The 57,671-nt window shown below is 40.5% G+C and carries 60 protein-coding genes and 6 tRNA genes; 46 read left to right on the top strand and 20 right to left on the bottom strand.

The genetic code is table 11. The features are described 5' to 3' along the window. The 3 genes from F3G88_RS01435 to F3G88_RS01445 all read right to left on the bottom strand — a co-directional run. Positions 1-589 (bottom strand): tRNA 2-selenouridine synthase (locus F3G88_RS01435; protein WP_149715926.1); only part of this gene is annotated, 589 nt, incomplete at its 3' end. Positions 590-687: 98 nt separating this feature from the next. Beyond that, the gene (locus F3G88_RS01440; protein ID WP_149715182.1) at positions 688-825 is read right to left on the bottom strand and encodes a diadenosine tetraphosphate hydrolase; all 138 of its coding nucleotides are present in this window, start codon (positions 823-825) and stop codon (positions 688-690) included. Continuing rightward, the gene (locus F3G88_RS01445) at positions 825-1,448 is read right to left on the bottom strand and encodes a tRNA 2-selenouridine synthase (RefSeq protein WP_188117444.1); all 624 of its coding nucleotides are present in this window, start codon (positions 1,446-1,448) and stop codon (positions 825-827) included. Before F3G88_RS01445 ends, F3G88_RS01440 begins: the two co-directional genes overlap by 1 nt. Before the next feature lie 316 nt (positions 1,449-1,764). Here F3G88_RS01445 and F3G88_RS01450 point away from each other — a divergent pair, with 316 nt between their 5' ends. Beyond that, complete coding sequence (locus tag F3G88_RS01450) at positions 1,765-2,955, top strand: NifS family cysteine desulfurase (RefSeq protein WP_149715183.1); 1,191 nt, start codon at positions 1,765-1,767, stop codon at positions 2,953-2,955. 16 nt (positions 2,956-2,971) lie between these two features. Then, positions 2,972-3,964, top strand: coding sequence for an iron-sulfur cluster assembly scaffold protein NifU (locus tag F3G88_RS01455; RefSeq protein WP_004318029.1), 993 nt, complete (start codon positions 2,972-2,974; stop codon positions 3,962-3,964). A gap of 81 nt (positions 3,965-4,045) precedes the next feature. Here F3G88_RS01455 and miaA read toward each other — a convergent pair whose 3' ends face one another. Beyond that, positions 4,046-4,921: a tRNA (adenosine(37)-N6)-dimethylallyltransferase MiaA gene (gene miaA / locus F3G88_RS01460; RefSeq protein ID WP_149715184.1), complete on the bottom strand. Its 876-nt coding sequence runs from the start codon at positions 4,919-4,921 to the stop codon at positions 4,046-4,048. Positions 4,922-4,923: 2 nt separating this feature from the next. Next, positions 4,924-6,138: an NAD(P)/FAD-dependent oxidoreductase gene (locus F3G88_RS01465; protein ID WP_149715185.1), complete on the bottom strand. Its 1,215-nt coding sequence runs from the start codon at positions 6,136-6,138 to the stop codon at positions 4,924-4,926. Positions 6,139-6,239: 101 nt separating this feature from the next. Between F3G88_RS01465 and mqnP the strand changes: the two genes are divergently transcribed. The 25 genes from mqnP (at position 6,240) to F3G88_RS01590 (ending at position 24,584) form a co-directional block, all read left to right on the top strand. Then, positions 6,240-7,100, top strand: a complete 861-nt coding sequence (mqnP, locus tag F3G88_RS01470; RefSeq protein WP_411160730.1) for a menaquinone biosynthesis prenyltransferase MqnP — start codon at positions 6,240-6,242, stop codon at positions 7,098-7,100. Next, complete coding sequence (locus F3G88_RS01475; protein WP_103597885.1) at positions 7,097-7,618, top strand: hypothetical protein; 522 nt, start codon at positions 7,097-7,099, stop codon at positions 7,616-7,618. The genes mqnP and F3G88_RS01475 overlap by 4 nt, the downstream gene beginning before the upstream one ends. A 9-nt stretch (positions 7,619-7,627) precedes the next feature. Further along, positions 7,628-8,134, top strand: a complete 507-nt coding sequence (locus F3G88_RS01480) for a DUF6115 domain-containing protein (RefSeq protein ID WP_149715186.1) — start codon at positions 7,628-7,630, stop codon at positions 8,132-8,134. A 133-nt stretch (positions 8,135-8,267) separates the two neighbouring features. Then, positions 8,268-9,236: a GTP 3',8-cyclase MoaA gene (moaA, locus tag F3G88_RS01485; protein WP_149704472.1), complete on the top strand. Its 969-nt coding sequence runs from the start codon at positions 8,268-8,270 to the stop codon at positions 9,234-9,236. Then, positions 9,236-9,991 (top strand): 7-carboxy-7-deazaguanine synthase QueE, encoded by a 756-nt coding sequence (locus F3G88_RS01490; protein ID WP_149704473.1) that lies wholly within the window; start codon positions 9,236-9,238, stop codon positions 9,989-9,991. Before moaA ends, F3G88_RS01490 begins: the two co-directional genes overlap by 1 nt. Further along, positions 9,991-10,572, top strand: coding sequence for a 6-pyruvoyl trahydropterin synthase family protein (locus F3G88_RS01495; RefSeq protein WP_107855983.1), 582 nt, complete (start codon positions 9,991-9,993; stop codon positions 10,570-10,572). The genes F3G88_RS01490 and F3G88_RS01495 overlap by 1 nt, the downstream gene beginning before the upstream one ends. Beyond that, positions 10,572-10,775, top strand: coding sequence for a hypothetical protein (locus F3G88_RS01500; RefSeq protein WP_004318036.1), 204 nt, complete (start codon positions 10,572-10,574; stop codon positions 10,773-10,775). The genes F3G88_RS01495 and F3G88_RS01500 overlap by 1 nt, the downstream gene beginning before the upstream one ends. Continuing rightward, positions 10,772-11,173: a hypothetical protein gene (locus F3G88_RS01505; protein ID WP_149715187.1), complete on the top strand. Its 402-nt coding sequence runs from the start codon at positions 10,772-10,774 to the stop codon at positions 11,171-11,173. The genes F3G88_RS01500 and F3G88_RS01505 overlap by 4 nt, the downstream gene beginning before the upstream one ends. Beyond that, positions 11,174-11,830 (top strand): 16S rRNA (uracil(1498)-N(3))-methyltransferase, encoded by a 657-nt coding sequence (locus F3G88_RS01510; protein WP_149715188.1) that lies wholly within the window; start codon positions 11,174-11,176, stop codon positions 11,828-11,830. 81 nt (positions 11,831-11,911) lie between these two features. Next, positions 11,912-12,112 carry a 50S ribosomal protein L31 gene (gene rpmE, locus F3G88_RS01515; RefSeq protein ID WP_009295018.1) on the top strand — a complete coding sequence of 67 codons (201 nt, stop codon included), beginning with the start codon at positions 11,912-11,914 and terminating at the stop codon, positions 12,110-12,112. Positions 12,113-12,115: 3 nt separating this feature from the next. After that, positions 12,116-12,931: a 16S rRNA (cytidine(1402)-2'-O)-methyltransferase gene (gene rsmI / locus F3G88_RS01520; RefSeq protein ID WP_149715189.1), complete on the top strand. Its 816-nt coding sequence runs from the start codon at positions 12,116-12,118 to the stop codon at positions 12,929-12,931. Positions 12,932-13,031: 100 nt separating this feature from the next. Next, positions 13,032-13,712: a TrmH family RNA methyltransferase gene (locus F3G88_RS01525; RefSeq protein WP_149715190.1), complete on the top strand. Its 681-nt coding sequence runs from the start codon at positions 13,032-13,034 to the stop codon at positions 13,710-13,712. Continuing rightward, complete coding sequence (locus F3G88_RS01530) at positions 13,705-14,646, top strand: helix-turn-helix domain-containing protein (RefSeq protein WP_149715191.1); 942 nt, start codon at positions 13,705-13,707, stop codon at positions 14,644-14,646. Before F3G88_RS01525 ends, F3G88_RS01530 begins: the two co-directional genes overlap by 8 nt. Then, a complete protein-coding gene (locus F3G88_RS01535) occupies positions 14,640-15,422 on the top strand; it encodes a hypothetical protein (RefSeq protein ID WP_103599399.1) in 783 nt (260 codons plus the stop codon). Before F3G88_RS01530 ends, F3G88_RS01535 begins: the two co-directional genes overlap by 7 nt. 9 nt (positions 15,423-15,431) lie before the next feature. Next, a complete protein-coding gene (locus F3G88_RS01540; protein WP_004318025.1) occupies positions 15,432-16,640 on the top strand; it encodes an LL-diaminopimelate aminotransferase in 1,209 nt (402 codons plus the stop codon). Beyond that, positions 16,637-17,899 carry a homoserine dehydrogenase gene (locus tag F3G88_RS01545; protein ID WP_149715192.1) on the top strand — a complete coding sequence of 421 codons (1,263 nt, stop codon included), beginning with the start codon at positions 16,637-16,639 and terminating at the stop codon, positions 17,897-17,899. Before F3G88_RS01540 ends, F3G88_RS01545 begins: the two co-directional genes overlap by 4 nt. Position 17,900: 1 nt before the next feature. Then, complete coding sequence (locus F3G88_RS01550) at positions 17,901-18,242, top strand: YraN family protein (RefSeq protein WP_149715193.1); 342 nt, start codon at positions 17,901-17,903, stop codon at positions 18,240-18,242. 73 nt (positions 18,243-18,315) lie between these two features. Next, a complete protein-coding gene (trxA, locus tag F3G88_RS01555; protein ID WP_021092602.1) occupies positions 18,316-18,630 on the top strand; it encodes a thioredoxin in 315 nt (104 codons plus the stop codon). Further along, positions 18,630-19,076 carry a hypothetical protein gene (locus F3G88_RS01560; RefSeq protein ID WP_004318021.1) on the top strand — a complete coding sequence of 149 codons (447 nt, stop codon included), beginning with the start codon at positions 18,630-18,632 and terminating at the stop codon, positions 19,074-19,076. Before trxA ends, F3G88_RS01560 begins: the two co-directional genes overlap by 1 nt. Before the next feature lie 9 nt (positions 19,077-19,085). Continuing rightward, complete coding sequence (locus tag F3G88_RS01565) at positions 19,086-20,024, top strand: NAD(P)/FAD-dependent oxidoreductase (protein WP_148824167.1); 939 nt, start codon at positions 19,086-19,088, stop codon at positions 20,022-20,024. Between the two features lie 347 nt (positions 20,025-20,371). Beyond that, positions 20,372-21,142, top strand: a complete 771-nt coding sequence (gene dapB, locus F3G88_RS01570) for a 4-hydroxy-tetrahydrodipicolinate reductase (protein WP_012001050.1) — start codon at positions 20,372-20,374, stop codon at positions 21,140-21,142. Positions 21,143-21,420: 278 nt separating this feature from the next. After that, positions 21,421-22,758, top strand: coding sequence for an amidophosphoribosyltransferase (gene purF, locus F3G88_RS01575; protein WP_107965305.1), 1,338 nt, complete (start codon positions 21,421-21,423; stop codon positions 22,756-22,758). Next, a complete protein-coding gene (locus tag F3G88_RS01580) occupies positions 22,755-23,417 on the top strand; it encodes a DUF8095 domain-containing protein (protein WP_148785652.1) in 663 nt (220 codons plus the stop codon). The genes purF and F3G88_RS01580 overlap by 4 nt, the downstream gene beginning before the upstream one ends. 115 nt (positions 23,418-23,532) lie before the next feature. Next, positions 23,533-24,192 carry a hypothetical protein gene (locus F3G88_RS01585; protein ID WP_149715194.1) on the top strand — a complete coding sequence of 220 codons (660 nt, stop codon included), beginning with the start codon at positions 23,533-23,535 and terminating at the stop codon, positions 24,190-24,192. A 122-nt stretch (positions 24,193-24,314) separates the two neighbouring features. After that, positions 24,315-24,584: a hypothetical protein gene (locus tag F3G88_RS01590; RefSeq protein WP_223228705.1), complete on the top strand. Its 270-nt coding sequence runs from the start codon at positions 24,315-24,317 to the stop codon at positions 24,582-24,584. 118 nt (positions 24,585-24,702) lie between these two features. Here the strand turns inward: F3G88_RS01590 and F3G88_RS01595 are convergent, their stop codons facing one another. Further along, a complete protein-coding gene (locus F3G88_RS01595; protein ID WP_149715196.1) occupies positions 24,703-25,860 on the bottom strand; it encodes a double-cubane-cluster-containing anaerobic reductase in 1,158 nt (385 codons plus the stop codon). Continuing rightward, positions 25,847-26,626, bottom strand: a complete 780-nt coding sequence (locus F3G88_RS01600) for an acyl-CoA dehydratase activase (RefSeq protein WP_149715197.1) — start codon at positions 26,624-26,626, stop codon at positions 25,847-25,849. Before F3G88_RS01600 ends, F3G88_RS01595 begins: the two co-directional genes overlap by 14 nt. Positions 26,627-26,778: 152 nt before the next feature. Between F3G88_RS01600 and F3G88_RS01605 the strand changes: the two genes are divergently transcribed. From F3G88_RS01605 to F3G88_RS01630, 6 genes are read left to right on the top strand one after another with little or no spacing between them, the layout of a single operon-like run. Continuing rightward, a complete protein-coding gene (locus tag F3G88_RS01605) occupies positions 26,779-28,131 on the top strand; it encodes an MATE family efflux transporter (protein ID WP_149715198.1) in 1,353 nt (450 codons plus the stop codon). Between the two features lie 44 nt (positions 28,132-28,175). Further along, positions 28,176-28,844, top strand: coding sequence for a CsgG/HfaB family protein (locus tag F3G88_RS01610; protein ID WP_103645861.1), 669 nt, complete (start codon positions 28,176-28,178; stop codon positions 28,842-28,844). Further along, positions 28,829-29,233: a DUF4810 domain-containing protein gene (locus F3G88_RS01615; protein ID WP_149715199.1), complete on the top strand. Its 405-nt coding sequence runs from the start codon at positions 28,829-28,831 to the stop codon at positions 29,231-29,233. Before F3G88_RS01610 ends, F3G88_RS01615 begins: the two co-directional genes overlap by 16 nt. After that, on the top strand, positions 29,223-29,900 hold the full coding sequence (locus tag F3G88_RS01620) for a DUF799 domain-containing protein (protein WP_149715200.1): 678 nt from the start codon (positions 29,223-29,225) through the stop codon (positions 29,898-29,900). Before F3G88_RS01615 ends, F3G88_RS01620 begins: the two co-directional genes overlap by 11 nt. A gap of 5 nt (positions 29,901-29,905) precedes the next feature. Continuing rightward, entirely contained in the window at positions 29,906-30,808 is a 903-nt protein-coding gene (locus F3G88_RS01625; protein WP_149715201.1) for a DMT family transporter, read from the top strand. Next, entirely contained in the window at positions 30,786-31,208 is a 423-nt protein-coding gene (locus F3G88_RS01630) for a Sua5 YciO YrdC YwlC family protein (protein WP_149715202.1), read from the top strand. Before F3G88_RS01625 ends, F3G88_RS01630 begins: the two co-directional genes overlap by 23 nt. Positions 31,209-31,664: 456 nt before the next feature. On the opposite strand, the gene F3G88_RS10160 is transcribed toward F3G88_RS01630, so the two are convergent. Next, positions 31,665-31,808 carry a hypothetical protein gene (locus tag F3G88_RS10160; RefSeq protein WP_188117445.1) on the bottom strand — a complete coding sequence of 48 codons (144 nt, stop codon included), beginning with the start codon at positions 31,806-31,808 and terminating at the stop codon, positions 31,665-31,667. Positions 31,809-32,164: 356 nt separating this feature from the next. Further along, positions 32,165-33,967 carry a translational GTPase TypA gene (gene typA, locus F3G88_RS01635; protein WP_035142358.1) on the bottom strand — a complete coding sequence of 601 codons (1,803 nt, stop codon included), beginning with the start codon at positions 33,965-33,967 and terminating at the stop codon, positions 32,165-32,167. Between the two features lie 161 nt (positions 33,968-34,128). Here typA and fliK point away from each other — a divergent pair, with 161 nt between their 5' ends. The 6 genes from fliK to F3G88_RS10600 all read left to right on the top strand — a co-directional run bounded on the left by fliK (position 34,129) and on the right by F3G88_RS10600 (position 41,351). Continuing rightward, complete coding sequence (fliK, locus tag F3G88_RS01640) at positions 34,129-35,529, top strand: flagellar hook-length control protein FliK (RefSeq protein WP_149715203.1); 1,401 nt, start codon at positions 34,129-34,131, stop codon at positions 35,527-35,529. Between the two features lie 8 nt (positions 35,530-35,537). Beyond that, positions 35,538-36,245, top strand: a complete 708-nt coding sequence (locus F3G88_RS01645) for a flagellar basal body rod modification protein (RefSeq protein WP_148785641.1) — start codon at positions 35,538-35,540, stop codon at positions 36,243-36,245. A gap of 5 nt (positions 36,246-36,250) precedes the next feature. Continuing rightward, positions 36,251-37,852, top strand: a complete 1,602-nt coding sequence (locus F3G88_RS01650) for a flagellar hook-basal body complex protein (protein WP_149715204.1) — start codon at positions 36,251-36,253, stop codon at positions 37,850-37,852. Positions 37,853-38,018: 166 nt separating this feature from the next. Continuing rightward, positions 38,019-38,588, top strand: coding sequence for a hypothetical protein (locus tag F3G88_RS01655; protein WP_149715205.1), 570 nt, complete (start codon positions 38,019-38,021; stop codon positions 38,586-38,588). A gap of 20 nt (positions 38,589-38,608) precedes the next feature. Beyond that, complete coding sequence (locus F3G88_RS01660; protein WP_149715206.1) at positions 38,609-41,050, top strand: molybdopterin-dependent oxidoreductase; 2,442 nt, start codon at positions 38,609-38,611, stop codon at positions 41,048-41,050. Between the two features lie 166 nt (positions 41,051-41,216). Then, positions 41,217-41,351 (top strand): hypothetical protein, encoded by a 135-nt coding sequence (locus tag F3G88_RS10600; RefSeq protein ID WP_262974777.1) that lies wholly within the window; start codon positions 41,217-41,219, stop codon positions 41,349-41,351. A gap of 1,309 nt (positions 41,352-42,660) precedes the next feature. On the opposite strand, the gene F3G88_RS10165 is transcribed toward F3G88_RS10600, so the two are convergent. The 8 genes from F3G88_RS10165 to F3G88_RS01695 all read right to left on the bottom strand — a co-directional run bounded on the left by F3G88_RS10165 (position 42,661) and on the right by F3G88_RS01695 (position 44,827). Then, a complete protein-coding gene (locus F3G88_RS10165; RefSeq protein ID WP_188117447.1) occupies positions 42,661-42,837 on the bottom strand; it encodes a hypothetical protein in 177 nt (58 codons plus the stop codon). 368 nt (positions 42,838-43,205) lie between these two features. Then, positions 43,206-43,290: transfer RNA gene (locus F3G88_RS01665), tRNA-Leu, on the bottom strand. Positions 43,291-43,304: 14 nt separating this feature from the next. Continuing rightward, a tRNA-Arg gene (locus tag F3G88_RS01670) sits at positions 43,305-43,381 on the bottom strand. A 15-nt stretch (positions 43,382-43,396) separates the two neighbouring features. Then, positions 43,397-43,473, bottom strand: a tRNA-Arg gene (locus F3G88_RS01675). 6 nt (positions 43,474-43,479) lie between these two features. Then, positions 43,480-43,556, bottom strand: a tRNA-His gene (locus F3G88_RS01680). A gap of 9 nt (positions 43,557-43,565) precedes the next feature. Beyond that, positions 43,566-43,643 (bottom strand) — tRNA-Pro (locus F3G88_RS01685). A gap of 164 nt (positions 43,644-43,807) precedes the next feature. Beyond that, positions 43,808-44,278 carry a type II secretion system protein gene (locus tag F3G88_RS01690; RefSeq protein WP_149715207.1) on the bottom strand — a complete coding sequence of 157 codons (471 nt, stop codon included), beginning with the start codon at positions 44,276-44,278 and terminating at the stop codon, positions 43,808-43,810. A 123-nt stretch (positions 44,279-44,401) separates the two neighbouring features. Further along, positions 44,402-44,827 (bottom strand): type II secretion system protein, encoded by a 426-nt coding sequence (locus tag F3G88_RS01695; RefSeq protein ID WP_149715208.1) that lies wholly within the window; start codon positions 44,825-44,827, stop codon positions 44,402-44,404. A gap of 150 nt (positions 44,828-44,977) precedes the next feature. Between F3G88_RS01695 and F3G88_RS01700 the strand changes: the two genes are divergently transcribed. Further along, positions 44,978-45,841 carry a cytochrome-c peroxidase gene (locus F3G88_RS01700; RefSeq protein WP_149715209.1) on the top strand — a complete coding sequence of 288 codons (864 nt, stop codon included), beginning with the start codon at positions 44,978-44,980 and terminating at the stop codon, positions 45,839-45,841. Further along, positions 45,834-48,251: a bifunctional diguanylate cyclase/phosphodiesterase gene (locus F3G88_RS01705; protein WP_149715210.1), complete on the top strand. Its 2,418-nt coding sequence runs from the start codon at positions 45,834-45,836 to the stop codon at positions 48,249-48,251. The genes F3G88_RS01700 and F3G88_RS01705 overlap by 8 nt, the downstream gene beginning before the upstream one ends. A 211-nt stretch (positions 48,252-48,462) precedes the next feature. Here the strand turns inward: F3G88_RS01705 and F3G88_RS01710 are convergent. After that, positions 48,463-48,537 (bottom strand) — tRNA-Glu (locus F3G88_RS01710). Between the two features lie 65 nt (positions 48,538-48,602). On the opposite strand from F3G88_RS01710, the gene F3G88_RS01715 reads away from it, so the two are divergent. The 5 genes from F3G88_RS01715 to F3G88_RS01735 are packed head-to-tail and all read left to right on the top strand — an operon-like array spanning position 48,603 to position 54,568. Further along, positions 48,603-49,073, top strand: a complete 471-nt coding sequence (locus F3G88_RS01715; protein ID WP_103574123.1) for a hypothetical protein — start codon at positions 48,603-48,605, stop codon at positions 49,071-49,073. Further along, entirely contained in the window at positions 49,070-49,921 is an 852-nt protein-coding gene (nfo, locus tag F3G88_RS01720; RefSeq protein ID WP_149715211.1) for a deoxyribonuclease IV, read from the top strand. Before F3G88_RS01715 ends, nfo begins: the two co-directional genes overlap by 4 nt. Beyond that, on the top strand, positions 49,918-51,159 hold the full coding sequence (locus tag F3G88_RS01725) for an OmpP1/FadL family transporter (protein ID WP_149715212.1): 1,242 nt from the start codon (positions 49,918-49,920) through the stop codon (positions 51,157-51,159). Before nfo ends, F3G88_RS01725 begins: the two co-directional genes overlap by 4 nt. Before the next feature lie 8 nt (positions 51,160-51,167). Continuing rightward, positions 51,168-52,835 carry a fatty acid--CoA ligase gene (locus F3G88_RS01730; protein WP_149715213.1) on the top strand — a complete coding sequence of 556 codons (1,668 nt, stop codon included), beginning with the start codon at positions 51,168-51,170 and terminating at the stop codon, positions 52,833-52,835. Then, positions 52,835-54,568, top strand: coding sequence for an ATP-binding protein (locus F3G88_RS01735; protein WP_149715214.1), 1,734 nt, complete (start codon positions 52,835-52,837; stop codon positions 54,566-54,568). The genes F3G88_RS01730 and F3G88_RS01735 overlap by 1 nt, the downstream gene beginning before the upstream one ends. A 1,097-nt stretch (positions 54,569-55,665) precedes the next feature. Here the strand turns inward: F3G88_RS01735 and fliI are convergent. Both fliI and folE read right to left on the bottom strand, forming a co-directional pair. Next, entirely contained in the window at positions 55,666-56,973 is a 1,308-nt protein-coding gene (gene fliI / locus F3G88_RS01745) for a flagellar protein export ATPase FliI (RefSeq protein ID WP_004317323.1), read from the bottom strand. After that, positions 56,970-57,542 carry a GTP cyclohydrolase I FolE gene (gene folE / locus F3G88_RS01750; protein WP_012001018.1) on the bottom strand — a complete coding sequence of 191 codons (573 nt, stop codon included), beginning with the start codon at positions 57,540-57,542 and terminating at the stop codon, positions 56,970-56,972. The genes fliI and folE overlap by 4 nt, the downstream gene beginning before the upstream one ends. Between the last annotated feature and the right edge of the window lie 129 nt (positions 57,543-57,671).

Consider the following 57,671-nt stretch of genomic DNA (forward strand, 5'->3'; position numbering starts at 1 on the left):
TGACAAAGTTTTGTTTGCTAAGTTTAACACCACGTCCTTCATCGCCAAATAAACCATATTTTGTTTTTACGTATGTATAAGAGGCTCTTACTGTTATAGGTATAGCTATCCCATTGTCTTCATATAGATAAAGCATTAGTAACTCTGGTTTTTGCTTATTAAAATCATCCCCTATAAATTCTTTGATTTTATTTATATAAATTTCAGGGATTTCGGCTTTTTTGCCAGTTTGATTTTCATAGTCTATCCAGCGTGTATAGTATTTTTTGCCGTTTGAGAGAGTTTGAGGAAGTTGTTTATTGATTAAAGTCATATCAACATCATATATTGTTATAAATTTATCGCCTTGTTTTATTTTTCTAGGATTTGACCTTATCTTATCGCCAAGTGTTTTACTTAGCTCTTTTCTCTCAGCTTCTCTTTTCTCTATCTCCTCAACAAATTTTTGATTAAATATATAAACCCCACCATATTTACTAGCTAAATTTTCTAGTTCAGAGTTGTTTATCTTATTGCTTGCTTGATTTGCAGAGCAAGCTATTAAAAATATGCTTGTTAGTAGTAGAAGTATAATGCCTATAAATTTCATCCTATATCCTTTTAGAAATTTTATTTTGCTTATTTTATTGTCTTTGAAATTATAATATTATTAATTTATTATGTTTTATTTGTAGATTGTTAAATTTTTTATTGATTGAAGCTATTGTTTAGTTTATTTCTTTCATTCTCAAAAAAGTTATGAAGCATTGCATAACTTGCATCAGCTATATCCACATAGTCTTTAAAACAATTTATAAGCTCTTTACTTGATTTTTTTGTTTGCATTATTTGTCCTTGCTTGCTCGCTCAAATTTACCATTTATTAAATAAAAGATATTATCTCCTGACTTTGTTCCAAAAGTATCTTGTTTAAATGATATGCCTCTATTTTCATCACCAAACAAGCCATATTTTGTTTTGATGTAGTCATACGAAAGATATATCTTGATCACTGACATTTCTTTTCCATCAAAGTACATATATTTAGGATAAATTCTAGGTTCTTCTTTTAGAAAATCATCCCCCATAAATTCTTTTATTTTATTTATATAAATTTCAGGGATTTCAGCTTTTTTTCCAGTTTGGTTTTCATAGTCTATCCAGCGTGTATAGTATTTTTTACCGTTTGAGAGAATTTGAGGATATTTTGTATCAAACCCTTTTAAATTTTTTCTCATCTCAGCATCTGTTTTTGAAGCATTTACTATTGCTAACTCTGCTTCTCGTCTTATCTTTTCTTTAGTAGTTATCTCTTTTTCAAATTTCTCATCAAATACATAAACTCCTCCATATTTACTAGCTAAATTCTCTAGCTCAGAGTTACTTATCTTATTGCTTGCTTGATTTGCAGAGCAAGCTATTAAAAATATGCTTGTTAGTAGTAGAAGTATAATGCCTATAAATTTCATCCTATATCCTTTTAGAAAATTTACTTTGCTTATTTTATTGTCGATATATTTACGTTACGATTAATTATCTCGCTTTTAAATTTTAATCCTTAAGAAAAATAATTAATATTAAGAGTAAAATAGGCTTTTTTAGGCGAAATTTCGCAAATAGCGTATCTGTCAAATATTGATAAAGAATTTCAATATTTTTTACTATCAAAATGAGCCAAATATTGAAAAAACTAAAGCATTTTTTTAAACTTGCTTTTAACTTTTTTGTTATAATATCCCATCAAAAATAAAAGGGATATTTTTTATCCGAATTAAGGTTTTAAATTTGAGAGTATATTTAGACAATAACGCCACAACGATGGTTGATCCAGAAGCTTTTGAACTTATGAAGCCGTTTTTTTGCGAAAAATACGGCAATCCAAACTCACTTCACAAATTTGGCTCAGAAACTCACCCAGCGCTAAGAACAGCGCTAGATCAGCTCTACGCCGGATTAAATGCAAAAGATAGCGATGACATCGTCGTTACCTCATGCGCAACCGAGAGCAACAACTGGGTTGTAAAAGGCATCTACTTCGACAAGATCGCAACTGGCGAGAAAAAACGCATAATCACAACCGCGGTCGAGCATCCAGCCATTTTGGCAACTTGTAAATTTCTAGAAAAATATGGCGTGGATCTTACGGTCTTAGACGTAAATAGCGATGGCATCGTCACTCCAGAGCAGCTAAGAGCCGTCATGGACGAAAACGTTGCGCTTGTCGCCATAATGAGCGCAAACAACGAAACTGGCATGATCTTTCCCATAAAAGAGCTTGCCAAAGTTGCTCACGAATACGGCGCTTTATTTCACACTGACGCGGTTCAAGCAGTTGGCAAGATAAAGATAGATGTTCAAGACTTAGATGTTGATTTTTTAAGCTTTTCAGCGCATAAATTTCACGGACCAAAGGGCGTTGGAGCGTTATTTATAAAAAATAGCATGCCACTAAGCAGCTTGCTTCACGGCGGCGAGCACATGGGCGGACGCAGAAGCGGCACACTTGATGTACCAGGCATCGTTGGCATGGGCAAAGCGCTTGAACTAGCAAATAAATTTATGGATTACGAGCATTCGCATGTTCGTCGTTTGCGTGACAAACTTGAAGACGCGCTACTACAAATTCCTGACGTTAGCGTCGTTGGCAAAAAAGATCAGCGCGTGCCAAACACCATCCTAGCTTCTATCAAAGGTGTCGAGGGTGAGGCGATGCTTTGGGATCTAAATAGAGCTGGCATAGCAGCTTCTACTGGCTCTGCCTGTGCGAGTGAGACGCTTGAAAGCAATCCTATCATGGAGGCGATCGGAGCTGACAAAGAGCTAGCTCACACCGCACTTAGACTATCTCTTTCAAGGTTTAACACAGAAGAAGAGATCGACTACGCGATCGAGCATATAACAAAGGCTGTAAATAGACTAAGAGGCATATCAAGCACATTTGCATACGCCCCAGAGTGGCATAAGAGTGGATTATAAAATTTAAAGGAAAAACATGGCAAAAAATAACTTAATCGGCGGCTCTATCTGGGATGAATACTCAAAGGTAGTGCAAGATAGGATGAATAATCCTAAATTCATGGGCGAACTAACCGAAGAGGACGCCAAAAAAGCAAACGCAAAACTTATCATCGCTGACTTTGGCGCAGAGAGCTGCGGCGACGCGGTCAGGCTTTACTGGCTCGTTGATGAGAAAACTGACAAGATAATAGACGCTAAATTTAAAAGCTTTGGCTGTGGCACGGCGATAGCTAGCTCTGATACAATGGCTGAGCTTTGCATCGGTAAAACGGTCGATGAAGCGGTAAAGATAACAAACCTCGATGTCGAAAGAGCTATGCGTGACAATCCAGACACACCAGCTGTGCCACCTCAAAAGATGCACTGCTCGGTTATGGCTTATGACGTTATCAAGGCAGCTGCTGCAAGCTACAAGGGCATAGACCCAGAGCACTTTGAAGATGAGATCATCGTTTGCGAGTGCGCTAGAGTGAGCCTTGGCACGATCAAAGAGGTGATCAGACTAAACGACCTTCACACGGTTGAGGAGATCACGCAATACACAAAAGCAGGCGCATTTTGTAAATCATGCGTTAGACCTGGCGGACATGAGAAAAAGGACTACTATTTGGTTGATATCTTGCGCGATACTAGGGCTGAGATGGAGCAAGAGAGGCTAGAAGCTCAGGCCAACGCTCAAGCAAACAACACCCTAAGCGACGTTAGCTTTGAGAGCATGACGATGGTTGGCCAGCTAAAAGCGATCGAGTCGATCATCGATAAAGAGATCCGCCCGATGCTTATGATGGATGGCGGAAATTTAGAGATCATAGACATCAGAAACGATAATGGCGAAAATATCGATGTTTATATCCGCTATCTTGGCGCTTGCTCGGGCTGTTCAAGCGGCTCTACTGGCACACTTTATGCGATAGAAAATGTATTGCAAGAGAGCCTAAGCCCAAAAATCAGGGTTATGCCTATATAAATTTATCGAACGGCTTCTTTTGGAGCTGTTCGCCTCTACTAAACTAAATTTACCACCTAGACAATTTGAATTTACTCAAATTTAGCCTTTTAAAAATTTCAAAATTTCACTTCTAGTCTGCGCCAAATCGCCCACAAATTTCTTCTCAAACTGCGATCGGTTAAAGGTTCGCTGACGCTTAGCAAGCTGGGCTGTGTGCGTGGCGATGAGCGTTTCTAGCTCACTTTTTGAAATTTCACCATCCAAAAACTGCTTGCACTCCTTTAGACCTATTGATTTTAGTGGCTTTGGCTCGCTTTTATACTTGTCAAATAAAAACTTCGCCTCATCTATCAAGCCCTCATCTAGCATATTTTTCGTCCGCTTTGCGATGCGAGCTCTAAGCTCATCTTTATCCCACAAAATTTCAAATATCGCAAGCTCTTTTATGACGCTCTCTTTGGTGTTTTGCTTTAGCCAGATGCTTGGGATTTGCCCGCTAAATTTATAAATTTGATACCATTTTTCGAGGCGATAAGAGTCGTTTTGGCTAAATTTACTTGCAAACTCAGGGTCATTTTGTAAAGCTAGCTCGTAAATTTCTTCATTACTTAAATTTAACTCGCATTTTGGCACGTCTAGCGCAAGGCCGCTAAGCATCGCCTTTAGATAAAAGCCGCTACCTCCTGTGATGATAAGCAAGCACTCTTGCGAGCGCGCAAATTCCTTTGCGTTTTTGTAAATTTCAAAAAATGCCCCAACGCTAAACTCCTCATCAGGGTAAATTTCATCCACCCCAAAGTGCCTTACAGCCCCCAGCTGCCAGGGCTTTGGCTTTGCGCTGGCGATATCTATCTCTTTATAAAGTGCTAGCGAGTCAAGGCTTAAGATGACGCCACCAAACTCCTTTGCCAGCTCAAAGGCTAGATCGCTCTTGCCGCTTGCCGTGGTGCCAATTAGTGCTAGCTCGCCAAACAAGCTTAGCCCTCGTAAAATGAGCTAAATAGCAAAATTTCATCGCTTTGCTCGTTGCTTTTGCCCTCTTTTATAAGATCAGCCAAAACGCCTGCAAAGTGCGGTGCAAAGCTTAGTTCGTTTAGCCCGTATGCTTGGTTATAGAGTAAATTTTGATATGTCTCGTCGCGTCCGATCGCTGGCTTGTCGTTTGAGCTAAGAAGGACGAAATTTGCCCTAAAACTAGGCTCTTTTAGCTCGCTTATGCCAAGGTGTCTTTTTAGCTCGTTTAAAAATGCGTTGATCTTCTCTGTTTTTACGAGCGTATCGATCGCGCCCACTTGTAAATTTGTGATGATCGTGACGCCATTTTTGGTTGGATAAATTTTGGCAAACATATCATTTAAAATGATCGGTTTTTTAGGGATCTGACCCTCGCTTAGCACAAGATCGATCGTGTAAAATTTAGCTAAAATGGCACTTAAATTTGTCCCAAGCTTACTTGAAAGCTCCAAATTTCTACTCGCCACGACAAAGCTATCAGCCTCGTATTCGCCAGCACTGCCAACAGCCTTTTGCACGGCTTGCCCCTGCGTTTTTAGCTCATAAATTTCATCATTTATAAACTGCACTCCAAGCTCATTTAGCTCGCTAACAAGCGCTTTTTTTAGCTCTCCAGCGTCGATACTCGCGTTTTTGCTTAAATTTAGTGCCCCTTTTATGTTTTTATTTATCAGGCCAAAATTTGCTAGCTCACTATCCACGCTTAAAATTTCTTGCTCGCTATCAGCGACCCTTGTCTCATCAAGCCTCTTTTTAAAGCTCTCATCTTCGCTAAAAACGAGATAAACGCCGCTCTCATAAAATTTTATCTGCGGATATTTTTCGCTTAGCTCTTTTAAAATTTCAAAGCTCTTTTGTCCAAATTTTTTAAACAAAATTCTCATCTTTTTATCGTGAGCCTTTGTTGATTTAAGCGTGAAATTCGCCATCCAAGCTCTAAAGTTTTCATTTAAGCAAAGCGCTATATCAAGCTCGCTTTTTTTACTAACAAGCCCCAAAAATGAGCTAGATATCGCTCCATCTCTTGCAAGTGCTGGGGTGTTAAATGGGGTTAAAATTCCGCTTTCAAACTCATCTTTTTGGCTACTAATAACTAAAATTTCCTCACCCTTTTTAGCTAGCTCAAGCGCCGTAAATAACGCACTAAAACCATCTCCGATAATCGCTATTTTACTCATCATAACCCTTCATTTTAAATTATTCTCGCAATGATAATATAAATTTAGATTTAAAGCAAAATGGTGTAAAATCAGACACTTTTAAAAAGATGGAAATTTATATGATCAAAAAGCTAAAAGATATCGCAGAACTCATCGTTTTTAAGCACTCGGTTTTTGCCCTGCCCTTTATCTTTGTGGCGATGATAGTTGCGAGCAAGATAGAAAATGGCTCGGCTTGGTTCGGCTTTAAACTGCTTATTTTAGGCACTCTTTGCGCAGTTAGCGCTAGAAATTTCGCTATGGCGTTTAACAGATACCAAGACGAGGACATCGACAAGCTAAACCCACGCACCGCAAGCCGTCCAAGCGTAGATGGGCGCATCGGCAAGGGCAATATGCAGCTTTTCATCGCAGCAAACGCGCTTATCTTTATCATCTGCGCTTATTTTGTAAATTCACTCGCATTTTGGCTAAGCTTCCCCATCCTTGCCGTACTTGGCGGATACTCGCTATTTAAGAGATTTAGCGAGCTAGCGCACTTGGTGCTAGGCCTTAGTCTTGGACTTGCTCCGATCGCTGGCGTGGTCGCAGTGAGCGCTGCAATACCACTTTGGAGCGTGCTGCTTTGCCTTGGTGTGACATTTTGGGTGGCTGGATTTGACCTGCTTTACTCGCTTCAAGATATGAAATTTGACCAAGAGAACAAGCTCTTTAGCATACCAGCCATTTACGGCGACAAGGCGACACTATTTTTATCAGCCATTTTTCACGCCTTAGCTTTTATACTTTGGCTACTTTTTGCTTGGGCGGCTGGGCTTGGAGCGATGGCATTTTTTGGCATTGTGGTAAGTGGCGTGATATTATTTTTCGAGCACAGGATCGTAAGGCGCGACTTTAGCAAGATAGATCGGGCATTTTTCACGCTAAATGGCTACTTGGGAATTTTATTTTTCATCTTTGTTTGGATCAGTGTACTATGAGCGAAGTAAGGCTTTTTAAAGCGCCTCTTAGCATGGTTTATGAGTGCGACAGAAGTGGGGATGAGAAATTTTTAAGAGAATTTAACTCTATCTTGCCTGGCGACGAAGATGCGCTTGGAGCGTGGCTAAAGCGTGCAAAATCACGCGGCGAGACCAAAGAGAGCGACCAAGTCTTGCTAACGCTTGTCATCGAGCTTCATAGAAAGATCGACGCGCTTAGTGATTATATAAAAAATGAGCACAAGCAATACTTGCCACTAAAAGAGAGTGCAGATATCGATGAGATCGGCTTTACACATATAAAAATAAGCGAAGATAAATTTAAAAAAGATGAAATTTACTACGCAAGGATTATGATGCCTATCTTTCCAAAGAGAAATTTGAGCCTTTATCTAAGGGCGCAGGATGAGAGGCTAGCAAAGATAGAGAATATGCACGAAGAGGACGAGGCCGACTGGAACGCTTACGTGACGGCTAGAGAGCGTGTGATGATAAGAGAGCTTAGAGCGAATTCGTAAAGGAAAAATATGGAAATTTACATTTTTTTAGGTTTTGGCATCGTTTTAGCGATAATAATAGCTTTGATATTTATAAAAGATAGCGAGACAAATAAGAAATTTACAAGATATGAGCGTGCCATAGAGAGCGCCATACAAGAAAACTATAATCTCAAAAAGCAGCTAGCCGCACTAGCAAGCTTTAAGCCTGATGATGACGAGCAGCTAAAAGATGTAAAAGATGAGCTAAAAGAGCAGATAAACGAGCAGATAAATGAAAAAGTCGTGCCGATAATCCGCGCTATAAAGAGCATCGAGCGAGTGATCGATGACTTTGCAAACGAGCAAAAAGATAGGATGTTTAACCTTGAGGAGCGAACAAGAGATATCAATAAAATCGCCCCAAGCGTCATCAACGAAGAAGAGCAGATACTAAAGATGTTTAAAGATGGCAAAAGCGCAGCCATGATCGCTAAAGATCTTCACGTGGGTATGGGGCGAGTTGAATTTGTGCTTAAATTTCATAAATTAGCCTAAATTTGGGCTAATTTTAAAAGACAAAACTACTCTTAAACTACAAAAATTAGCTTAAATTTTTATTTAAATTTAAATCTTTTAACATATAATTGAAAATTAAAAAAGCTCTAACCAAGCTTAAAAAAGGTGCTTTATGCTAATAGATAAATATGGTCGGGTTGTTGATTATTTAAGAATTTCTGTGACGCAGCGCTGCAATTTTAGATGTAGATATTGCATGCCTACGACGCCATTTAGTTGGACACCAAAAGAGAATTTACTAACATTTGAAGAGTTATTTTTATTTGTAAAAGTAGCTATCGATGAGGGTGTGAAAAAGATCAGGATCACAGGCGGCGAACCGCTCGTGCGCAAGGATCTGGACGTCTTTATAAAGATGATAAGCGATTATAAGCCAGACATCGATCTAGCGCTTACGACAAATGGCTTTATGTTGCCGCACTTTGCCAAAAGGCTAAAGGACGCTGGACTAAAGCGCATAAATATGTCGCTTGATACGCTAAATGAGCAAAAGGCTAAATTTATCGCTCAAAAGAGCGTCTTGCACGAGGTTTTAGCTGGCTTTGAGGCGGCACTTGATGCTGGACTAAAGGTTAAGATAAACACGGTCGCACTAAAAGGCTTTAACGACGATGAGCTAGTAAATTTGCTTGAGTTTGCTAAATTTAGAAACTCTCAGATCAGATTTATCGAATATATGGAAAACTCGCACGCCAAAGAGGATCTAAAAGGGCTAAAAAGCGATGAAATTTTAAAGATCATCTCGCAAAAATATAATGTCACAAAAGATGAAAAATTGCCAAACGCACCTGCGTCTATTTATAGGCTTGATGACGGCTATAAATTTGGCATCATAGACCCCCACAAACACGACTTTTGCGAAAGTTGCAACCGCATCAGACTAAGCGCTGAGGGGCTTTTGATACCTTGCCTTTATTTTGAAGATGCACTAAGTATCAAAAAAGCAGTTGCAAATGGCGACATCGTCGCAGCAAGTGAAATTTTAAGGCAAGTGCTAGCTAACAAGCCAAAAGAGAACAAATGGGCTCTAGGAACTGAAAATGAAACCTCTTCAAGGGCCTTTTACCAAACTGGTGGTTGATGAGCAAAGAGCTAGAACTAGTTGAGGCATTTTTAAGCATCCAAGGCGAGGGCGCTTATCAGGGAAGACTCGCCATATTTTTACGCTTTTTGGGCTGCAACCTAAACTGCTCTGGCTTTGGCGTAAAGACAAGATCTTTAAAAACAGGCGAAGAGCTTTTGGGCTGTGATAGCATAAGAGCCGTTTTTAAGGGACATTTTCACCACAAAAAACACAGCGCAGATGAAATTTTAAGCCTAGTTGATGGGCTATGCAAAGGCTTAGAGCAAAAGCCAATCATCGTTTTAACAGGCGGCGAGCCACTCATCTGGCATGAAAATGAAAATTTCATAAATTTGGTAAGAAATTTGCTTATAAACTACGAGGTGCATTTTGAGACAAATGGCACGATCTTGGTTGATTTTGATAAATTTGAAATTTATAAAAACTGCCATTTTGCACTTGGCGTAAAGCTAGCAAACAGCGGAGTTAGCGAGCAAAAACGCATAAATTTAGACGCTATTTTAGCTATTAAAAATAACGCAAAAAGTAGCTTTTTAAAATTTGTCCTATCTCGCTTTGACGAAAGTGAGCTGGAGGAAATTTTAGATATAAAAAATAGAACAAATTTGCCAGTTTGGTGCATGGCGATGGGTGCAAATGAGAACGAGCTAGGCAAAAATGCTCTAAAAACAGCGCAATTTGCCATAAAGCATGGGTTTAACTATTCAGATCGTATCCACATCAGGCTTTGGAGCGATAAAGAGGGTGTTTGATGATTATTAGAAAACTTTTTAGATTTGAAAATGCGCATATCGTGAGATTTTGTAGCTCAAAGCGCTGCAGAACAAGCATCCACGGCCATAGCTACGTGGCAGAAATTTTACTTAGCTCAAATTTCTTAGACAACGCTGGCATGGTCTATGACTTTGGGCTGATGAAGCAAAACATAAAGACGATCATCGATAGCTTTGATCACGCCACGACCATATTTTCAGGCGATAGCGACGAATACAAAAACGACCTTAAAAGGCACTCTGCAAGGTGGATAGATATCCCACTAAATCCCAGCGCAGAGCAGTTTTGCCGTATATTTTTTGTGATGATCGAGCGGATACTTGAGCTTAGCGTGATGAACAACGGCGAGCGCGAAGTGAAGCTTCACAGTGTCATCGTGCATGAGACTGATACTGGCTATGCGCAGTGCTTCAAAGAGGACGCGACAAACCCACAAATGGGCGAGATAAGGCTTAGCGATATCAAATTTTCTGAGGCCATTATAGACGAGTGGGAAGATAAAAATTTGCTTGAAAAGATGATAAATAAGATAAAAATAGAAAATCCAAAGGACGTTTAATGAAAAAATTTATAACCTCTTTTTTGCTTATAGCTGGCGTATTTTTGGGATGTGGAGATAAAGAAGAGGCCAAAAGTGACGTTAGTGAGCCAGTACCAAGTGATGTTACGATAGCTCAGCCTGATGCGAATGTAACTATCGACGAGCAGCTGCCACCTGAGCCAGTAGTCGAAGAAAACGAGCCTCCTAAAGATAAGAAATGAACGAACATTTAGCCTCGCTCTACGCTTATACTTTGCCATTTCACGTGACATTTTTTTATGTGCTTCTTGCTTTGGCGGTGCTTTATCTAGCGCTTACTCAGCTTGGAGTGAGAAGCAAAAACTACGTCCTTCGCATAAGGTATTTTTTGCCTATTTATCATATGCTACTTAGCTTTTTGGTGCTAACTGGGCTTATTTTGTGGGCATATTATAGCTATGAGCCAAAATTTAACGCCATAAAAATGCTTCTTGTTTTGATAGCCCTGATCGCACTTAGCGCAGTTGGATATAAAAGGCTAAAAAGATACGCCGTTGCTGGCGAGCTAGAGAAATTTAAAAAATTTGCCCTTATTAAAGGCATTTGCGACATTATTTTGATTGTTCTTGCAGGGATTTAGATGAAATTTTTATATGATAAAAACGCTGGCGAAGAGCGCCTGAAAATAGTAAATGAGGCATTTTTACACCTAAAAGCTAGAAGGGTTGAAGCAGGAGAGCGCATAAGTGTTAGAAATTTATGCGACAGCAAAGAGTACATCTATGAGATCGATGAGATAGAGCGCAGAAGTGCAAATTTAAGCCTTGTCTTTGCCAGCCTAAACTGCGAGCATAAATTTGACTTTACCATCGCTTGGGCAGTCGTTGATCCAAAGACGATCGAAAAGGCACTGCCATTTTTAAATGAGCTTGGCGTTGGCAAGATCGCCTTTGTCTATACTAAATTTTCTCAAGCAAATTTCAAGATCGACCTTGAAAAGCTAAACTACATAAACGCGCTTTCATGCGAGCAGTGCGGGAGAACGTCGCTAATGGAGTTTGAAATTTATAAAAATTTAGACGAGCTAATGAGCGTTTATAAAAATGTCTCGGCTATAAATTTTGGCGGCAAAAATTTAAATGAAAAAAGAGATGATGAGATATTAATAATCGGTCCAGAGGGCGGATTTAGCGAGGATGAGACGGCTAAATTTAAAAATAGCTACGGCCTAAATACAAAAAATATCTTAAGATCACAGACCGCAGTCATATCTGTGGCGGCAAAATTTCTTGCCTGATTTATTTGATTTTTAGATTAGTTTTTATATAATCAGCAACTTTTAAGGTAACAAATAGTCCAAAATAATAAAGGAAAGATGATGAAAAAAGAGATCCATCCAGAGTATGTAGATTGCACCGTAACTTGCGCGTGTGGCAACACTTTTAAGACAAAGTCAAACAAAAGCGAAATCAGAATTGACATTTGTGACAAGTGCCACCCATTTTTCACAGGCAGCGAAAAGATAGTTGATAGCGCTGGCCGTGTTGAGAAATTTAAGAAAAAATACGCTCAAAAATAAGCCTTGCTCTACTTTGTTCCTACTCCAATAGGAAATTTAGAAGATATCTCGCTTCGTGCGATCAAAATTTTGCGTGAATGCGAGATAGCTATCTGCGAAGATACAAGAGTTTGCAAAAGCCTTGTAAATCTACTAAACGAACGCTTTGACGCAAATATAAATATCTCAAATTTTATCCCGCTTCACACCCACAACGAAGATGAATTTTTCGCAAATTTAAGTGATGAAATTTGGAGTAAAAATATAGCTTATATGAGCGATGCTGGCATGCCAGGCATAAGCGATCCAGGCGTTAGCCTAGTAAGATACGCTCAAAAAAATGATATCAAATATGAAATTTTAAGCGGAGCAAACGCTGCACTTTTAAGTGTAGTCGCAAGTGGGCTTTGCGATAAAGAGTTTGTTTTTTTAGGCTTTTTACCAAATACTGGCAGAGATAGGGCCTTAGCTATTCAAAATGCTCTAAGCTTAGCCTATCCGGCTGTGATCTATGAGAGCCCAAAACGCATATTAAGCTTAGTGCAAAGCGTTGCAAATTTAGAGCCAGAGAGAGAAATTTTTGCCATAAAAGAGGCCACCAAAAAATTTGAGACTAAATTTAAGGGTGCAGCCAAAAATTTAGTCCAAATTTTAGAAAAAGCAAATTTAAACGGCGAGTGGGCAGTAGTCATCTCAAAAAGTGCAAATATAGCCACTCAAAACATCACAAAAGATGAGATCATCTCGCTTGATATAGCCCCAAAAGCAAAGGCAAAACTGCTTAGCAAAATAACTGGCAAGGACGTCAAAAAGATCTACGACGAGCTAATAAAAGCATAAATTTAAAAGCTCAAATTTCTCCAAAAAGTTTCAAAAATTCACTCAAATTTAGAAGCGAAATAAGTTAAATTTTACTTGACTTTAGCTACCATAAGCAACCATGATAATATACGGAAAACAGCTATTTTTACATATTTTGAACAAGCGCCCACAGATCCTAGAAGAGATATATCTCTCAAAAGAGTGTGATAAAAAACTCTTCTCTAAAATTTGTGGCACTGGCAAGAAGATCATCCGCGTGGATAATCAAAAAGCTCAGTCGATGGCGCATGGCGGCAACCATCAAGGCTTTTTAGCAAGCGTTAGCGAGTTTGAGTTTTCAGACATTAGTGAGCTAAAAAAGCTAAATTTCATCGCCGTGCTTTATGGCATAAGTGACGTTGGAAATATCGGCTCCATCGCTAGAAGTGCCTATGCTCTAGGCTGCGAAGGACTTGTCATCGTTACAAAAAGTGTAAATATGCAAGGCGTTTTAAGGTCAAGTAGCGGTGCTGCTTACGAGATACCAATAGCGATCTTTGAAGACGGACTTAGCCTGTTAAATGAGCTAAAACAGTGTGGTTTTAGGCTCTATGCGACGGCAAGCAACGGCAAAAATATAAAAGAGATGAAATTTGCTGGTAAAAGGGCTTTGGTGATGGGCTCAGAGGGCGAAGGCATACCGCAAAAAGCTCTAGCAAAGTGCGATGAGTGCGTCGGTATCAAGCTAAAAGACGGCTGGGACTCCCTAAATGTAAGTGCAGCTTTTGCGATAATTTGTGATAGGATGATAGATGAATGAACTAGAAAATTTAAAAGAGATAGGCATAAAGGAAATTTCGCGTAAAACGCACATTGAACCCACATTTTTACAATACATTTTTGACAAAAATTTTGAAAAATTATCACGCTTAAACATAAGAGGCTACGCCAAAATTTTACAGCGCGAGTACGGCGTCGATCTTAGCGAACTTCTAGCCGAATACGACGCATTTATGCAAGAAAATATGCCTGATGAGAGCAAAAAAACAAAAGTAAGCCCAAAAATTTCTTCTTACACACCTGAAGATGTCTCGATCCAAAGGCAAAGTAGCGGCGGTGGGGCTGGATTTTTCTTCTGGATCATCATTTTAGCTATCATCGCTGGCGGCGCTTACTACTTTGACGCTTACAAATACGTCCAAAATTTCATCGCAAGCTTAAATGAAGACAACACAAGCGTGAGCTACTCGCAATCAAGCATCGTCAATGAAGTGAAGAAAAATATAATCGACACAAACGTAACGATCTCTCAAAACGCTCCAAAGATCGATGCAAACGCTTCAAGCGTGAAAATTTCAGCTCCAGCTGAGCAAAACGCGACCGTAAATCCTGCTAGCGTTGATCAAAATGCCCTAAAACCTAGCATGGCAGCCCAGCCAGCTCCAAAAGTAGAGCAAAATGTGACAAAGCCGCTAAATGAGGCGGTCATCACGCCAAAACAACGCGTTTGGATAGGCATCATCAACCTTGAAAATGGCCAAAAAACATCAAGCGATACAAGCAAAAGTGTCAATATAAATTTAGACCAAAGACAGCTAGTCGTTTGCGGAAATGGCAACATCGAGCTTAAGATCGGCGATAAAGTGACAAAGTATAACCCAAGCCGTCCAGCTAGATTTTTAGTAGAAAATGGTGATATGAAATTTTTAACTTATGACGAGTTTGTCGAGATGAATAAGGGCAAATCTTGGTAAAAAAACTAGCCATATTTCTTCTTTTTAGCGTTTTTTCATACGCTTTTGATCTAAATAGCAGTGCAAATGCACTAAGCAGTGGAAAAGATCTGCAAATTTCTTTAGAAAATTTAGACACTAACGGCTCGCTAAACGTCGGAGAGCTAGTCTCAAGACTAAAGCAAAGCTCGAACTACGATGCTCTCTCATTTAGCTCAAATAGCTTAAATTTAAAATTTATAAGCACGCAAAAAGTCCCCTCAGCACTATTTGTAAAATCGATAAATTTAGCTCTTGAAGATGCAAATATAAGCGTGGCAAGGGTAAATTCTCTAAAAAATGGCAATGAAATTTCTTATGGGATTTTAGCCCTAAAAAGTGGCGGTATAGATCCAAATTTACTAAATTTCACGCTCAGTAAAAGCGGCTTTAAGATCATGGGATTTGATAGAGTTGATGGAAATTTAGCGCTTTATTTGGATGCTAAAAATATGAGCCTTGATGCGTCAAAAGTAAATTTTAATGAAGAGACCCCACTTGTAAAGAGTGGTGGCGTCTATATCGTCGACGTGGCAGGCGCAAGTAGCCTAAATATCATCTCAAACGAGCCAAACAAATGGGTGCCACTTGTTAGAATTTATGATAAAAACTTAAACCAAATCGATCTAAAAAGAGAAAACGAGATAAAAACTAACTACACTATAAATTTAGCTAACGACGCAAAATATGCGTTAATTAGCGATAATAACGACATAACTAACATTAAAAACGAGATAGTTATCAAGCTTATAAAATAGGAGCAAACAGTGTTTGATGAGATAAGATTTAATACAATTGAGCGTTTGCCAAACTACGTTTTTGCCGAAGTAAATGCTATAAAAATGGCAGCACGCAGAGCTGGTGAGGACATCATCGACTTTTCTATGGGCAACCCAGAGGGCAGAACACCACAGCATATCGTCGATAAACTATGCGAAAGCGCGCAAAAAGACAAGACCCACGGCTACTCAGCCAGTGCTGGAATTTATAAGCTCCGCCTTGCCATTTGCAACTGGTATAAGAGAAAATACGGCGTAAATTTAGACCCAGAAACTGAAGCAGTCGCCACAATGGGCAGCAAAGAGGGCTTTGTGCATCTTGCTCAAGCCGTGATAAACCCAGGCGATGTGGCTATCGTGCCTGATCCTGCATATCCGATACACACGCAAGCGTTTTTATTTGCTGGCGGAAGCGTCGCAAAGATGCCGCTTCACTACAACGATAAATTTGAGCTAGATGAGAATAAATTTTTTGAAAACCTAATCCAGACGATACACGCAAGCTCACCAAAGCCAAAATATGTAGTCGTAAATTTCCCGCACAATCCAACGACTGTGACCGTGCAAAAGAGCTTTTACGAGCGCCTTGTAAGCATCGCAAAGCAAGAGAGATTTTACATCATCTCAGATATCGCCTACGCTGATCTTACCTTTGATGGCTACAAAACTCCGAGCATCTTTGAAGTAGAAGGCGCAAAAGACGTCGCAGTCGAGTGCTACACTCTTTCAAAAAGCTACAACATGGCTGGCTGGAGAGTTGGCTTCATGTGCGGAAACAAGAGACTTTGCGCCGCTCTTAAAAAGATAAAATCATGGGTTGATTACGGCATGTTTACGCCGATACAAGTCTCAGCCACAGTCGCGCTTGACGGCGATCAAAGCTGCGTTGAAGAGATACGCCAAATTTATGAAAAAAGAAGAGATGTGATGATAGAGGCCTTTGCTCAAGCTGGTTGGGAGCTTAAAAAGCCAAATGCCAGCATGTTTATCTGGGCGAAACTGCCGCCAAAAGTTAGCCACTTAGGCAGCCTTGAGTTTTCAAAGCAGCTTCTTACAAAGGCTTCAGTTGCTGTTAGTCCGGGCATTGGTTTTGGCGAGGGCGGAAACGACTATGTGCGCTTAGCTCTTATCGAAAACGAAAACAGGATAAGGCAAGCAGCAAGAAATATAAAAAAATATTTGAAAGAATTTGAATGAATGTAGCGATATTGGGCGTTGGAACCGTTGGCGAGTCGGTCGCAAAAATTTTACTAAAAAACAAAAAGCTAATCGCAGCAAGATGTGGCGAGGAGATAGTGCCAGTCATAGGTGTGGTTAGAAATTTAAACAAAAAAAGAGACGCTGGCATCCCTTTGACTGATGATATAAATAGCGTCATAAACCGCAATGATATCGACGTTTTTGTCGAGCTTATGGGCGGTGTTGAAGAGCCTTTTAGAGTGGTGAGTGAAATTTTAAAGCACAAAAAAGCGGTCGTCACTGCAAACAAAGCGCTTCTTGCCTATCATAGATACGCTTTGCAAAATTTAGCCAAAAACATGCCATTTGGCTTTGAAGCAAGCGTGGCTGGTGGCATACCGATCATTAGAGCCTTAAGAGAAGGGCTTAGCGCCAACCACATCCTAAGCATAAATGGCATACTAAACGGCACTAGCAACTACATCCTAACCTCGATGATGAATGAGGGATCAAATTTCAAAGACGCGCTTAAAAAGGCGCAAGAGCTTGGATACGCTGAGGCTGATCCTACCTTTGACGTGGGCGGCTTTGACACGGCTCACAAGCTTCTCATCCTTGCAAGCATCGCATACGGTGTGCACGGCGATCCAGAGGATATCTTGATCGAGGGGATACAAGGCATCACGCCAGAGGATATATTTTTCGCAAAAGATTTTGAATACTCAATAAAACTTCTAGCAATTGCTAAGAAAAGCGAGGGTAAAATCGAGCTACGCGTACATCCAGCGCTTGTGCCACAAAATAAAATGATAGCAAAGGCAAGTGGCGTAACAAATGCGATCAGTGTCGTTGGCGAGGTCGTTGGCGAGACGATGTACTATGGACCTGGAGCTGGTGGCGATGCAACGGCAAGCGCGGTGATCAGCGATCTTATCGACATCGCAAGAGATAGCAAGTCGCCTATGCTTGGATATAAAGCGCCATTTGAGCTAAACACCTTAGAGCTGCTTGATCGCGACAGGATAAAGACGAAATACTACTTTAGGCTAAAAGTCGAAGACAAAATGGGTGTGCTAGCAAAGATAACAAATTTGATGAGTGAAAACAACCTCTCGATTGATAGCTTACTGCAAAAGCCAAAAGATGAGAGCGAGTATGCCGTGCTATTTTTCACGACTCACACGAGCTTGGAGGCTGATGCGAAGCGAACGATGGAGCTTTTAAAAGAGCAAGAGTATATAAAAGAAGAGCCATTTATGATGAGGATCGAGGAGTAGCTTGGGGCTAAAAGAGTATCTCTTTGGTAAGAGCTCCGAAGATAAGGCTTGCGAGTTTTTGCGTAAGCTTGGTTTTGTCATTTTAGAGAGAAATTTTCACTCCAAATTTGGCGAGATCGACATCATCGCGCTAAGTAGCGATAAAATTTTGCATTTTATTGAAGTAAAAGCAACTAGCGGAGGATATGAAGCGGAGTATAGGCTAAACAAGGCAAAATATATGAAAATTTTAAAAACGATAAATTTTTATATGATGAAAAATGAGCCAAACAGGGACTTCCAACTTGATCTGCTTGTTGTTAAAAATGAAAATTTTGAGCTGATAGAAAATATTAGTTTATAATAAAATTTATTATTTAGCTAAAATTTAAATTTGATTTTGTATAATTGCCACATCTTGAAAATAAGGAGAACAAATGGGAAAATACATCGAACTCACAAAAGAAAATTTTGATGTAACAAAAGAAGGCGTTGCTCTAGTAGACTTCTGGGCTCCATGGTGCGGACCTTGCCGTATGCTAGCTCCAGTGATCGAAGAGCTTGCTGAAGACTTTGAGGGCAAAGCAAAAATTTGCAAGGTAAATACTGACGAAGTGCAAGATCTTGCGGTTGAGTTTGGCATCAGATCGATCCCAACATTGCTATTTTTCAAAAATGGCGAGCTAGTTGAGCAAATGGTCGGTGCGCAGTCAAAACAAGCCCTAACTGACAAACTAAATTCGCTTCTTTAATGAGCGAAAAAAGAAGAGGAAGTCTGCTTCCTCTTACCTATATATTTGGTTCATTTTTTGGTGCAGCTATGATAGCAGCTGCATTTGCGTATAGCAACTATCGTTTTTCACAATATAAATTTGTTGATTTTGCGAAGCTAGTTTTTTACGAAAAAAGCGAAATTTTCACTCCAAAAGAGCCAAAATACACGCTTTTAATCTTCAGTTCAAATCAATCAAAATTAGACGAAATTTTACCAACCAAAAATGAAACAGTTGTGGCGATCGATATCTTTCAAAAAAGATATGAGTCAAACTCAACACTAAAATATATAAGCTCAGATATAAATACAGTCCTAGAGCTGATGCGAAATTTAAGCATCACGAAGTTACCTAGCAGTGTTGAGATAGTTCATCAAAGGGGCGAAATTTACAAACAAAATTCGTCCATAAATGTTTTAGAATAAAGGAAATTTATGCTTGATTTAGCGATCATCGGAGGCGGTCCAGCAGGACTAAGCGCCGGACTTTACGCCACTAGAGGCGGATTAAAAAATGTTGTAATGTTTGAAAAAGGCGAGCCTGGTGGTCAGATCACCTCGAGCTCAGAGATAGAAAACTACCCAGGTCAAAAAGCCCCTGGCGAAAGCGGCTTTGACTTTATGAGCACTTGGTGGAAGCAGTGCAGTGCATTTGGATTAGTTCATAAGTGGGCAAACGTCGTTGGCGTTAGAAAAAATAGTGACGGCAGCTTTGAAATTTTACTTGAAGGCGGCAAGAGTGAGCAGGCAAAGGCTGTCATCGTAGCGACTGGCTCAACCCCAAGACGTGCTGGCTTTAAAGGCGAGGACGAGTTCTTTGGTAAAGGCGTTAGCACGTGCGCAACATGCGATGGCTTCTTTTACAAAAACAAAGAGGTAGCCGTTCTTGGCGGTGGCGATACAGCTGTTGAAGAGGCACTTTACCTAGCAAATATCTGCTCAAAAGTCTATCTAGTGCATAGACGTGACGAGTTTAGAGCAGCGCCAACAACCGTTGAAAAAGCTAGAAAAAATGAGAAGATCGAGTTTATAACGAGTGCGACTGTAAAAGAGGCGCTTGGCGATAAAATGGGTCTAACAAAGATCGTGCTTGATACTAAAAATGGCGAGCACGTGCTTGATGTGCCGGGCATTTTCACCTTTGTCGGACTAAATGTAAATAACGAAATTTTAAAAGATGAAAACGGCAAATTTATCTGCGAAATGGCTGATGGCGGACAGGTCAAGACAAACCTTAAGATGCAAACTAGCCTAAAAGGGCTCTTTGTAGCAGGTGATATCAGAGAGGATGCTCCAAAGCAAGTCATCGTTGCTGCAGGCGATGGCGCTGTGGCTGCACTTAGCGCTATGAGCTACATAGAAAGCGTACATTAATACTCAAATTTAGCCAAATTTTTTGGCTAAATTTCTCTTTCAAAATAAATCATTTTAGTAAAAATTTATATTTTAAAATTGCTTGGTTTTTAGGCTTATCAGAATATTTTTTTTAAAAAAATGCATTAATAAAATAACTCTAGGGCAGAACATAACCCTTTTTGCATAAAATAAGCAAAAAGTGCGCTCTAATATAATCAATACCCATTTTTCTGATCGCAGCAGTTACCACAATGATAATTTTTAATTAAATTTTTGCCTAAAGTAGCTCTTTTTCAAAAGCCATTTCGTAATCTCTCTATAATAAAATTTATGTTAAATTTCAACCAAAAATCAAAGGATAAATTTTGGTAAAAATAGGACTTTACGGCGCTAGCGGCAAGATGGCTCAAAGTATCATCTCTTGCTTAAAGGATGAAAAAGACGCCACTTTAAGCGTCGCTTTTAGCCAAAAAAATGAGGTTGAAAATTTAAGTAGCGAACTTTTAACAAACGACTTTGCTAAATTTTTTGAAGCGTGCGACGTTATAATCGATTTTAGCCAAAAAGAGGCGACCGTAGCACTGCTAAACTACGCTAGAACCAACCCAAAACCACTAGTCATCGGCACGACTGGACTAAATGACGACGAGAAAAACTTGCTTCACCTAGCATCAGGCACTATGCCAATACTCTACGCAACAAACATGAGTCTAGGTGTAGCAGTGTTAAATAGAATTGCAAGGATAGCTTCGAAAGTTTTAAGAGAATTTGATATAGAGATCGTCGAGCAGCACCACAGACACAAAAAGGACGCTCCAAGCGGCACTGCGATGACTTTAGCAGGCTGCGTGGCAGAGGCAAGGGATCTAAATTTAAAAGATGTTTTAGTAACAGGCAGAGCTGGCATGGTGGGTGCAAGAAGTAAAGACGAGATCGCAGTTATGGCGCTTCGTGGCGGCGACGTGGTCGGTCGTCACACGGTTGGCTTTTACAATGACGGCGAATTTATCGAGCTAAACCACACGGCAACTAGCAGAGCGACCTTCTCAAAAGGTGCCATTAAGGCTGCCATCTGGCTAAAAGATCAAAGCAGTGGTCTATACTCGATAGATGATAGTTTGGGGCTTGATGATTAAATTTAAGCTTGATGATATAAAGAGATACGAGTTAGAATTTGGCGATAAATTCTACCTACCAGAGCGCAAAAAGCGTCAAAATTTAGGAGCTGGTGAGTTGATTTGAGATTATGGAATTTAGTTTTAGTGCATGTGGATTATTATAAATGGTGCAAATAACGGCAAATGTGCCAGCACTTTGGGCAACAAGCCACTTACAAAATAGTGCTTAGGCGTTAAAAGTGAGAGCAAATTTAACTGCAAAGATGAAATTTAAAAAGATGAAAAGAGGATAAAAGATGTGTGCGATAGTTGGTATCATAAATTCTAAAGATGCGGCGAAAACGGCGTATTATGCGTTATTTTCTATGCAACACCGCGGTCAAGAGGCAAGTGGCATCAGCGTCTGTAATGACGGCGAAATTTCCACTCACAAGGGCAACGGCCTAGTCACCGAGGTCTTTAACGAAGAGATCTTAAGCTCACTAAAAGGCGACATGGCTATCGGCCACAACCGCTACGCAACAGCTGGCAAAAACTCAGGCCGTGACGCCCAGCCAATAGCCGCCAACTACGCCCTAGGTCAAATCTCAATCGTTCACAACGGAAATTTGGTCAATAAAGACGAGGTTAGAGACGAACTTATCAAAGATGGCGCGATATTTCAGACAAATATGGATACAGAAAACATTATCCACCTCATCGCAAGAAACCACGACGAACACCTACAAGATCGCATTATCGCAGCACTTGATAAGATAAAAGGCGCTTACTGCTTGCTCGTGCAGTCACGTCATAAGACCTTTGCCATCAGAGACCGCTGGGGTGTTAGGCCACTAAGCCTTGGTAGGCTAAAAGATGGCGGATACATCGTAGCTAGCGAGACTTGTGCGTTTGATCTTGTGGGAGCGACATTTATAAGAGATGTTAGACCTGGCGAAATGATAGTTTTTGAGCATGGCAAGAGCGAGTTTCAAAGCTTGCAAATTTTCGAGCCAGAGCCTAGAGTTTGCGCCTTTGAGTACATCTACTTTGCGCGCCCAGATAGTGTTATAGAGGGCAAAAGCGTCTATGAAGTGAGAAAAAAGATGGGCGAGGTGCTTGCTAGAAAAAGCAAGGTAAAGGCTGACTTTGTAGTGCCAGTGCCAGATAGCGGCGTGCCAGCAGCGCTTGGATACGCAAACGAGAGCAAAATTCCATTTGAGCTAGCCATCACTAGAAATCACTATGTGGGCAGAACCTTTATCGAGCCAAGCCAAGAGATGAGAAATTTAAAGGTCAAACTAAAGCTAAACCCAATGTCAAGCGTGCTAGCTGGTAAAAGTATCGTCGTGATCGATGATAGCATCGTTCGTGGCACTACTTCTAAAAAGGTGGTCGATCTCTTAAGGCACGCGGGGGCGAAAGAAATTCACTTCAGAGTTGCGTGCCCTGAGCTCAAGTATCCTGAGCGATATGGCATCGATACACCAAGCTTTGAGGAGCTAATAAGCGCTAAAAAAAGCGTCGAAGAGGTAAGAGAGTACATCGGAGCTGACAGCTTGGAGTTTTTAAGCATTGATGAGCTTAAAGAGAGTATCGGCAACGAGAGAAAATACTCGCTTGTAAGCTTTGATGGTGATTACTTCATAAAATGAGAAATTTAGTAGTTTTGCTGCTTGCAATACTCTTTTTTGCAGGCTGCTCGCAAAAGACGCCTAGTAAAAAGGATGAAATTTCCATCATGGTGAGCTACTTTGAACTAAACGGCGAAAAACAGCAGCTACTAATCAAAAATATGCCAAATTTGGCTGAACTAAATGCCAGTGTGCCATTTTTTGGCATGGTAAATTTTCTTGATCAAAATAAAACTACAAGTGCTTATTCTCTTGTAAATGGCGTTATAAACGTCATTGAAGCAGATAGTGCCTCTATAAATTTAAACAAAGCTAGTGATGTTTTGGCCCTTAAAAAAGCTAGCGAAATAAGGTTTTACGAGATAAGACCTGATGTGGTTGAAAGTGTTAAATTTAGCTCGCAAAATGGCGTTTGTGGCGAGTTTTTAGCTCAAAAGCCAGTTTTTGTAAATGCGGCCACCAACTACTACTTAAGAGATGATAGCTTTTTTGCAAGTTTTATCGAGGCAAAATTTGTTTATAAAAAGGGCGCAAAGATCCTGAAAAAGGAGTTTGTTTATAGCATTGCTGAGCCCAAAATCCTAGACGAAGCTAAAGAATTTACACAAAAACCAAACCAGCTTTTCTTAAATGATATGCAAAAACTTGGCAGACTGCTTGACATACTCTGCACATTTTAGCAGACACTCAGACACTAAATTTATACTTTTTCATGGGCCTGCACCCTTTTAAAATTTATTTTAAGCACGGGGGGGGGTAGAATGCCTTTTTAACCAAAAAAAGGAGAGTATAAAGATGAAAAAGCAAATTTTAGCTTCAGTCTTAGCCAGCGTGTTGGCCACAAGTAGCGTATATGCTTGGGGCTTTGGGAGTAGCAAAGAAAAACCAAATTATGATTATAGTGGGGATAAACAGTTTATAGAAACTAACACGAAAAAAATAGACACAGATAGGGCAAAATATTGGTGTTTCGATAAAGGTAATGATCTAGGCTGCCTAGCACTAGAAAAACGAGAGGCTTTAGCCAATAAAGACCTTAAAAAAGTAGTGAATTTTTATGAAAAGACTATTCCAGAATACTGCTACGATAAAAAATTTGCTCCAGCGTGCAATATACCAGCTCTTGATTTGATTAGAGAAAAAATAGTTTATTTTGCAAGAAATAGTGACGATCAAGCTAAAACTGATGCCATAAATTCTGATTACGCAAAAGCTCTTTTTGAGTCAAAAGCGGACGTAAAAATGCTCGAATACGGTTGTAATGAGCTAAAAAGTGCATATATATGTAGAGATCTACGCGACATGTATAAAAACTTAGGCGATAGAGATAAAACAAAAGAATATAACGAAAAAATGAAAAACGGCGATGAAAAGTGGAATTCAGTCACTTACGATTACCATCACGCCCGATATGCTTATGGAAGCCCTTCGGGATGGTGGTTATTGGACGATTGATTATTTAAATATGCAGGAAAAACTCCTGCATATTTTTTTAAGAAGTTACTTTTTTTAAATTAAAGTTTTTTCATTTTTTAATTCATTATTGTCGCCTTTGATTAATACATCTTTGCTTGGGGTTGTTTTCTTATTACGCAAAAGCCCTTTCTGAGTCAAAAGCAGATGTAAAAATGCTTGAATATGGCTGCAATGAATTAAAAAGTGCCTATATATGTAGAGATCTACGCGATATGTATAAATACTTAGGCGACAAAGAAAAAACGAAAGAGTATAACGACAAAATGAAAAATGGCGATGAGAAGTGGAATTCGGTTCTTTATGATTATAAGCACATGCGATATATCCACGGTGGTTATTCAAGCTGGTTACTTTTAGAAAAAATAGAATAATTAAATAAAGTATTTTTCATTCGCTTTAACTGACTTGTAAATTTAGTAAATTTCACTGCATTTAAAGTCAGCTATTTAAATTTAAAGCTAAATTTAGCCCCTGCTCTTTAAATTTATCCTAAAGCATCTCTATAAACGCCTCGAGCCTTGTCTTGATCTGCCCAGCATCGCTTGTAGAAAAGTCCGTCTCAAGCGCCATATAAGGCGTATCTACGTCGCTACATGCCCTTTTTATATTGGTAGTTTCTACGTTGTAGGTGTGACAGGCTTGCAGCACAACGTCGATCACGCCGTCCGCCTTATACTCTTTTATCATCTCTTGAAGCACATTTTCTCTATCTTTATTTGGCGACATGATCGAGCAAGGTATCGCCATGTAGCGTTTTGCTATGGCGCTAATTGGATCGTCATTTTCATCGACAAGGTTGCTAAAGTTTTTAGTTCCAGTGCAGTTTTCGTAAGCCACCACTACGCCGCCTGCCTCTTCTATGGCTGGCACGATCTTGTCATAGACCCCGCCACTTGGACAGCCTGTGATGATGATGCGTTTGGCATCTTTATGCACGGGTGAAATTTTGTCCCTCACGCACTCTTTTAGCTTATTTACGATGATCTCAAGGTCGCTTATCTGCTCCTTTTTATCAAAGATAAAGCCATTTCCATATAACAGTGCGTGCAGCTCTTTGCCGTTCATGGGTGGCGGCGTTAGCTTCATGAAATTTTGTATTTCGCCCATCAGCTCGCGCTCTTTGTTAAATAGCCTGATAGAATTTCTAAGCTCCTCATCGCTTACTTTCACGTCAAATTTAGCCTCCAGCCGCTCCTTTAGCTCCCTAACCTCATCTTGCCAAAGTTCCAGGCTCTTTTGGCTCTTGAAGTGTGGCAAGTGCATGACGTGGACATCTTTAAACTCACCCATTAGCTCATACATCTTTTTCTTGCCGTCGCACGTCGTTTCGCCGATAACGATATCAGAGTTTCGCACAAATGGGCACTTGTTTGCCTTAGCAAAGCCATAGCTTGCCTTTATGAGCGGGCAGAGGTTTTTAGGCAGGTACTTTTCGCCTTCAACCACTGCGTTATCGCCAGTAGCGCAGACGCTCACGCTGTAAGCGTTTGCTGCGTGGATGATCTCTCTTGGCGTGTAGGTGCAAAATATCGCTGCGATCTTTTGGCCGTTATTTTTAACTGCTTCGACGTTTTGGGCTAAATTTTTCTTAGCGCTGTCATAGGTAGCGAAAATTTCGCTCAAATTCATACTCTCATTTATTGCCATCTTCTCTCCTTAAATTTCTTATCCCTGCAAGGCAAGCGCCGATCGCACCGCAGTAGATCGCATCTTTGTGCGTGGTGACGCTAGCTTGCAAGCACGCTTCTAAATTTTCTCTCACATACTCGCTCTTGCTAAAGCCACCGCTTAGAAAATAGCTCGTATTTGCCTGTTTTTTAACCAAATTTGAAATTTTATTTATAGCTGAGGCGATCACCGCTTTTGCGATATTTTCTCGTGAGACGTTTTGAGCTATGAGGCTTATGATCTCAGACTCCGCAAAGACCGTGCACATCGAGCTTATGGCGATATCTTTGTCGCTATTTTTAGCAAGGCTTGTAAGCTCATCAAACCTAACTCCAAGGCGGTTTGACATCACTTCTAGAAATTTACCAGTGCCGGCTGAACATTTATCATTCATCGTAAAGTCCGTCACTGCGCCATTTTCAAGCTTGATAGCCTTCGTATCTTGTCCGCCCACGTCGATAACGGTGCAGTCGCTTTTGCAAAAGTAGTGCGCCCCAAGCGCGTGACAGGTGATCTCTGTGAGGGTTTTATTGGCGTATGGCACCGAGACTCTGCCATATCCAGTCGCTACAAAATAAAGCTCACCAAGACTTAAAGCTAAAACTCGCTCTTTTATAAGCATGGCCGTATCTGCGCTGCTCCAGCCTGTTGGGAGTAAAAATAGCTCCTTTATCTCGCCGCTACTTGCCTCCATGATCGCAACTTTTGCAGAAGTTGAGCCTATATCGATTCCGATTGAGTGCATTTTGTATCCAAAAAAGGTCTTTCTAAAACTTAGAACTGGCGTGATTTTACTCACTTTAAGACAAATTTGTCAATAAATAAGACCCAAAAATTTATAGCCTTTTCACCTTTTAAAATTTATAATTTACCCACACTTTACAAAGGGGATGAAATTTGAAAAATTTGACAAACGAGCAGAGATTTTTCTCAAATGCCGACCTCGCAAGGCTCTTTTTCCCTATCGCCGTAGAGCAGTTTTTAGAGTATAGCCTAGGCCTTGCAAACTCGCTAATGGCAGCAAGCGTTAGCGAAAGTGCGGTGAGTGCAGTAAGCCTTGTGGAGTTTGTCATGGCGCTATTTATTAGCATATTTACCGCCATAGCCACTGGTGGCTCGGTGGTCGCTAGCCAATATCTAGGTAGCAAACAAAGCGGCAACGCCAGAAATACCGCCGATCAGCTAGTTTGGTTTAGCCTAATTTTCGCAATCTTTATAGCCATTGCCATCATCCTTTTAAAAGACCTCATCTTAGATAAAGTCTTTGGCGATATCGGAGAGCAAGTGAGGAGCGATGCTAGCCACTATCTCGTTTTCTCCGCCATTTCAGCGCCCTTTTTAGCCGTCTATGCAGCAGCTGCGGCGATCTTTCGCACGATGTCAAACGCAAAGCTACCTATGTATATCATGGCGGCTGCAAATTTACTAAATGTGCTGCTAACTGCCATTAGCATCTACACATTTCACACAGGGGTGCTTGGTATCGCCATTAGCACGCTCATAGCAAGGGCGATCGCTTGCTTTGTCATCGTCTATCTGCTACTTGATATAAAGCTAAAACTTCACATAAGAAAGAGCCTTGTCTATAAATTTGACTACGAGATCATCAAGAAAATTTTAAATATCGGCGTGCCTTATGGCTTTGAAAATTCGATGTTTTACGTGGGTCGCATCATCGTTTTGAGCCTTGTTTCGCTCTTTGGCACGGCAAGCATCGCTGCAAATGCCGTGGGCGGGACGATCGTGATGTTTCAGGTGCTCCCTGGCATGGCGATAGGCACAGGTCTAAGCGTCGTCGTGGCTAGATGCATCGGTGCAAATGACTTTAATCAGGCTAAATTTTACGTGAGAAAATCGATGCTAAGCATCTACATCGTGCAGCTTTTTAGCACGGCTGTTGTTTTACTACTTCTTGAGCCGCTACTTCGCGTTTATAATCTCTCAAGCGAGGCCATAAATTTAACAAGGCAGATCGTCTGGTATCACGGCATCGCGATGTGCCTCATCTGGCCACTTGCCTACACCTATCCGACCGTTTTTCGAGCTGCTGGGGACGCAAAATATCCGATGATAGTAAATTTAGCCTGCATGTTTGCCTGTAGGATCGTGCTAGCTTATATATTTTCGCTCACGTTTGATCTTGGCATGATAGGCACTTGGTTTGCGATGTTTGCCGACTGGGCGGTAAAGGCGGTGCTCTTTGTGCGTAGATACGCAAATGGCACGTGGATGAAATTTCAAGCCATTTAAAAAAAAGTAGTAATATACACACGATTTTGTCACAAAGGATAAAGATGAAAAATGTTTTAAAATTTAGTGCAGCTCTAGTGATCGCAGCACTTTTTGCTGGATGTGCAAGCGAGAGCTCAAGAGTGGTCGAAACTCCAAAAGTAGCAAGCTACGGCTCAGTTTATAACGGTAAAAAAGTCTCAGTTTCTATTGGCCGCTTTAATAACCAATCAAACTACAATAGTGGCGTTTTTAGTGATAACGAGGATAGACTTGGCAACCAAGCTCAAAGCATCTTGATCACAAATTTACAGCAAAGCGGTAGATTTTCGGTGCTTGAAAGATCAAATATGTCAGTCCTCAAACAAGAGAGCGAGCTAAGCAAAGAGGCTCAAAATTTAAAAGGCTCAAGATACGTCATAACTGGCGATGTGACTGAGTTTGGACGCAAGACAACAGGCGATCACCAGCTATTTGGCATACTTGGCAAAGGCAAAAAGCAAACCGCCTACTCAAAGGTAAATTTAAACGTAGTCGATACTAAAACCGCAGAGGTCGTCTATTCAGTTAGCGGCGCTGGCGAATACACCCTTTCAAACAGAGAGATCATCGGCTTTGGCGGCACCGCAGGATACGACTCTACGCTAAATGGCAAGGTGCTAAGCCTAGCGATAGTTGAAGCGGTAAATAACCTAGTAAATGGCATAGAAAGCGGAGCATGGCAAGTAAAATAGGGCTTGCCAGCCTTGCACTTTTCGCGATATTGCTAGCTGGATGTGGCAACGCAGGTGGCCCAAGGTCGCTTTACTACTGGGACGGCACATATAGCAGCTCGCTATATAGCTATCTAAACGAAGATGGCGACGCAACCGAGCAAATTTCACGCTTAGAAAATTTGGTGCAAACCTCAACCCAAAGGGGCTACAAGGTTGCGCCAGGGCTTTATGCGCACCTTGGACTTTTATACTTAAATAATGGAAATTTAGGCGCTGCAAATGCAAATTTTGACAAAGAGGTGCAAAATTTCCCAGAGTCAAAAGAATTTATAAATTTCATCAAAGGCTCTAAAAATTTAACCCCGAAAAAGCAGAGCAAAAAAGAGGGAGCGAAAGATGAAAAATAGCCTGAAATTTATAGCTGTGACACTTCTTGCGATATTTTTTGCGGGTTGTTCTTTCAAAGAGCCTGAGCCATACGACTACTCAGCCTTTTTACAAAAAAAGCCACGCTCCATCCTAGTGCTCATGCCAACAAACGATAGCACCGAGGTTGCTGGCTCAGCAGCGGTTTTGGCTAACTCAGTAGCCCCACTTAGCGAGGCTGGATACTATGTATTTCCAGTGGCTCTTGTAAATGATACATTTAAGCAAAATGGCATAACCGAGCCAAGCGAGATCGCAGCCGTGCCCCTAAATAAGCTTGATAAAATTTTTCACGCCGATAGTGTGCTTTACATAAACATCAAAGACTACGGCACGAGCTACGTCGTGGTCTCTAGCTCTACAAAGGTAGTGCTTGAAGCAAAGCTAGTCGATATAAAAAGTGGCGCGACACTCTGGCAGGGCGAGGCAGAAGCTGCAGAGGATAGCAGTAATGGGCAAAACAGCCTGCTTGGCATGCTAGTCTCAGCCGTCATCACGCAGGTGGCAAACACCATCTCAGATAGATCATACGACCTAGCAGTAAGAGCCGATGCCTACCTCTTTTCTAGAAACTGCCACGACTGCATACTTTATGGGCCTTATTCGCCTCACTACGGCAAAGACGCCCAGCTACATAAAGATAGATAAATTTAATGTCCAGCCATCAACTTGGAGTGCTTCTTACGCTAGTTGGTGGCGTTCTTTGGGGGTTTAGTGGAGTTTGTGGGCAGTATCTTTTCTCGCAGGGTATAAGCGCTGATTTTCTAGTACCTTATAGGCTCTTACTAGCTGGTGCTTTTATCGTGCTTTACTACGCTTTTAAGGCTCCAAAGGCCGTTTTTGCGCCACTTACTGACATAAAACTGCTAGCAGAGCTTCTTATATACGCCATACTTGGGCTCATGATGACGCAGTATGCTTATTTTTACTCGATTGAGCTCTCAAACGCCGCAGTTGCGACCGTCATTCAGTACACAGCCCCAGTTCTCATCCTAGCTATCATCTGCCTAAAAGAGAGGCGAGCGCCAAGACCGCTTGAAATTTTGGCACTACTCTGCGCGATGCTTGGGGTCTTTTTCCTAGCCACGCACGCTCAAATTTCATCTCTTGTTATCTCGCCAAAGGCGCTATTTTGGTGCTTGGTAAGCGCCGTTTGCGTCTGCGTTTATAACCTTGCACCCACAAGGCTAAACTCCAAATACTCCGTAGCTCTGACCCTTGGCTGGGGCATGGTGATAGGTGGCGTGGTGCTTTGCCTTTATATGAGGGTGTGGGAGTTTGCTGGGCTTAGTGGCACGGCGCAGTGGCTTGCATTTTTTGCTGTCATCACGCTTGGCACGATATTTGCATTTAGCTTTTATATGACTGGAGTTAAGCTCATAGGCGCCTCGAAAGCTAGCATGATAGCCTGCATAGAGCCACTAAGCGCGGCCTTTTTTGGCTACTTTTGGCTTGGGACAAAGTTCGTCTTTTGGGACTTTTTAGGCTTTGCTCTCATCATATCATGCATATTTTTACTTTCAAAGAAGAGAGATGATATACCTAGCGCAAACTGACACGACAGCTGGCTTTTTAAGCAAAGACTACAAGGAGATAAACCACGCCAAAATGCGAAGTGAGGGCAAACCTTGCCTCATTACGACGGCTAAATTTAGCGTTTTACGTGAGCTTGCAAGAGCGCCAAAAAAGTATAAAAATTTCATCCGTCGCTCGAGAAAGACGACATTTTTATATCCAAATTTAAAGGCGATCAGGGTCGTAAAAGAGTGCGAACATGAGAAATTCCTAAGCAAATTTGACTGGCTTTACTCAAGTAGCGCAAACAAAAATGGTATGAAATTTGATGAAGCTTGGGCAAAAAGCGTGGCTGATGAAGTTGTTGATGAACGATTTTTTGAAGATATGCCATCAAAAATTTATAAAATTTCAAAATCCAAACTAAAAAAGATCCGCTAGTTAAATTTGCACCCTGCACTTTTCTTAAATTTAGGTGGTTTTTGTAGTTTGAAATGATAAATTTGCTAAATTTCACAGCTTGTAAGAGCGGTTTTAAAAGCTAGTTTTTTAGACAAGCTCTAAAATTTAATCTACTAATTAGATAAATTTACAAATATCCAAACTAAATTTAACCTGTCTCGTATTATAAGCCTCGCTCCAGACTACATTTTGAAATTTAAAGTCTGCCAGATGCTTTAGCCAAGCACTGGCTGATATAAATTTGCGCCAATATCTAAAATTGCCCACTAAGACCAAATTTAAGTCATTCAGGCTCTGCAACTCGCATAAATTTGGAGTAAGAAAGGACTAAATTTCATTAAATTTAGTCTGCTTTTTCACCATAAAGCTCACTTCAAATCCGCCTCATAGAAATTTAAATTCTGCCAACTACTGCATTCTCTTTTTATTCAAACACTAGCTGATATAAATTTGACATGCAACTAAATTTACAAACTCCCAGCTTGCATAAATTTTGAGGCAAAAGTCAAATTTCACTAAATTTAGCTCATTTGTGCGAACAAAGTAGCCATTCGACGCAACATCACTACAATCGCACAAGCAAAATCACTCAAACCACAAATTTAAAATTTTAGCCACTGCCAAAATTTGGGTGCAGAGATAGTCAAATAAGTAAATTTAATAGCTCTCAAAACCTAAATTTAGCCATTTTGCAAATTTAAATAAGTAAATTCACTAACCACAGCTAGTTGCTTTTCGCAGACAAAAACAGTCTTTATAAATTTAAAGCAGCCAAGCCCTAAATTTGACTAAATTTAACCAGCACCATTTGGTACAAGCAGATAAATTTACAAATCAATTTTCTTACTAGATTATTAAATTTGGTTTTGGGGTTTAAATTTCACTTGCTAGCCCCTTTGGCTGGCACCAAAGGGATTTTTGCTAGCAAATTTCGATTATAGTTTTGCTTTTCTTTTGCGCTCTGTTGGGTCTAAATAGCGCTTGCGAACGCGGATATTTATAGGCGTAACCTCGACTAGCTCGTCATCTTCTATCCACTCAAGAGCGCGCTCAAGGCTTAGCTTTCTAGGCGGTACTAGTTTGATCGCATCGTCGCTACCGCTTGCACGCACGTTTGTTAGGTTTTTGCCTTTTATTGGGTTTACGTCAAGGTCGTTTGGACGGCTATGCTCGCCGATGATCATACCCACATAGACTTTTGCTTGTGGATCAAGAAATAGCACGCCACGATCTTGTAAGTTAAATAGCGAATAAGCAAGCGTTACGCCGTTTTCCATAGAAACTAAAGCGCCATTTGTTCTGTGCTCGACGGTGCCGCTAAGTGGTCTAAACTCCAAAAAGCTGTGGTTCATAACGCCCTCGCCCTTTGTATCAGTCAAAAACTGGCTTCTAAAGCCGATAAGTCCGCGAGCTGGGATCTCAAATTCTATCCTTGTTTGGCCGTCGCCTGTTGGGTTCATAGAGACCATTTCAGCCTTTCTTTTGCCAAGTTTTTCTATGACTGTACCTGTCGTATCATCAGGTGCGTCGATCACTAAAAGCTCGTATGGCTCGCATTTTACGCCGTTTATCTCTTTTACGATGACTTCAGGTCTGCCAAGTAAAAACTCATAGCCCTCGCGGCGCATATTTTCAGCCAAAATGGTGATCTGAAGCTCACCACGGCCGCTTACTTTAAATTTGCCCTCGCCGATGTTTTCATACTTCATCGCGATATTTGTCTTCATCTCGTTTGCAAGGCGCTCATCGATCTTGTTTGATGTGACGTGTTTGCCCTCAGTGCCTGCAAGTGGGCCATCATTTACAGAAAATACAACGCTAAGTGTTGGCTCTTCGATATGGAGCGGATCAAGCGGATGAGGGTTGTTTGGATCAACGACGCTATCGCCAACGTCAAGCGCTTCAAAGCCAGCGATCGCTACGATGTCGCCAGTGCCAGCCTCGTTTATATCGATCCTATCAAGTCCCATAAAGCCGATGAGTTTTGAAATTCTGCCAGTTGTCTTCGTGCCATCAGCCTTTGCAAGCATAACATTTTGGTTTTTAGCTATCTTGCCGTTAAAAATCCTCGCAATGCCGATCTTGCCGACATAGTTGTCATAATCAAGCGTGAAAACTTGAAGCTGAAGTGGGTTCTCGTCGCTGCCGCTTGGAGCTGGTACGTGAGCTAGGATAGTCTCAAAAAGTGGCTGCATATCTTTGTTTTCATCGCTTAGTTTTAGCTTTGCGTAGCCATTTTTAGCAGCTGCATAAACGACTGGAAACTCTAGCTGCTCGTCATTTGCGTCAAGTGCGACAAAAAGGTCAAAAATTTCATTTATAACGCGGTCTGGATCGCCTGCAGGCTTATCTATCTTATTTACGACGACGATTGGGCGAAGTCCAAGTGAGAGCGCCTTTTTGACGACAAATTTAGTTTGTGGCATAACACCTTCTTGCGCATCGACAAGTAGTAAAACGCCATCAACCATCTTAAGAACACGCTCTACCTCGCCACCAAAGTCGGCGTGGCCTGGGGTGTCGATGATGTTGATCTTTGTATCTTTGTAGCGAATGGCGGTGTTTTTAGAAAGGATCGTGATGCCACGCTCTCTTTCGATGTCGTTGCTATCCATTACACGCTCGCCAAGGTTTTGATGCTCGTTAAATGTTCCTGACTGCTTCAAAAGCTCATCAACCATTGTTGTCTTACCGTGGTCGACGTGCGCGATAACGGCTATATTTCGTATCTTTTCCAAATGTTTCTCCGTTTATTAGTTTGATATTTTTCGCTTTATCAGTTTTAAAATAGGGGCAGATTATATCCAAATTTTTATAAATTTTAAGCTGATATCAAGAAATTAATTTTTGGAATAGATTTTGCATGTAAGCGTTAAGTTTTTAAATTTAAAGGGATTAAATGCAAGCTTACACAGCGAAAAACAACGTAGATTTGCTAGCTCCTGCGGCTACCAAAAAGCCTGCAGCTGCGAAGAAGTCTCAAAACAACGGCGAGTTTTTGTCGATGGTTTTGGATGCGGCTGCGAGCAAAGCAAATAGCGGTCAAAAGATCACTGAAAAGGATGTCAAAGAGATAGTAAAAACTGTTGATATCCAAAAAGAGACGATAGAAAAGGCGCAAAACGAAAGCGTGGCAAAAATTTCGGCCGCACTTGAAGAAAATTTGGACGAAGATACAAAAAATGAGCTCTATGAAAATGCAAATTTCATGCAGCTTTTGCAAGTTTTAGAGATACTAAATGGCAATGAAAAGGTAAGTAAATTTCCAAATTTCAGCGACAAAATAGCAAATTTCTTAAGTGTGCCCCAAAACGTCGAAGAGCTTAGCAACGTTAAAAGCGTTAGCGATCTTATCGACCTTGCTAAGAAATTTGACCTTGGTCTTGAAAATATAGAAATTTCAAATGAAGATGTGCCAAAACTAAACGAGATGTTTAAAAATTTGGGCAAGCAGGAATTTTTCACGCCGATAAAGACTGAGGACAAGCCTTTTTATCTAAAAGAGCTAAAAAACGAGGTCGAGCAAACTATCATCAAAAACGAGCCAAAAGAGGTCGTAAAGCTTGATACTTTGCTAAAAGAGGTGGTGGCAAATCCAGTCAGCGAAGTTAAAAATTTAGTCAAAGAAGAGCCTAAAAAGCTAGATGATAGTGAAGTAAAGCTTGATGATGAGATAGTGGACGTTGAGCCAGATGAGCAGCCAAAAGAGCCAAAAGTAAAGGTAAATTTACACGAGCAAAAGGCGCAAAAAGCCCCAACTCTTGAGTCGCTACTCTTTCTAGAAAGAGAGCAGATGAGAGAGGCTGAGCAAAGCGAGGAGACCTTTAGCAGTGATAATAAATCAGAGCTAAATCAAATGGTAAAAGATATCGCAAACAGCGCTAAACACCAGCTTCAAACAAAGGCGGAGATAAAAGAGACACTTAGCAACTTCTCTTCTACGCTAAAAGAGCAGGTGCAAAACTACAAAGCGCCGATCACTCGCTTTAACATCACGCTTAATCCGCTAAATTTAGGCGAGGTCGAGATCACAATGGTAAATCGCGGCAATAATTTGCATATAAATTTTAGCTCAACTACAGCTACGATGAACCTCTTTTTACAAAACCAAGCTGAGTTTAAAAACAGCCTTGTAAATATGGGATTTACCGAGCTTGAAATGAATTTCTCAGATCAAAACCAAAGACAAGAAAAAAGAGAACAAGCAAAGAACAAATACAGCTCAAATCAAAACGACGAGAGCGAAAATGCTCAAGCGGAACAAAGCTTGCTTGAGCTAGTAATACCAAGATATATTTAGGAGAGATTATGGCTTCAGTTTCAGATATAACTACACAAACAACACAGCAAAAAAACGCCGAGAAAAAGGCAAAAGCAAGACAAGACGCTGCAGCTAGCACAGGAACTAATCCAAATGGACAGCTAGATAAAGATGCATTTATGAAGCTACTTTTAACAGAGCTTCAGCACCAAGACCCAACAAGCCCTATGGATACTGAAAAGATGCTAACGCAAACTAGCCAGCTAGCGTCAGTCGAGATGCAAGAAAACACAAACAAAGCGATGAAAGAGCTAGTAAGTCAGCTAAAATCAAACGCAAATGCCTACGCTATCTCAGCCCTTGGCAAGATGGTCTCAACTGGCTCAAATGCAGTCACACTAACAGATGAGAAAAAAGATGCAAATTTTGCGCTTTACTTTAAGACAGATCTTGCAAATGGCAAAATCGAGGTCAAAAATGCAAATGGTCAAGTCGTAAGAACAACTGATCTAAATGAGACAAATGCAGGCGTTCATAACCTAGCTTGGGACGGTAAAGACGCGTCTGGCAACCAAGTGCCAAATGGCTCATACACCATTTCAGCGACTTACACTGGCAAAGATGGCAAAGAGTATAAAACACAAGTAGGCAACTACCCAGTCGAAGCGGTGAAATTTGTAGATGGCAAAGCTATGATGAAGGTAGCTGGCGAATACGTTTCAATGGATAAAGTATCTGAATATTACGAGGGCTAAAAGCCATGATGAGAGGTTTTTACAACGGGGTTAGCGGCATCAAGACGCAAAGCTTTGGCATGGATGTTTGGTCAAACAACATCTCAAACATAAATAATGTCGGTTTCAAAGCTTCAATCCCTGAGTTTAAAAATTTAATCAACCAAAACCTAGTCTCAGCAGGAAGCGGCCCAACTAGCGATCAAGTGGGACTTGGAGCTACCAAGCAAACGACTGCGCTTGACATGTCAAATGGTAGCTTTCAAAGCACTGATAACAACTTTGACCTTGCCATAGGCGGAGATGGCTTCTTTGGCGTTGTCGATAAAACAGGCAAAAACTACTACACAAGAACAGGCACTTTTGACATAGACGCGGCTGGAAATTTAGTAGATACTAGGGGAAATTTACTCCTTGGCACGCTTGCAAATTTCACTCCGACCACGCCAAGTGCAACCGCTCTTAAAAAATATGGTCAAACCTCAAGCGCCCCACAAGCTTACACAGTCTCGCAAGAGGAGCTAAGTCTGGGCGATCCTGGCTCGCAAAAGAGCATAACACTGCCTCATTTTTTATTTATGCCAGCTGAGGCCACTACAAAAATCAGCCTAAAAGGCAACCTAAACTCAAGCCGCATAACAGATAAAAAAACGACAGCGCTTGATGCTAGCCAATACGCCTACACGCTTGATAATATAAACAAGACGATCTCGCTAAACGGACAGATCCCGCTAAGCACGACAAGCCTTGGTGCAAAGCCAGGCGATAGCATAGTCGTCAAGGTCAAAGACGGCGACGGTAAATTTAGTGAGTTTTCTACCACGCTTGAGGGTGACGGCACATGGCAGATAAATGATAAAAATTTGAAATTTATGGACTTTGCAAATTTAGAGGTAAATGCCGAGATCACATCGCTTGTCGAAGTGCCAAACAAAGAGAAACTAACCTCTGACATATACAACGCAGACGGCACAAAGAGCTTGGTCACTATAAATTTAACCAAGCAGATCCCACAAACTGGCGACCAGACTATCTGGGACGCGGTGGCAACGATAACTGATGCTAGCGGAGCCGTGCAAAATACAGCAATGGGCTCGCTTACATTTAATGGCAGTGGCAGGCTTGTGGCAAATACACTAACAAGCGTTGGCGGCGTAAATTTAAACTTCGAGGGTGACGGCGATGCGGACGTTTATAACGGCATGATGAGCTCAGCAAACGCCAGAAAAGACTTTAATATAAAAAGAGATGGCTACGCTGAGGGGCTTTTATCAAAGTATAGCGTCGATGATCGTGGCAACATCATGGCAAATTTCGACAATACGCGAGCATTTCCAGTGGCAAAAGTGGCCCTTTATCACTTTATAAATGACCAAGGCGTGGCAAAAGTGGGCGACAACCTTTATGAAGCCACAGCCAACTCTGGCGAGCCATTTTTTTACAAAAACAAAGCTGGCGAGACCGTTTATGGGGCGCAAATTTTAGCAAACAAGCTTGAGATGAGTAACGTCGATCTTGGTCAAGCACTAAGCGAGGTGATCGTCACGCAAAAGGCCTACGAAGCGAGCGCAAAAAGCATCACGACAAGTGATGAGATGATACAAACTGCTATCCAGATGAAGAAATAATCCTTAAAGTAAATTTGGGCGAGCAATCGCCCTATTTTTATAACTTTAAATTTACTTTAGCCCTTTCAAATCCCCTAAAATACTCACTTTTCTCTAAATATATCAATATAATTTTAAGCGTGCTGGTTATAAAATTCATTTAATTTCTTTTTTTAAGGATTGTCAAATGAAAATGCTATTTTTAGCTCCAGTGCTAGCTTGTAGTCTTGCCTTTGGTGCTGATGTGATCGCAAAAGATGCGAACATAACACTTGATGGTAAGATGATCGGTAAGATCGAGGTTTTAACGCCAGTTGAAGTCGTCGAAAAAGGCGATAAAACGAGTAAGATCAAGGTTGGTGGTGTAGTGTCGGCAAACTACTTGGCCCAGCTTCAAAGAAGCGTAGAAGACCCTGAAGTTTTTGTAGCTTTTGATGACGAGAGCGAGGCAAATTTCAAAAAAGTAAAAGACCTTGAAGATGACTACGGCGAGGTTTGGTACCAAGCTGATGGCGTTTATGAAGTGCCAAATGACGCGCTTGGTGGCAACCAAAAAGAGCTTTATGCAAAGGCAAAGAAAATTTACGAAGAGACCTGCTCGGCATGTCACAGACTGCATGAGCCAAACAGCTTTACAGCTGCTCAGTGGCCAGCAAATTTACAAGGCATGGTCGATGCGAAATTTGTTGCACTTGATGAAACTGATCTAAATTTAGTGCTTAAATACCTACAACACAATGCCAAAAAAGTAAAATAAATTTTCATAAGGGAGAAAATATGAAAAGACGAGATTTTATAAAATTTTCTGCACTTGCTGCCACAGCGGCGCAGGCAAACAAGATAGAGGGCGTGACTAAGACCATTTTTGACCAAAACAAGACCTTTGGCGCAAATAGATTTGGTCTATTTTGGGCAAATACCAACTCAAACCAAATCGTCTCCGTCGATCCATTTGAGGGCGATAAATTTCCAAATACCATGAACAACAGCTTGCCAGACCTCATCCAAAACGAGAGCCGCGTGCTCTATCCATACGTAAGAAAGAGCTATTTAAAAGCAAAAGGCGCAGCAAAGAGCGAGCTTCGTGGCAAAGAGGAATTTGTGCGCGTTAGCTGGGATACTGCCCTTGATCTAGCAGCAAAAGCCTTAAAAGAAAATTTTGATAAGTATGGCCCTGAGAGCATCTACGGCGAGTGCTACTGGTGGGGCGGTAGCGGCAAGATCAGCTGGGGTAGGACTGTTGGTCACAGGATGCTAAAAGTGCTTGGCGGATATGTAGAAGAGAGCGGCGACTACTCAACGGGTGCTGGCCTTGTTATCATGCTTCACGTCCTAGGCAACAGCGCCGTTTATGATGCTCCGACAAAGTGGGAGGCTATCGCTAAAAACGCTAAAAATGTTGTATTTTGGGGCACTGACCCACTTGTAACTGATCAAATTTCATGGCAGCCACCAACACATGATGGCTATCTTGGCATCAAAAAGATAAAAGAGGCAGGCATAAAAACTTATAGCGTTTGCGTCTTTAAAAACGACACCACAAGATACCTTGACTCTGAAGCTATCATCGTTCGTCCAAATACCGACGTAGCAATGATGCTTGGCATGTGCCACTATCTATATGAAAACAAGCTTTATGACGAAGAATTTATCAAAAAATACACAGTTGGCTTTAATAAATTTAAAGACTATCTACTTGGCACAACCGACAAGGTGGTAAAAGATATCAACTGGGCGAGCAAAATTTGTGGCGTAAAAGCCGAAGATATCGCTAAATTTGCAACAGCGCTTGCAAAAGAGCCAAGCGTCATCATCGCAGGCAGGTCACTTCAAAGACAAGATCACGGCGAGATGGGCTTTTGGGGCATCGTAACACTTAGCGCGATGCTAGGTCAGATAGGCAAAGAGGGTCTTGGATTTGAGTTTAACCTCTACTACGCAAATGGCGCTACAGACAAGATCGCTCCGTCACTAAAAGGCATAAGCACCAGCATCAGCGAAAAATACGACAACGTAGATGGCGCTCCTTGGAAGAAATTTAAAAACGTCACCATCCCATCTTCAAGATCGATCGAGGCTTTGCAAAACCCCGGCAAAGAGATAGACTATGACGGCTCAAAGATCAAGCTACCACACATGAGAGTGGCTTACATGGCGTCTGGATCGATGTTTACAAGGCATCAGGATGTAAATAACGCCGTAAAAGCGTGGCGTAAATTTGACACCGTAATAACCGCTGAGCCATTTTGGACAAGCACAGCAAAACTAAGTGACATCGTCTTGCCAGTAGCCCTTGAAGTCGAGAGAAACGACATCAACCAAAGCGTGCCTACAAACGAATACATCGTAGCTTACAAGCCTGTCGTAGAGCCTATGGGCGAGAGCAGGAGCGATTACTGGATCTGCTCACAAATTTGCAAACGCTGGGGCAGAGAAGAGGTCTTTACAGAGGGCAAAGATGAGCTTGGCTGGGCAAAAGAATTTTACGCAGACGCAGCCGAGCAAGCCAAAGGCATAAATGTCAAGATGCCAAGCTTTGATGAGTTTTGGAAAGAGGGATATGTTAGATTTGAGCAAGATGACGAAGCTAGCAGATACTACACAAGGCTTAGCGCTTTTAGAGAAAATCCTCACAAAAACCGCCTAGGCACGCCATCTGGCAAGATAGAGCTCTACTCTCCAACTATCGCTAAATTTGGCTATAAAGACTTTGCGCCACACGTTGCTTGGATCGAGCCGTTTGAGTGGCTTGGCAGCGAAAAGGCTAAAAAGTATCCATTTAGCGTCACAACCCCACACTCAAGATATCGCCTCCACTCACAGCTAAATAACTCAATAATCAGAAACTACGCTGAAGTATGCGCGCGCGAGCCAATGCTAATAAACGTAAATGACGCCAAAGCAAAAGGCATCGCAACTGGCGACGTGGTGAGAGTATTTAACGACAGGGGCGAAATTTTGGTTGGCGCGCTAGTCACCGACATCATACCAGAGCACGTCATCGCCATCTGCGAGGGTGCGTGGTACGATCCTGAAGTGCTAGGCGAGAAGAGCCTTTGCAAGCATGGCTGCGTCAATGTCCTAACTCGCGACAAAGGCACATCTAGCATCGCTCAAAGCAACTGCGGACACACGATCCTTGCAAATTTGGAAAAATATAAAGGCGAGATCAAGCCGATCACTGCGTTTTCTAAACCAAAAATTTTGCAATCTTTGTAGAATTTATATAAATTTAGCCCTCGCTTGGGGGCTAAATTTGATCATTTGCTACTTTTAATCAAAATCATCTTGTGGCTTAAATTTGACCCATAGTTAGTCTAATCAACCTGCCCTAAGGCGCTAAATATCACTTATCAGAAATAACAACTAGCGCTAGAATTTATCTATGAAACCAATTTATATTTTCGTAAATTTAGGCACGCTTTATCGCCTAGTTAAAAGATACGAAGCAAAGAATTTCTATCTTTTCAAAAAAACAAAATGCTATCTAAAGGCGCTTTTAGAACAAGCTGATTGCTGAGTAAATTTCGAAGCAAGTGTAAATTTGGCTAAAAATTTGCTAGTAAAATTTTAGATTTATGTCTGAAGCGACTAAATTTCATCGTAAATTTTCATGCCACTAAGTTTTGTAGTCAAATTTAACGAGAGTAGAGCAATCAACCAACTCCATTATCGCTAGTTCTTAAAACACTGCAAGCGACACAAGGAAACCATTTTTCTAACAGCCCAAATTTATAATTAACTCTGTTTTTACTCTTTAAATTTAACTCAAGATACAAATTTGCTAGTAGAATTTGGCTCCAAAAATGTTTAAATTTAGGCGCAAATTTCTATTTATGGTCAAATTTAATAAGTGCTTATCAACCGCAGCTATCCCCAATTATCACGAGCCATTAGAACATCACTAGAACATAAACTATAAAAAAGCATCTTTTCTGGTAGCTCAAATTTAGCGCTTTCGTTTTAAATTTAGTCTCTTTTTTAAGTATCGTGGCTTCAAAATTTAAGCCACAGCAAACAAATTTAGCCATAAATTTCTATCTTATTTTGTTTTGCAGTTAAATTTAGTGAGGCATATCAAATATAACCAACTTTACTATTAAATCGATAGGCTTCTACTTGTAAAAGCTATCTTTACTAGATAAATTTACTGCCAAATTTCAAATTTAAATTATTTTCTTACTTATTAAAATCATAGCGTCCAAATTTTTAAATTTAAACCCAAAATAACTAAATTTAGCCCCTTGATTTTTAAAATTTGCGCTCAAATTTAGCAGTAGAGCCTCGGCTGCAACCAAACTATCACTGTTGTTATTACGCCGCACTAGATTATGCTTGCCAATAGTTCAAAATTTGATTTTAAATTTGGCATTTTACGCCTTAAATATTAAAGGCTTAAACCAAAAATGGCTAAATTTAGAGGTTATTTTATCTTATTGGGATTTATAGTTGCGCCTCCCAACATCAGCTATCCCACCCAAAGGCATTACTACAGTTGCCACAACATTTTCGCATATATTCACACAACGTTCATGTGGGTCTTACAGTCCAATGGCAACTTTCTCGCCTAGTAGTAAATTTAACTTTGATATGAGATTAGTAGAAAAAGGTTTAAACTAAAAATTGCCACACTCAGCTATAATTTTTTATCTTGTCAGGATTTGCATTTGTGCCTTTTATAAGTCATCTAGTGCCCATTGTCGTGCTACACTCTTACGATAGATAATGCCCTACTTAATGGCTCAATATCAATCATACTGCCATATAAATTTTGCTTTAAACATCAAAGGCGCTGGTTTAATATAAATTTACCGCTTTCATAGCCATTTTCACATTTTACGGCGCAGGACAAAATGGCTCTTTAAAATGACATATTTGTTTTTACTAGCATCACTAAATTCGCAAATAGCACCATTACAGGCACTAAAGAGCTCTTTAAAACAAGATATTTGCTTTGATTTATCCCACAAAAACACAAATAGCGCTGCTACCAAAAAACGAACCATCTATCCAGTCACCATTTTACAAGCCAACTATCAAGCTAGCATTTATATCAACAGATCTTTCTGCCCCGCACTGATCGATCCTGTTTAAGCCAAAAGTGCGTTATCAAACTCGTCAAAAATAGCTCATCAAGCCCAACAGCGCGCGCCTTTAAGCGTTGCTAAAAGCAACAGTCAGCAACGCTATTACACTCGCTTCTAAATTTTTATTACCAAAAGTGTAAATTTAAGAATTTGATCTATAAATTTTATAAATTTAATGAAAAAGATTTGATAAACGAAAATTTCTACTAAATTTTTGAATAAGTAAATTTGATAAATTCAAATGAAAATCGAGTTTCTGAAAGTTTTAAAATGGAGTTTAAAAAAGATGGTGCGGATGAGAGGACTTGAACCTCCACGCCGTGGGGCACCAGATCCTAAGTCTGGCGTGTCTGCCAATTTCACCACATCCGCACAACAATAATAAGTGGTACGCCCATCAGGATTCGAACCTGAGGCCTACGGCTTAGAAGGCCGTTGCTCTATCCAGCTGAGCTATGAGCGCATAAAGTCTTTCAAGTGGCGCGCCCGATAGGAGTCGAACCCATAACCTACAGATCCGAAGTCTGTCGCTCTATCCAATTGAGCTACGAGCGCCCAAAATGGGGTGAGTGATGGGAATCGAACCCACGACCCTCAGGACCACAATCTGATGCTCTAACCGACTGAGCTACACTCACCATTTAACATGGTCGGGGTGAAAGGATTCGAACCTTCGGCCCTCTGGTCCCAAACCAGATGCGCTAACCAGACTGCGCTACACCCCGCCTGAGTCGTGTTTGTAAGTTTATGCCACTACCTCATTAAAAAGTCGCATTGTATCTAAAAATGTTATTGTTGTCAAGAAAAAATTAGTTTTGGACTTTATTTTTATAAAATTTCAAGAATTAAGTGTAAATTTCAGACTTTAATCTTTTTGAAAAATATCTAGCTAAAAAACGATGCGAACAGCGCTAAAGCTGATATGAGCTGGCAATGCTCCTTGTGCTGGCTTTATCATACTTTGGCTAAAGCGCTTAAATTCTGGAGCTTCCCAAAGTTTTTTACATAAGCCTTGCTCGCTGATATCTACTCCCAAGCAGCTTTGGTCTGCGGCAAAGAATTTTAATGAAATGCACCTTTCATTTTTAGCAAAAAAGCCAAGATCGCCAGAGCTATCCACAACCCCAGCATTTGTCATCTCTTTAAATTTAACTTTATTGTTCGCAGTATCAAGAGCTAGTTTGCCTTGTGATATATAGTAGGCATTTATCTCTTCGATAGCGGTTCTAATCTCCGCCATAGTCTTTACTAAGACCGCATCATCTCTTGTAGCGCTGATCCTTGGGATAGCGATCGCGGCTAAAACACCGATGACAACTATAATGAGAATTAGTTCGATCATAGTAAAAGCTTTTTTCATTACTTCATCCTTGAATTTGAAGTTGCGAGATTATAGCTAGAATTTTTATAAATGAAAGATAAATTTTGAAATTAAGTTAAAGAAGAGTGGCAAGGAATTTCCTTGCCAAAAAATTATATATTTTTAGTATTTTATACCCATGCCACCAAATTTAAGCGTGTTGGCTGTCTTATTGTCGCTGCTTTCAATTAATGTTTTAACATTTGCTAAACCTGGTAATTCCCAAACTTTTGCACAAAGACCATTTACTCCTATAGTTAGTCCTATCTCTCCGCTTGTTGCATTTCCAGTACCTACTGTCAAACACTTTTGACTTTTTATTTCTATCGGGCTTTTTACGTTTGACATTTTAGAAGCATCGCTAGCAAATGTACCTTGTGAAGTGTAATAAGAACCCAAATCAGCAATAAGTGTTTGTATATTTGTAGCAGTTTTAGCTATCTCTGCATCATCCCTTGTTGCAGCTAGTCTTGGTATAGCGACTGCGGCTAATATACCTAAAATCACGATCACGAAGATCAACTCGATCATTGTAAAACCTTTTTTCATGGTTCCTCCTTGAAATTTGTGTAATTTTTCGCGGATTATACAACATTTTTTTCAAAAGGCAAATAAAAACTAAATTTTTTACAATTTAGCCGATTTGGTAGTTATGAAAAAGAATTCCGCTATAATGACGCTCAAGAATATGGAGATTTTATGAAAAAAGTTTTATTTTGGATGGTAGTATCTTTTTGCATTTTGAGCGCAAATTCATCATTTGAGCCAGTGCTTTCATCAAAATATAACGAAAAACAAGCCTACATCGGCAAGAAACTTTTTTTTGACAAAAGGCTAAGCACCACTGAAAACTACTCATGCGAAACTTGCCACAACTTATACTGGAATTTAAGTGGTACAAACTCATCTTACACCAGCCAAAAAGGCGTTATAAACCCACCTAGCGTGCTAAATTCGGCTTTAAATTTTCTATTTTTTACTGATGGTAGGATAAGAAGCTTAAAAGATCAGGTAAAAGAGTCGATAAATTCTAGAAATGAGCTAAATTCAAACAAAGATGAGATAGTAAAAAAGGTAAAAAGCATAGGCGAGTATGGAATTTTATTTAATGATGCATATAGTGATGGCATAAACTATGAAAATATAGTAGGTGCTTTGGCAGAATTTGAAAAGGCTATTTTAAGCATAGATTCGCCATTTGATGAGTATCTAGCTGGCAATGACGACTCCATAAACGCTGAGGCGAAAAAAGGCTTTGAGCTCTTTAATAAAGTAGGCTGTGTGGCATGCCACAATGGTAGAAATTTAGGTGGGAATTTGATGCAAAACGTGGGCTTAAAGGATGCTAGTGAGAGCAGGCGCCTTATGCGTGTGCCTTCGCTTAGAAATGTAGCAAGAACAGCTCCATATCTAAGTAGTGGCGAAATGAGCGATCTAAAAGAAGTCATAGGCTTTGTGAGCTATCATCAGCTGATCCACACACTAAATAGCGAAGAGCTGGGGCAAATTTATAAATTTTTGCTAACGCTAAATGGACGCAGACCTAGGATACTAAATGAATAAAAGACAAGCAAATATCATCTTAATCGTCCTAGCAATCATCTTTTGCTTTAGCTCAACCTATATCTACATGGCAAATAAAGCAGTTACTGCTGTTAGTAAATTTAACGATACGATCTTAAGTCTTATCTTGCTAGATAATGAGCTAAGCTTCACCCTAGAGAACAACGTACTTCGCTTAAACTACGACGATGTAAATAAAAATTTAAGAAGTTTTGATCAAAATTTAACCAGACTTGATGAGCTAAACGCGATCATACAGGTCTTTTACCAAGAGAAAAATGCCAAAACTTTAAAGGTCATAAACGACGACTTTTTAAAAAAACAAAGGCTTGTAGATAGGTCAAACTACGCTAGTTCGTCAATGGCTGCTTATATCTTATCAGGCGAGTTTGAAATAGCATCAGAAAAAAAGCTAGATGCACTTAATGTGATATTTCACGCGATAAAAAGCTCAGCCATAATCAGCCCCGAAACGCTAAATCAAACAAAAGAGCAGATACTAAAGTATAAAGATACCTACAAAAACGACGCAAAAGCGATCTTGGTGCTAAATAAGGCAACTTACGCGCTTGAATTTGCAAAAAACCTAAGCACCATAGCTAAAGACTCTGTTGATCTAAAACTTGGACAAGAGCTAAGAAAATTTAGAGATGATGCCCTAGCCTCTTACAGCATAATGATACGAAATATAGTGATAATGCAAGTGCTTTGTTTTATCAGCTTTGTGCTATTTTGCGCACTGGCCTTTTACCAAGCAAGGGTGCTAACCAAGCAGCAAAAACAAATAAAACTACTAAAAACGACAGTGGATGCTGGACACAGCTCTATAGTCTTTTGTGACAATAACAATAAAATTTTATATGTAAATAAAACCTTTGAGGCAAAAAGTGGTTATAAACTAAAAGATGTTGTCGGAAAAAGCCCTAAAATTTTAAAATCAAATATGCACCCAGAGAGCTTTTACGCTGAGATAAGAAATGCCATAAATAAGCATACTTCTTGGGAAAGCGACGAGCTGATAAGCAGAACAAAAAGTGGCAAACTGCTCTATGAAAAGGTGCGTTTTGCGCCATTTTTCTTTGAGGGCAAGCTAGAGGGCTATATGGCTATAAAGCTTGATAGGACAAAAGAGCTTAGCATGCTTAAAGAGCTAACTCAAAAAAACGAGCAGATAAAAATTCAATCCTCAATCGACAAGCTAACTGGCTTTGGAAACTATTTTGCTCTGACCGAGATGATAGAAGCGAAAAAAGATGGAATTTTGATCAGCATAAGCATCAAAAACTATAAGATGCTGCGATTTTTCTACCAAAACAAGGTCATCGAAGCCATGCTAAAAGCGGTGGCAAATACGCTAAAACTCTGTGTTGATACCTACTCTATAAATGCTGAGCTATTTAGGTTTCAAGATGATGCGTTTTACATCTGGTATCAAGGCGATGATATCGTTAGAGATATCGGCTTTATAAAAGAGTATTTTAACTTTAGCAGGATGAATATCGAGATAGATGGTAAATTTGAAAATCTGCCTGGCATCAAGATAACTCTTGGCGTCTCTTTGTCAAATGATACACCGCAAACAAACCGCCTAATGCAGTCGATCCTAGCCAATCAACAAGCAAGCGATAGCGGCAACGAGATCTACTACTACCTAGAAAATGACGCGATCGAGATGAGATACTATAAAAACCAACTCATAACCGAACTCATCGAGTACGCCCTAGAAAACGACAAGGTGATAGTTGAGTGTCAGGGAATTTTTAACGTGCAAGAAAATGAGACAGAGGCAAAATACTACGAGGTTTTGGTGCGTATAGTCGATCAAAATGGCAAGATCCGCTACCCAGGCGAGTTCTTAGAGATCGCGATGAAAACGCAACTCTATCTTCAGATAACAAAAAAGGTGATCGCTCTAGCCTTTGATCTAGTGAAAAAATATCCAGACTATACATTTTCTATCAACCTTTCAAGCTCGGATCTAACAGATCCTGGTGTGAGAGAAATTTTAGATGAAAAACTAGAGAGTTGCCCGGATCCTAGTAGAGTTTGCTTTGAGATGCTAGAGAGCGAAGAGCTTAGCGACTACGCCATGGCAAATGAATTTATAAAAAGAGCTAAAAAATATGGATGTAAAATCTCAATCGATGACTTTGGCTCTGGCTACTCTAACTACTACCGAATTTTAGAGCTTGATATAGATAACATCAAGATAGATGGCTCGATCATCAAAAAGCTACCAACTGATGAAAACGCAAGAGTTTTGGTTGAGACTATCGTGAGCTTTGCTAGAAGACAAGGCTATAAGATAGTGGCTGAGTTTGTGAGCAACGAAGAAATTTTAGAATATATAAAGAAATTTGGAATTTCGTATGCGCAGGGATTTTTGCTAAGCAAGCCACATCAGATGTAAATTTTGCAGTTATTTTAAAGCCTATTAAAAGGCTAAATTTAACTGCTTTTTACTTTTATACTTGCGCAAAACCTACTTTTTAAATTTTGCTAGACGTGAAATTTGATCTCTTTTTACAAAACGAAAATTTAAGAATTTGTTTTTAGAAAGCTTGAAATTTGGATTAACTAGATTTTAAAGCTTATGTGGATAAGATTTTGTCTTTTAGAAGTGGTGACCCATACGAGACTCGAACTCGTGTTACCGCCGTGAAAGGGCGATGTCCTAACCGCTAGACGAATGGGCCACGGTCGGTTATGAAGTTGGGATTATATTACTTTTTAACTTAAATTTACATAAAAGGACAAATCGTTGAAGAAATTTTCACTTGTTTTATTATTTGCTCTCATTTTTTCAGGCTGTGTTGCGACTAAAACACCGCAAAGATCGCAAGCTTTTCAGGTCACTTTATTTTCTCCGATGATAAAGATAAATGATGTTGGATTTTTTCACACATACAAAAATGATCTAAATTTGCAAATTTATAGCTCTGGCGTCAATACCGCAAATATCAATATAAAGGACAAAATTTGCGTAAATAGCGCTTGTTTTAAAAAGACTGAATTTAACGAGAAATTTTTTCTAGCGCCGCATTATGAGAGCCTTTTTGAAGAGATTTTGCAAAGACAAAAAATTTATGACGGCAAAGATCTAAGCACCACAGAGTGCGGCTTTAGACAAGATCTAAGTTCTTATTTTATAAAATACGAAGTTTGCGATAACTACGTCAAATTTATCGATAGCAAAAATAAAATAAAAGTGATAATAAAAGAGTTAAAATGAGATACATTGGGGCTCACGTAAGCGCGGCTGGAGGCGTATCTAACGCACCGATAAACGCTGCAAAAATAGGAGCAAATGCCTTTGCACTTTTTACAAAAAATCAGCGCCAGTGGAGCGCAAAGGAGCTGAGCGAGGGCGAGATAGAGCAGTTTAAAGCAAATTTAAAAGCCTCTGGTATAAGCGCCGATCATGTCTTGCCACATGCAAGCTACCTCATAAATTTAGGCCATCCAGAAAAAGAGGCAAGAGCTAAGTCCCTTGAAGCCTTTATCGACGAGATAGAGCGAGCTAGTCAGCTTGGATTAAAACTTTTAAATTTCCACCCTGGCTCACACCTAAAGCAAATAAGCCAAAATGAGTGCCTAGATAACATCGCAAGATGCATAAACGAAGCGCTAAAACGAACAAGCGGCGTAAAACTAGTCATCGAAAACACGGCCGCACAAGGCTCAAATTTAGGCTTTGATTTTGCGCAGCTGGCGTATCTGATCGAGCGTGTGGATGATGAGAGCAGAGTTGGTGTGTGCATCGACACTTGCCACGCATTTGCCGCTGGGTACGATCTAAGAACTAAAGAGGCTTACGCTAAGACGATGGGCGAATTTGACGCGATCATCGGCTATAAATTTTTATCTGGCATGCACCTAAATGACGCTAAATTTGGTCTTGGCTCAAAAAAAGATAGGCATGAGAGCCTTGGCAAGGGTGAGCTTGGGCTTGGCGCTTTTGAAAATATAATAAATGATGATAAAATAGGCGAAATTCCCTTGATTTTAGAGACGATTGACGAGAGTATTTGGGAAGATGAGATCAAAATTTTAAGAAACCTAGAAAAGGAAAAGCTATGAAAAGAGTGCTTTTAAGCATTATTGCGACGTGTTCATTGTTAAATGCTGGGGGTTATAAGGTCCCTGAGCAAAGTGCTGACTCTTTGGGGCTTGCTGCTAGTAACGTAGCCTTTAGTTTTGGGGCTGATGCGGCTTATTTTAACCCTGCAAATATGATGTTTTTAGACGGGCTTCACCATTTTGAAAGTACGCTTGGTTGGTTTCATATAAATTCCATCGACTTTAAAAGCGATGGTGGCAAGAGCTACAGCTCAAAGAAATTTGACTCACTAGCTGGCACATTTAGCTTCGTAACGCCAGAAATTTATGAAAACTGGAGATTTGGACTAGCCCTTGCCGTGCCTGCTGCTGTTGGTATCTCGTGGGAGGATCCAGAGACTGCTTTTACTGGTAAGAGGTTCAAACTACAAGTTGTCGAGCTAAATCCAACCGTAGCTTACCGCATAAATGACAAACTTGCCATTGCTCTTGGCGCTAGAGGCGTTTATAGCAAGGGTAAGATAGCAAGCGACTTTGGACGTTTTGGTTACAGAGAGATACAAGGTGATGGCATAAACTACGGCTACAACGTCGCTCTTACATATAGACCTATCGAGGAGCTAAGCTTTGCGGTGACTTACCGCTCGAAGGTAAATTTAGAGCTTAAAGGTAACACTGATGCTGATTTTAATGGGGCTCTAGCACCTATAAGCTATCATGGCAAAACAAGAGTTGAGATCCCTCTACCTGCACAGCTAGTGCTTGCTACTGGATATAAATTTAGTGATTTTACCCTTTTGCTAGCTTTCGAGAGGACATACTGGTCTAAATTTAAAGATTATGACTTTGAATATGATGATAAGACGGCAGCTCATTCACACCCTATTCTAGGTAGATACTTTAAGGCATTTATGGACGATCCAGTCGTTAAAAATGCAAAAGATACAAACACATATAGGATAGGCCTTGCCTACGATGTAAATGAGAAGCTTAGGCTAATGGCTGGCTTTTCATACGATGAGGATATCACTAGCAGCGAGCATACTGGCTTAGAGCTTCCAAACACCACCTCTCAGGCATATTCGTTTGGGGCAAACTATAAATTTACGCCAAATTTAGAGCTAGGACTAGGCTATCTCTATCAGCACCGAGACAAAAAGCGTGCGACAGATATAAAAACTGGCGCTGGCTCAATGTCTGGCGAATTTGACGCAAGTAGCGTTCAGATAGCTGCAATGACATTTAAATACTCTTTCTAGGGCTAAAAATGCAATACTCTTATAATAATTTTTATGAAATTTTGACCAAAGTAGCAAAGCAGAGTCCAAACCAGATAGCGATCTTTGATGAAAAAGAGAAGCTAAAATACCACGAAATAAAGCAAAACGTCGATAAAGTGGCGGCTTACTTGCAGCTTTGCGGAGTAAATTTTGGCGACAAAGTAGCTATGGCTGTGGCAAATTCGAAAGAATTTATCATCTCATACCTTGCTATCACAGCTATCGGTGCGGTTGCGGTGCCGATGAATACCTTTTTAAAAACAAATGAGTTTGAGTATATCTTAAATGACTGCGGTGCAAGGGTGCTTTTCGCCTCTAGCTCTCTTGCAAAGGAGCTAATAGCACTTAGCGAGCTTGAAATTTTAAGAAAGATCATCTGGATCGGTCAAACGCCTAAAAAACTTCAAAGCGCCTCAAAAGACGACTATGTAAGCGTTGATGAGGAGTATGGCGAGAGTGCTTATCTCTCTTCTACGCCACAAATTTCAAAAGAGGATATGAGCAAGGACTATGAAAATAACGGCCTTGTAAAAAATGTAAATTTCAGCGAAGCACTAAATCACAAATACACTCTAAGCATCACGAAATACCCCAAAATAGACGATCTCATGCATATCATCTACACCTCAGGCACCACAGGCAAGCCAAAAGGTGCTATGATAAGCTATAAAAATATCTTCTCAAACGTCATTGGCGCTCATGAGCGTTTCAAGGTTAAAAAAAGCGATAGATTTATCGTATTTTTGCCGATGTTTCATAGCTTCACGCTCACAGCTATGGTGCTTTTACCGATATATGCAGGCGCTTCGATGGTGCTCGTAAGATCGGTCTTTCCATTTTCAAATGTGCTAAAACAGACGCTGCTTAAAAGAGTTACTGTATTTTTGGGTATCCCAGCCATCTATACAGCCATCGGCAAGGCAAAAATTCCTTGGTATTTTAGATGGTTTAACCGCATAAGGCTATTTGTAAGTGGCGCTGCTCCGCTTGCTAAGCAAACGATCGATGATTTTAGAGTGAAATTCCCGCGTGCAACGCTAGTTGAAGGATATGGCCTTAGCGAATGCTCGCCAGTCGTAGCGGCAAATTTATTTGACAAGCAAAAGCTTCTAAGCGTGGGCCCTGCGCTAAATGGCTATGAGGTCAAGATCGTAGATGATGAGATGATGGAGCTACCAGTTGGGCAAATAGGCGAGATCATCGTAAAAGGCGACTGCGTCATGCAAGGCTACTACGGCATGCCAGGCGTGACAGATGAGACCATCATAAATGGCTGGCTAAAGACTGGGGACCTTGGCAAGATCGATGAAGAGGGCTTTATCTACATCGTTGATCGCAAAAAAGACCTCATCATATCAAAGGGCATAAACATCTATCCACGCGAGATCGAAGAGGTCATCTATAAGCTTGAAGCCGTCGAGGCGGCAGCAGTAATTGGCGTAAAAGACGTGCACGCAGACGAAGAGGTCGTAGCTTTCATACAAGTAAAAGATGGCATGGATCTTGATGAAAAGACGGTTAGAGAGCATCTAAAGAAAAATTTAGCAAATTTCAAAATTCCAAAAAGCATTTATTTTGCCGAGGAGCTACCTAGAAATGCCACTGGCAAGGTGCTAAAACGTGTGCTAAAAGAGCAGATAAAGGATAAAATTTAGTGAAGTATTTGCTTGATTTTCTAAACCAAGACCTCAAAAAAAGTAAAATTTACGAGCTTATAAAGTGCGGAGATGAAGAGGGAGAAATTTTAAAATACCTAAGCAAAGCCTACGTGCAAGGAACGGCTAGCATGAGCGTTTATGAGCTGCTTGGGGCTGTTTTTGGCACGCAAAATGACAAGCAGCTTTTGTACCTTAAATTTATAAAAAATTTGCTGGGTAGCGGCTGGATAGTGCAAAACTACAGCCTCTTTAAAATGCCAGAGAACTCACAAAAAAGCTCAAACCAAGGGCTACTTTCGCTACTTCACTCTGAAATTTCACTCTCAAGCACATTTTTAAAAATTTTAGAAGATGGCAACGCTGATATAAATTTACCAGAGCTTGCGCCTTATGAAGATCATTTGGAGTATTTAAAAGATCAGTTTTTAAAGATAGAGCTTTACTCAAAGGCTGCGATATTTGAAGGTGGCTCAAATGACCCTAAAAAGCGCATAAATGAGCAAATTTCTGAGCTTACAAAGCGGATAAATGAGCGCGTAAAACTAAGCAAGATCAGCCTAAAGATAGAGCAAATTTTTAAAGAAAATTCGCTTGATGAAAAAGAGCAGATCATATTTTTAGCCCTTTTAAAAGAGGAGTACGCGGGCGACTTTGAAAATGGTCGCGACCTAAACACGTTAGTTGGGCTAATAAGTAAAGATGAGCTTGAACGCATCAAAAATCGCACTCTTTTAGAGGATGGCTCAAGGCTCATAGAGGGCGCACTTATCGACTACGACGAGATTCTAAACGCTTATGGCAACGTTAGCAAGAGCTTTTTTATAAACGAAGAAATTTTGCAAAGCATAATGCACCCAAAAAATGACAAAAACAGCAAGAAAATCAAGATCGAAAGCCTGGTAAAAGAGCAAGAAATTTTTGAGTTAATAGAGCCAGTAACGAGCCTAGAAGACGTCGTGCTAAATGAAAAGACAAAGCAGCTTTTAAGCACGATACTAAAGCAAGTCGATAAAAAAGTGCTCGCCAGACTTAGTAGCTGGGGCATAAAAACTAGAAAAAATATAGACGCTAAGATCATCTTTTACGGCGAGCCTGGCACCGGCAAGACCATGAGTGCGGTTGGGCTTGCAAAGAGCCTAAAGAAGCAAATCCTAAGCTTTGACTGCTCAAAAATTTTAAGCAAATATGTCGGCGAGAGCGAGCAAAATGTAAGGAAAATTTTTGATACCTACAAAGAAATTTGCAAAAAAAGCGACAGCGAGCCGGTGCTCTTGCTAAACGAAGCCGATCAGTTTTTAAGCACAAGGGTCGAGAGCTCAAGCGGGGCTGAAAAGATGCATAATCAAATGCAAAATATCTTTTTAGAGCAGATCGAGCGCTTTGAGGGCGTGCTGATCGCAACGACAAATTTCTTGCAAAGCCTTGACGTGGCGTTTTCTAGAAGGTTTGACTATAAGATCGAGTTTAAAAAGCCTGATTTTAACGGTAGGCTTGCCATTTGGCGTAAAATTTTGCCTGAAAATGCGAGCTTTGAAGATGGCTTTAGCGTGGAAAGGCTGGCTGAGTTTAACCTAAGTGGCGCTCAGATCGTCCTTGCGCTAAAAAATACCGCTTTAAAAGTGGCTATAAAAGATGATGGGATTTTTACCTTTGAGGACTTCAAAACGACGATAGAGCGCGAGCTAAGCTCAAGCTTTGGCGAGGATAAAAAGATGGGATTTGGCTATTAGGCCTTATCTTATTTTATAAATTTGATTTTGCGTTACACAAAACCGCTGGAATGATGAGAAATTTGCTTTACTCAATAAAATTTAGATGAGTTTTGCCGCTAAAATCACGAAAAAGGCGAGTTAAATTTAAGCTTTGACGATGAAAAAGATAGATAACTGCCGAGAGTGTGAAATTTTGTTTTTATACGGAGCATGTCCCTAAAAGCAATAGGGAAAGTGGGCTAAATTCGAGCTTTGATGAGAATAGAAAGATAAATTTTGCACTTAGATTTTTAAAGTATGTTGCAAGTTTTACGCAACCACAAAGGCAAAAGTGCGGCTATCAAATTTGCTTTTATCTATTAAATTTACAAGAAGCCTGCCACTAAAAATTTATAGAAAATGCGAAACAAATTTGATCTTTGGCGTAATTCTCTTATGCTTTTTTAAATATACGCTTTGCGTCAGAAGACAAAGTCTAAAATATCAGTACTTGCCAAACTAAACGTGAAATTTTTTACAATTAATTTTTGGCAAAAGCTACGATAGGATAGGCACTCGCCCATAGGCTTTTTGCATAAACTTAACTCACTCGCTTGCCATAAATTTACTACTGCAACCTTTACAAACAAGCAGATGGTCTCAAATTTTAAAAATTTATCCACTCTGCAACTCTCATTTAGGCAGATAAATTTTTATATAAGCTGTTTTAACGCTTTGTCGCCTCTAGTTGCGCATACTTTTGCATTAAATTTTGTTTTTATCTATGCAAATTTGCAAAAGCCACAAGCAAGATAAATGCTATTTCAAATTTAATGTCACATTTTTTACAAACAAGCATTTTTAACAAAAAAGCCAAAAATTCTAAATTTTATCTGCCATTTAAAGCGCTTACGTGACTGCTTTTTTATAATACTTTATCGTTTTTTGCCTAACACAAAAAGCCGCCCACTCCACGAAATTTAACCTCGCAAAATCACATAAATTTTAAATTCTACCCCGCGACTTTTGCAACATCACTTTTCGCACCAAAAAATGCAAAATTTACCGATCTTTTTAATAAAAGATTATGAAATTTTAGTAGTCAAATTTATAAAAAGGTTGCAAATTTCAGAAATTTACTGATTGATCTTATCAAGCAACTCTTCGACCTCTTCAAGCGCAAAGGCCTCTTCTGAGCTTTGTTTTAAGAAGCTCTCCATAAATTCTTTCTTTGAGATCGCAAGGTCGAGCTCCTTGTCGCTGCCCTTTTGATATGCGCCGATGCGAAGCAGGACCTCATTTTCTTTTAAAAGTGAGTAAAGGCGCTTAAATTTCATCGCATTTAGCTTGTGCTCTTTGCCGATGACGTCGCCCATGACACGCGAGGCCGAGTTTTGGATATTGATAGGTGGGTAGATGCCAAAGTCCGTTAGCTCGCGGCTTAGCACGATGTGGCCGTCTAGGATAGAGCGGCTTTGGTCGGCTATGGGGTCGCTCATATCATCGCCCTCGACTAGCACGGTGAAAAACGCCGTGATACTGCCCTTGCCCTCCTCTTTGCCGGCGCGCTCCATTAGCTGTGGCAAGAGTGTGAGCGAGCTTGGCGGATAGCCCTTTGAGGTCGGTGGCTCGCCAAGCGCAAGACCGATCTCACGCTGCGCCATCGCAAAACGCGTCACGCTATCCATGATAAAAAGCACGTCGTTGCCCTGCTGTTTGAAGTACTCAGCCACGCTCATCGCACAAAATGCGCCGTATTTTCGCATGAGCGAGCTGTCATCACTGGTCGCTACGATGATGACCGTGCCCTCTAGGTCGCCGCCTAGGTTTTTTTCTATAAATTCAGGCACCTCACGGCCACGCTCGCCTATTAATGCGACCACTTTTATGGGCGCTAGCGTATTTTTTACGATCATACCCATGAGGGTTGATTTGCCTACGCCTGAACCTGCGAAAATTCCCAGCTTTTGCCCCTTGCCGCAAGTAAGTAGCCCATCTATCGTCTTTATGCCAACGCTAAAAGGCTCATTTATAAGACCCCTTTTCATCGCATCTATCGGCGCTCTCATGATCGGCATATATTCAGTCGTATCAATCGCCCCTTTGCCATCAATGGGCTTCATAAATGGATCGACTACGCGACCAAGCAAATTTGGCCCCACAGGTATGCTCATGCCTTGATCGCTCTCATAGACAAAGTCACCTATCCTAAAGCCCTCGACAAAGCCAAACGGGCTGATATAAGCGCCATCTGTTTTTATCTGCGTGACCATGCCAAGGCCGTTTTTACTCTTGTCTTTTGCGACTATTCGCACGATGTCGCCGATACTTGGACGAAGTCCAGTGATCTCTATCGTAGTAGCTGTGATCTTTGTGATGACGCCAAAAGTATTTGAGAGCTTCACGCCCTCTTTAAGCCTTGAATTTATACGCTCTAAACTCAAAAATGCGTTTCCCTAGGCGAATTTATAAGCGAGAAAAACTCTCGCCTTGTGTCGGCGTTTTTTATAAAGCAGCCCCTAAGCGCAGAGGTCGTTGTAGTCGAGTTTATCTTCTCCACACCTCTCATCTCAACGCACATATGCCTTGCCTCGACGACTACTCCAACGCCTTTTGGAGCGATCACGTCCTCAAGCGCCTTTGCGATCTGCTCGGTCATCTGCTCTTGAATTTGCAAGCGTCTGGCGTAGATATTTACCATGCGTGGAATTTTACTAAGGCCAACAACCTTGCCATTTGGGATGTATGCCACATGCACACGGCCAATTATTGGCAACAAATGGTGCTCACAAAGGCTGTAAAACTCGATGTTTCGCATTAAAACCATTTCGTTATTTGAGCTAGTAAATAGCGCGTCACCAAGGACTTCTTTTGGGTCCTGCTCATATCCGCTAGTTAGAAATTTAAAAGCTTTATAAACGCGTTCTGGGGTTTTAATAAGCCCTTCTCTGTTTGGATCTTCGCCGATGATAGTTAGCATATTTTTAACTGAATTTTCAAAACTCTCTTGCATAAATTTTCTCCATAATTTTATCGCCAAATTCTACGTTAAAACGCCTTTTATATCTATAAAAATTTACAAATTTACAATGAAATAAGGAAAATTCTGCTATATTTTGGGCTAAAAATTTGTATTCATAAA

Source organism: Campylobacter concisus (genome assembly GCF_902460675.1).
GTDB lineage: Bacteria > Campylobacterota > Campylobacteria > Campylobacterales > Campylobacteraceae > Campylobacter_A > Campylobacter_A concisus_AJ.

Excerpts from the sequence above, each read along its gene's own strand:
- F3G88_RS01585 (WP_149715194.1), top strand. The coding sequence starts at position 23,533 with ATGAAAAAGCAAATTTTAGCTTCAGTCTTAGCCAGCGTGTTGGCCACA.
- F3G88_RS01455 (WP_004318029.1), top strand. The coding sequence starts at position 2,972 with ATGGCAAAAAATAACTTAATCGGCGGCTCTATCTGGGATGAATACTCA.
- F3G88_RS01565 (WP_148824167.1), top strand. The coding sequence starts at position 19,086 with ATGCTTGATTTAGCGATCATCGGAGGCGGTCCAGCAGGACTAAGCGCC.
- F3G88_RS01510 (WP_149715188.1), top strand. The coding sequence starts at position 11,174 with ATGAAATTTTTATATGATAAAAACGCTGGCGAAGAGCGCCTGAAAATA.
- F3G88_RS01595 (WP_149715196.1), bottom strand. The coding sequence starts at position 25,860 with ATGGCAATAAATGAGAGTATGAATTTGAGCGAAATTTTCGCTACCTAT.
- F3G88_RS10165 (WP_188117447.1), bottom strand. The coding sequence starts at position 42,837 with ATGGTTCGTTTTTTGGTAGCAGCGCTATTTGTGTTTTTGTGGGATAAA.
- nfo (WP_149715211.1), top strand. The coding sequence starts at position 49,070 with ATGAGATACATTGGGGCTCACGTAAGCGCGGCTGGAGGCGTATCTAAC.
- F3G88_RS01500 (WP_004318036.1), top strand. The coding sequence starts at position 10,572 with ATGAAAAAATTTATAACCTCTTTTTTGCTTATAGCTGGCGTATTTTTG.
- F3G88_RS01505 (WP_149715187.1), top strand. The coding sequence starts at position 10,772 with ATGAACGAACATTTAGCCTCGCTCTACGCTTATACTTTGCCATTTCAC.
- F3G88_RS01695 (WP_149715208.1), bottom strand. The coding sequence starts at position 44,827 with ATGAAAAAAGGTTTTACAATGATCGAGTTGATCTTCGTGATCGTGATT.
- F3G88_RS01655 (WP_149715205.1), top strand. The coding sequence starts at position 38,019 with ATGAAAATGCTATTTTTAGCTCCAGTGCTAGCTTGTAGTCTTGCCTTT.
- F3G88_RS01700 (WP_149715209.1), top strand. The coding sequence starts at position 44,978 with ATGAAAAAAGTTTTATTTTGGATGGTAGTATCTTTTTGCATTTTGAGC.
- F3G88_RS01545 (WP_149715192.1), top strand. The coding sequence starts at position 16,637 with ATGAATGTAGCGATATTGGGCGTTGGAACCGTTGGCGAGTCGGTCGCA.
- F3G88_RS01560 (WP_004318021.1), top strand. The coding sequence starts at position 18,630 with ATGAGCGAAAAAAGAAGAGGAAGTCTGCTTCCTCTTACCTATATATTT.
- F3G88_RS01610 (WP_103645861.1), top strand. The coding sequence starts at position 28,176 with ATGAAAAATGTTTTAAAATTTAGTGCAGCTCTAGTGATCGCAGCACTT.
- F3G88_RS01660 (WP_149715206.1), top strand. The coding sequence starts at position 38,609 with ATGAAAAGACGAGATTTTATAAAATTTTCTGCACTTGCTGCCACAGCG.
- trxA (WP_021092602.1), top strand. The coding sequence starts at position 18,316 with ATGGGAAAATACATCGAACTCACAAAAGAAAATTTTGATGTAACAAAA.
- F3G88_RS01480 (WP_149715186.1), top strand. The coding sequence starts at position 7,628 with ATGGAAATTTACATTTTTTTAGGTTTTGGCATCGTTTTAGCGATAATA.
- moaA (WP_149704472.1), top strand. The coding sequence starts at position 8,268 with ATGCTAATAGATAAATATGGTCGGGTTGTTGATTATTTAAGAATTTCT.
- F3G88_RS01690 (WP_149715207.1), bottom strand. The coding sequence starts at position 44,278 with ATGAAAAAAGCTTTTACTATGATCGAACTAATTCTCATTATAGTTGTC.
- purF (WP_107965305.1), top strand. The coding sequence starts at position 21,421 with ATGTGTGCGATAGTTGGTATCATAAATTCTAAAGATGCGGCGAAAACG.
- F3G88_RS01440 (WP_149715182.1), bottom strand. The coding sequence starts at position 825 with ATGCAAACAAAAAAATCAAGTAAAGAGCTTATAAATTGTTTTAAAGAC.
- F3G88_RS01475 (WP_103597885.1), top strand. The coding sequence starts at position 7,097 with ATGAGCGAAGTAAGGCTTTTTAAAGCGCCTCTTAGCATGGTTTATGAG.
- F3G88_RS01530 (WP_149715191.1), top strand. The coding sequence starts at position 13,705 with ATGAATGAACTAGAAAATTTAAAAGAGATAGGCATAAAGGAAATTTCG.
- F3G88_RS01445 (WP_188117444.1), bottom strand. The coding sequence starts at position 1,448 with ATGAAATTTATAGGCATTATACTTCTACTACTAACAAGCATATTTTTA.
- F3G88_RS01525 (WP_149715190.1), top strand. The coding sequence starts at position 13,032 with ATGATAATATACGGAAAACAGCTATTTTTACATATTTTGAACAAGCGC.
- folE (WP_012001018.1), bottom strand. The coding sequence starts at position 57,542 with ATGCAAGAGAGTTTTGAAAATTCAGTTAAAAATATGCTAACTATCATC.
- F3G88_RS10600 (WP_262974777.1), top strand. The coding sequence starts at position 41,217 with ATGAAACCAATTTATATTTTCGTAAATTTAGGCACGCTTTATCGCCTA.
- F3G88_RS01625 (WP_149715201.1), top strand. The coding sequence starts at position 29,906 with ATGTCCAGCCATCAACTTGGAGTGCTTCTTACGCTAGTTGGTGGCGTT.
- F3G88_RS01490 (WP_149704473.1), top strand. The coding sequence starts at position 9,236 with ATGAGCAAAGAGCTAGAACTAGTTGAGGCATTTTTAAGCATCCAAGGC.
- mqnP (WP_411160730.1), top strand. The coding sequence starts at position 6,240 with ATGATCAAAAAGCTAAAAGATATCGCAGAACTCATCGTTTTTAAGCAC.
- F3G88_RS01465 (WP_149715185.1), bottom strand. The coding sequence starts at position 6,138 with ATGAGTAAAATAGCGATTATCGGAGATGGTTTTAGTGCGTTATTTACG.
- fliK (WP_149715203.1), top strand. The coding sequence starts at position 34,129 with ATGCAAGCTTACACAGCGAAAAACAACGTAGATTTGCTAGCTCCTGCG.
- F3G88_RS01730 (WP_149715213.1), top strand. The coding sequence starts at position 51,168 with ATGCAATACTCTTATAATAATTTTTATGAAATTTTGACCAAAGTAGCA.
- F3G88_RS01725 (WP_149715212.1), top strand. The coding sequence starts at position 49,918 with ATGAAAAGAGTGCTTTTAAGCATTATTGCGACGTGTTCATTGTTAAAT.
- F3G88_RS01645 (WP_148785641.1), top strand. The coding sequence starts at position 35,538 with ATGGCTTCAGTTTCAGATATAACTACACAAACAACACAGCAAAAAAAC.
- F3G88_RS01615 (WP_149715199.1), top strand. The coding sequence starts at position 28,829 with ATGGCAAGTAAAATAGGGCTTGCCAGCCTTGCACTTTTCGCGATATTG.
- F3G88_RS01620 (WP_149715200.1), top strand. The coding sequence starts at position 29,223 with ATGAAAAATAGCCTGAAATTTATAGCTGTGACACTTCTTGCGATATTT.
- F3G88_RS01650 (WP_149715204.1), top strand. The coding sequence starts at position 36,251 with ATGATGAGAGGTTTTTACAACGGGGTTAGCGGCATCAAGACGCAAAGC.
- F3G88_RS01600 (WP_149715197.1), bottom strand. The coding sequence starts at position 26,626 with ATGCACTCAATCGGAATCGATATAGGCTCAACTTCTGCAAAAGTTGCG.
- F3G88_RS01705 (WP_149715210.1), top strand. The coding sequence starts at position 45,834 with ATGAATAAAAGACAAGCAAATATCATCTTAATCGTCCTAGCAATCATC.
- F3G88_RS01630 (WP_149715202.1), top strand. The coding sequence starts at position 30,786 with ATGATATACCTAGCGCAAACTGACACGACAGCTGGCTTTTTAAGCAAA.
- F3G88_RS01580 (WP_148785652.1), top strand. The coding sequence starts at position 22,755 with ATGAGAAATTTAGTAGTTTTGCTGCTTGCAATACTCTTTTTTGCAGGC.
- rpmE (WP_009295018.1), top strand. The coding sequence starts at position 11,912 with ATGAAAAAAGAGATCCATCCAGAGTATGTAGATTGCACCGTAACTTGC.
- F3G88_RS01495 (WP_107855983.1), top strand. The coding sequence starts at position 9,991 with ATGATTATTAGAAAACTTTTTAGATTTGAAAATGCGCATATCGTGAGA.